Consider the following 57,671-nt stretch of genomic DNA (forward strand, 5'->3'; position numbering starts at 1 on the left):
TCATCCAGGCCACCGCCGCCGAGTGGGCGTCCACGTTGCTGGCCACGCTGCGCGCGGCGCTGGCCGGCAGCGACGCCGAGCTGGTCTTCTTCCAGCACGACGAGGTGATCGTGCACTGCCCGGCCGGGCAGGCCGACGCGGTGGCCGAGGCGGTCCGCGCCAGCGGCGCGCGGGCCACCGCCCTGCTGTTCGGCGACACCCCGGTCCGGTTCCCGCTGGACCTGTCCGTCGTGGACTGCTACGCGGACGCCTGACCTGGCCGGAAGCGGCAGCCCGGCGACGCGCAGCGGCTCACGGGCTTGCCGGCGGCGGCCGACCGGCGACGCGGCGGCCGGCCGTGCCGTCGGCGCGGCACCCCGAGTGCGGCAAATATCCGTTTCGCCCCGACACTCATCGCGGGGGTGCTCGTTGCACCCGGTGTGCGTATCGCAGGAATGATCATCGCGGCGGGCGGGGGACGCCGTCTCGGTGGCCCCGAGGCGTTGCTCCACCAGGGTGACCAACCCCTGGTAGACCGGATGATCGACACGATGATCGAGGCGGGCTGCGCGCAGATCGTGGTGGTGCTGGGCGCGGCGGCCGACCAGGTGCGGCAGACCGCCGATCTGACCCGGGCCACGGTGGTGGTCAACCGCGCCTGGGGCACCGGCGTCGGCTCGTCGATCCGGGCCGGCCTCGCGGCGCTGACCGACCAGCGGATCGAGGCGGTGGTCGTGGTCCCGGTGGACATGCCGGGGCTCACCCCGGCGGCCGTGCGGCGGGTGGCCGCGCTGCCGTACCCCGACGTGCTGGTCTGCGCCACCTACGACGGCCTGCGCGGCTACCCGATGCTGTTCGGCCGCCGACACTGGTCCGGCATCGCCACCCTGGCCAGCGCCGACGTCGGGGCCCGGCCCTATCTGCTGGCGCACAAGGACCAGATCGTCGACATCTCCTGCGACTCGGTGGCCGACGGCAGCCGCGTCGACACCCCGGAGTTGATGGCCCTGTACGGGCTGACCGTCCCGCCCCAGCGCGTCGGCGCGTAGCGCGTTCCTGCGATCGATTCTTGGACGGTTGTTGCTCGCTGGTGACAGGAACCGTCCAAGATTCAGCAGGAGCTGCGGTGCCGGGCGTCCACGTCCGACGCGAGCGGCGGGCCCATCGCGACGACACCCATCAGTTCGTCGCCAGCCGTCGCGCGCCACACCCGCTTCTCGGCGGACTGGAGCGCACCGCGCCATCCGGTCCGTGCTCGTGCTGGATGGTCGGGTTCCCGACGGACGCGAGAGCGACTCCGCCAGCTCCGTTCGTGCCGCAGCGAGCGCAGGGCGACATCGTCTCCGCCTGCGGTGCCCTGACCGCAGGAGCATTACACCACGCGATCGCACTCGCCCGCCCCCGGTCCTTTCTCCGCCCCCCTTTGCTCTGCACCCAGATGCGCAACAGGCGCGCGACGTAGTCGGTCGCCGGATGCCCCGCTTCATTCGGATTGTTGAATGTCGCCACTCCATCCCCGGTGCTGCCTATCTGGGTGCAGAGCAAAGGGGGCGCGGGATGTCGAGTGGGGTCGAGGGGGTGTGACGAAGAGTCACACCGCCGGGCCTGCGCCCAGACGCCAGCGATCATTGCGCAGCGTGGTCGAGCTGCGAGTGGCGCAGCCGCTCGGTGGGGGCGATCAGTCGAGTCAGTCGAGGCAGAACTCGTTGCCCTCGGGGTCGGCCATGACGATGTGCCCCGCGGCGAGCGGTGCGGCGGGCTCGTGGCGGCGCAGCCGGGTCGCGCCGAGCGAGACGAGCCGCTCGGCCGCCGCCTCCAGGGCCGCCATCCGCGCGTCGCCGACCAGCCCCGGGGCGGCCCGTACGTCGAGGTGCACCCGGTTCTTGACCTGCTTGGGCTCCGGCACCCGCTGGAAGAACAGCCGCGGCGCGGTGCCGGCGGGGTCGACCACCGCCGAGGCGGAGTTGCGGCGCTCGGGCGGCACGCCCATCGCCTCCAGCGCCTGCTCCCACGACTCGAAGCCGGGCGGCGGGGCCTGCACCTGATGGCCGAGGGCCTCGGCCCAGAAGGCCGCCAGCGCGGCCGGGTCGGCGCAGTCGAACGTGATCTGAACGTCCGTCATGGTGCCAGCCTCCGGCATATCGCGGACAGGTTCGTTCCTAGACCTGTGCAACGATCGACGGGTGACCGTCGAGGCGACGACCGAGCGGGTGCTGCGGCTGCTGGCGCTGCTGCAGCGGCGACCGTCCTGGACCGCCGCCGAGATCGCCGCCGAGCTGCGGGTCACCGACCGCTCGGTGCGCCGCGACGTGCAGCGGCTGCGCGCGCTCGGCTACCCGGTGCACGCGGCGGCGGGCGTCGGCGGCGGCTACCGGCTTGGCGCTGGCACCCGGCTGCCGCCGCTGCTGCTCGACGACGAGGAGGCGATCGCGACGGCGGTGTCCCTGCGGCTGGCCGCGGGCGGCACGGTCGCCGGGGCGCAGGAGGCGGCGCTGCGGGCGCTGGCCAAGCTCGACCAGGTGCTGCCCGCGCGGCTGCGCGCCGAGGTGCGGGCGGTGCACGCCGCCACCGACACCCTGGTCGGCCCCGGCGTCGAGATCGACGCGGAGCTGCTGGTGACCCTCGCGCGGGCCTGCCGCGACGCCGTGCGGGTCCGGTTCCGTTACGCCGGCCGCGACGGTGCGGAGAGCGAGCGCACGGTCGAGCCGGTGCGGATGGTCACCACCGGCCGCCGGTGGTATCTGATGGCGTGGGACGTCGACCGCGGCGACTGGCGCACGTTCCGGCTGGACCGGATGCGCCAGACGGCGGCGACGACGTGGCGCTTCCGGGCGCGGGAGCACCCCGACCCGGTCGCCCACGTGCGGCGGGCCGTGGCCGAGGCGCCGTACCGGCACCTCGCCCGGGTGCGGGTGCACGCCCCGTCCGACGTGCTGCGGGAACTGGTGCCGCCGCAGGTGGGGCGGGTCGAGGACGACCGCGACGGCTGGTGCGTGCTCGTCGTCGGCGGGGACGACCTCGACTGGCTCGCCTTGCACGTGGCCCGGCTCGGCTTCGAGGCGGAGGTGCTGGAGCCGGCGGAGCTGCGGCAGGCCCTCGCCCGGCTCGCCCACCGCCTCGCGGCGATGGCCGGGCCGGCCCTCACGTGATCGTCTGCTGATTCAGGAGACGACACGCCGGGCGGGTTCTCCAGAAACAGCAGACGATCATGGTGCGTCGGCGGCGCGGCGGTGGTGGTCCAGCAGCTTGGACAGCAGCTCGGTCAGTCGCTGGCGCTCCCCGGGTGACAGCGGGGCCAGCAGCTCGTCCTGGCATTCGGCCAGCCGCTTCTCCAGCCGCCGCAACTGCTGCCTGCCCGCCGCGGTCAACGAGATGATGTTGCGCCGACGGTCGGACGGGTCCGGGGAGCGCTCGACCAGCCTGCGATCGGCGAGTTCGTTGACCGCCGCCACCATGTCGCTGAGGTGGATGCCGCTGCGGCGGCCCAGCGTGGCCTGGCTGGCCGGGCCGAACTCCTCAAGCGTCGCCAGCAGGCGGTAGTGGTAGCCGCGGGCCTGGGCGGCGGAGAACGCGTCGCCCACCAGGCGCTGCGCGTGGCCGGCGGTCTGGGTGAGCAGCCAGCTGGGCAGGCTCTCCCAGCTGGCGGGTGCACCCTCGGCTGGCTTCTCCATGTGACAACCCTAACAAGTCGTTGGGCGCACTAACGATATCGGTATCGTTAGTCGCGTAAACGTTAGTGCGTCAAACGAATCCTCCTGGAGTCAAGGCCATGATCGAACCGTTCCGCATCGACGTCCCCCAGGCCGCTCTCGACGACCTCGACGACCGGCTCGGTCGCACCCGGTGGCCCAACGAGGTCGCCGACGCCGGGTGGGACTACGGCTTCCCGCAGGCGCGGCTGAAAGAACTGGTCGAACACTGGCGCACCCGCTACGACTGGCGCGCGCAGGAGGCCCGGCTCAACGAGCTTCCGCACTTCACCACCGAGATCGACGGCCAGAACGTCCACTTCGTCCACGTCAGGTCGGCGAAGCCGGACGCGCTTGCGCTGATCCTCACCCACGGCTGGCCCGGCTCGTTCCTGGAGTTCCTCGACGTGATCGAGCCGCTGTCGCGCGACTTCCACCTGGTGATCCCGTCCATCCCGGGCTTCGGCTTCTCCGGGCCGACACACGAGCGCGGCTGGGACGTCGTCCGGGTCGCGCGGGCCTGGGCCGAGCTGATGCGCCGTCTCGGCTACGAGCGCTACGGCGCGCAGGGTGGCGACTTCGGCTCGGGCATCTCGTTGGCGCTCGGCGCGGTGGCACCCGAACGGGTCGTCGGGGTGCACGTCAACTACCTGCCGACCCGGCCGCTGCCGGACGCCGACATCCACCTGTCCGAGACGGACGAGGCCCGGCTGGACAAGGTCAGGCAGCTGATGGCGAACCGGCCGCCGTTCCAGGCGCTGCAGGCCGCCACCCCGCAGACCATCGGCTACGCGCTGACCGACTCGCCCGTCGGCCAGCTGGCCTGGATCGCCGAGCGCTTCGCGCAGTGGACGGACCCCCGCTCGCCCGTCAGCGACGAGCGGATGCTCACCGACGTCTCGCTGTACTGGCTGACCGCCACCGCGGCCTCCTCGGCGCGACTGCACCGCGAGGCCCCGCGTCGGATCGCGCCGTGCCCGGTGCCGGTGGGGGTGGCCGTGTTCCCGCACGACATCACGCAGTCGGTGCGACCGCTGGCCGAGCGGCTCTACGACATCCGGCACTGGTCGGAGTTCGAGCGCGGGGGCCACTTCGCCGCGATGGAGGTGCCGGAGCTGCTCGCCGAGGACATCCGGGACTTCTTCCTGACCTCCCTCACCTGACACGAACGCGCCGGGGCTGCTCGCCCGAACGACGGACGAGCAGCCCCGGCGGGCACAGCTCAGTCGCCGGCCGGCGGCTCCAGCCGACCCGTGGCGGCCAGGGCCCGGTACCAGTGGGCGCTGTCCTTCCAGATCCGCTCCTGCGTGTCGTAGTCGACGCGGATGATGCCGAAGCGCCGGTCGTAGCCCCACGCCCACTCGAAGTTGTCCAGCAGCGACCAGACGAAGTAGCCGCGCACGTCCGCGCCCGCGTCCATGGCTGCGCCGACCGCGTCGATGTGCCGGTACAGGTAGTCCAGCCGCCGCTCGTCGTGGACCCGGCCGTCGGGGGTGACCACGTCGTCGAACGCCGCGCCGTTCTCGGTGATCATCAGCGGCAGCCCGGGGTGTTCCCGGTGCAGCCGCAGCAGCAGCTCGGTCAGGCCGGCGGGCTCGATGTTCCAGCCCATCGCCGTGTACGGACCCGGCTGCGGCAGGAAGTCCACGTCGTCGGCGCCGACCCACGGCGTGTGCGCCGAGCTGCCGTGCCCGTCGTTGTCCGAGCGGGCCGAGACGCCGTCCCAGGCCCGCACCAGAGTGGTCGAGTAGTAGTTGACCCCGAGCACGTCCAGCGGCACCGCGATCGTACGCTCGTCGCCGTCGCGCACGAACGACCAGTCGGTCACCTTCGCGGTGTCGGCGAGCAGGTCCGCCGGGTACGCCCCGTCGAGCAGCGGCCCGAGGAACGCCCGGTTGGCCAGCGCGTCGATGCGGCGCACCGCGTCGGCGTCGGCCGCCGAGCCCGACGCCGGCCGGACCACGTGCAGGTTCAGCGTCACCGACAGCTCCGCCGCCGGCGCCAGCTCGCGCACCACCCGGCCGGCGAGGCCGTGGGCGAGGTTGAGATGGTGTACGGCGGCCAGCGCCCCGGCCGGCTCGGTGCGGCCCGGCGCGTGCACCCCGGAGCCGTAGCCGAGGTACGCCGAGCACCACGGCTCGTTGAACGTCGTCCACGTGTGCACCCGGTCGCCGAGCGCCTCCACGATGCCGGCGGCGTACTCCTGGAACCGCAGCGCGGTGTCCCGCGCCGGCCAGCCGCCGGCGTCCTCCAGCTCCTGCGGCAGGTCCCAGTGGTACATGGTGGCCACCGGCCGCACGCCCCGCTCCAGCAGCCCGTCGACGAGCCGGGAGTAGAAGTCCAGCCCGGCCCGGTTGAACGCACCGGAGCCGCCGGGCTGCACCCGGGGCCAGGAGATCGAGAACCGGTACGCCGACAGCCCCAGCTCGGCGATGTGCCCCAGGTCCTCGCGCCAGCGGTGGTAGTGGTCGGCGGCCACGTCGCCGGTGTCGCCGTTGAGGGTGCGGCCGGGGGTGTGGCTGTAGGTGTCCCAGATCGACGGGCCCCGCCCGTCCTCGGTGGCCCCGCCCTCGATCTGGTACGACGCCGTCGCCGAGCCCCACACGAAGCCCTCGGGAAACACTCGCGTCACCGGTTCGCCCCCGTCCCCAGCACGTCGCCGCCCGGCGACCCCGATCCCACCACGTCACAGTCGTAGCCGGACGACGCGCCGGCCACCACGTCCACGGCGGCCGTCCCGCCGTCGTACCGCACCTCGAACTCGGCCCCCGGACCGCCGCCGGGCGAGGGGATCCGCACCCGGGTCCGCTGGCCCTCGACGGGCGCGAACAGCCGCAGCCGCACGCCGTCGGCCCACTCGTAGTCGGGCCGGTCGTGCGTCGCGCCGAACGGGATCACCGCACCGGGGCGGGCGAGCACCGGCAGGCTGTCGTAGCCGTGCTTCTCGGTCACCCACGCCGGCCCGGTGAGCTGCGCGCCGCTGACCAGGTTGGTCCAGGTGCCGGCGGGCACGTAGTAGGTGACCTCCCCGTCGGCGCTCATCACGGGCGCGACCAGCACGTCCGGGCCGAGCATGTACTGCCGGTCGAGGTACGCGGCCATCGGGTCGTCCGGGAACTCCACGATCATCGGCCGCATCACCGGTACGCCGTCGCGGTGCGCCTCCTCGGCCGCCGCCGCCAGGTAGGGCATGAGGCTCAGCTTGAGCCGGGTGAAGTGGCGCAGCACCTCCACGGCCTCGTCGTCGTACGCCCACGGCACCCGGTACGAGCCGGAGCCGTGCAGCCGCGAGTGCGAGGAGAGCAGCCCGAACGCGATCCACCGCTTGAACACGGCCGGGTCGGGGGTGCCCTCGAAGCCGCCGATGTCGTGGCTCCAGTAGCCGAACCCGGACGCCGACAGCGACAGCCCGCCGCGCAGCGACTCGGCCATCGCCACGAACGTCGACTCGCAGTCGCCGCCCCAGTGCACCGGGAACTGCTGCCCGCCGGCCGTGGCCGACCGGGCGAAGACGACCGCCTCGCCGACGCCGCGCTCGGCCTCCAGCAGCTCGAAGACGGCCTTGTTGTAGAGGTAGGCGTAGTAGTTGTGCATCCGCTGCGGGTCCGACCCGTCGTGCCAGACCACCTCGGTGGGGATGCGCTCGCCGAAGTCGGTCTTGAAGCAGTCGACGCCCATGTCGAGCAGCACCTTGAGCTTGCTGTTGAACCAGGCCACCGCGTCGGGGTTGGTGAAGTCGACGAGCGCCATGCCGGCCTGCCACTTGTCCCACTGCCAGACCGACCCGTCGGGGTTGCGCACCAGGTAGCCGGCCTGGCGGCCCTCCTCGAACAGGTAGGAGCGCTGGGCGATGTACGGGTTGATCCACACGCACACCTTCAGGCCGCGCTCGTGCAGCCGGCGCAGCATCCCCTCCGGGTCGGGGAAGGTCGCCGGGTCCCACACGAAGTCGACCCAGTGGAACTGCCGCATCCAGAAGCAGTCGAAGTGGAACACCGACAGCGGCAGGTCCCGCTCGGCCATCCCGTCGATGAACTCGGTGACGGTCTTCTCGTCGTACGAGGTGGTGAACGACGTCGACAGCCACAGCCCGTACGACCAGGCCGGGACGCGGGCCGGGCGGCCGGTGAGCGCGGTGTAGCGGCGCAGCACGTCCTTCGGGGTGGGCCCGTCGATCAGGTAGTAGGTCAGCGACTGCCCCTCGACGCTGAACTGGGCCTGCGAGACGACCTCCGAGCCGACCTCGAACGACACGTGCTCGGGGTGGTCGACGAAGACGCCGTAGCCGGCGCTGCTGAGATAGAACGGCACGTTCTTGTACGCCTGCTCGCTGGCGGTGCCGCCGTCGGCGTTCCAGATGTCGACGGTCTGGCCGTTCTTGACGAACGGGCCGAACCGCTCGCCGAGGCCGTAGATCGTCTCCCCGACGCCCAGCGCCAGCCGGTCGTGGACGAAGTGGCGGCCCTCGCCGTCGGTGACGACGCCGACGCTGCGCTCGGTGGACGAGGTGACCAGGCGGTCGCCGCGCAGGAAGTCGACCCGCCACCGGTCGACCAGCGTGACGCGGGCGGTCAGCTCGCCGGTGGTCAGGGCGGCGCTGACGCCGGTGACCTCGACGGTGACGGGGTGGTCGTCGCCGGCCGCGAGGGCGAAGCGCGGCTGCTTCGGCAGCCCGCCGCTGTGGTGCCCGACGGTCACTCCGATCACGCCGGGGGCGGGGGAGAAGAACTGCACGGTGACGACCGGGCGGTTGAGGGTGTCGCCCCGCCCGGTGATCTGACCGGTCGGCGCGAAGACGGTGAAGCCGCGTTCGTCCGGCTCCACCGATTCGACTGTGCCGGGGCGCAGCACCGTGACCCCCGGACGCAGTTGCCAGTACCCGTCGGTGAACTTCACTTCTCGGCTCCTACCGTGATGCCGCGGCTCAGCGTGCGCTGGAAGATGAGGAAGAACACGATCGCCGGGACGAGGCTGATCAGGGCCCCGGCGTTGGTGGTGGGGGCGTCCATCAGCCGGTCGCCCTGCAACGACGCGAGGGCCACCGGGATGGTCTGGGTCTGGTTGTCGATGAGCATCACCAGCGGGATGAGGAACTCGTTCCAGGTCCAGATGAAGAAGAAGACCAGCAGCACGGCGAGGGTGGGCCGGACGTTGGGCAGGACGACCCGCCACAGGATCGTCCACTTGCCCGACCCGTCCAGCGCCGCCGCCTCCAGCAGGCTCTTGGGGAACGTGCCGAGCACCGAGGCCAGCAGGTACGTGCCGAACGCGCTCTGGATGACCGTGAAGATGATGATCACGACGAGTCGGGTGTTGTAGAGGCCCACCTCCTTGGCGAAGTAGTAGAGCGGGTAGACCAGGGACTCCTGCGGCAGCATGTTGGCCAGCAGGAACGCCCCGACGATCCAGAGCCGGCCCCGGACCCGGCCGATGCCCAGCGCGTACGCGTTGAGCAGCGACACGGCGACCGCGAGCACCGCGACCGAGCCGGCGATGAGCGCGGAGTTCCACAGCTTCTGCGGGAAGTCGACCTGCGTCCAGTAGGTGCGCAGGCCCTGGGTGTAGAACTCCGACGGCCAGCTCAGCGGCCCGTCCGTGGAGTATTGCCCGGGCGCTTTGAACGCGTTGAGCAGCATGAACACGAACGGCACCAGCATGACCAGCGCGCCGACGGTGACCACGGCCAGCACGATCCAGCGGCCGACGCCCCGGTGGTGCCGGTCGGGCACCCGGGCGGACCGGCCGGTCTTCGCGGGGGCCTTCGTGGGGGTGAGGGTGACGGACATCAGGCGCTCCCGTCCCGTCGCTCGGCGCGGTGCTGCGCGCGGATGAACAGCAGCGCCACCACCACGATGATCAGCGTCAGCACGGTCGAGATCGCCGACCCGTACCCGACCTGGAGTTTCTTGAAGAACGTGTAGTACGCGAAGTACGACGGCACGTTGGTGGCGTTCTCGGGGCCGCCCCGGGTCAGCGCGTAGATCGGCCCGAACACCTTCATCGCGGCGATGGTGCAGGTGAGGGCGACGACGAACGTCTCCGGCCGGATCTGCGGCAGGGTGATCGCCCGGAACCGGCGGGCCCAGCCCGCGCCGTCGATCTCCGCCGCCTCGTACAACTCGGGGTCGACCCGCTGCAGCGCGGCCATGAACACGACCACCGGGTAGCCGATCTGCACCCAGATCATCACGCCCATGACCGCCGGCAGGGCGGTGTCGGGGTCGCCGAGCCAGTCGTGCGACAGCGCGCCCAGCCCGACGGCGTCGAGCAGCCCGTTGAGGGCCCCGTCGGGGCGCAGGATCCAGCCCCACACGATGCCGGCCACCACGACCGGCAGCACCTGCGGCAGGTAGAACGCGGCCCGCAGCGCGTTGGCGGTGCGCGGCTTGAAGCGCCGGCCGATGGTGTCGAACAGCACCGCCGCGAGCACCAGCCCGACGACGGTGGGCACCACGACCATCGCCACGATCATGGCGAGGGTGTTGCGGAACGACTGCCAGAAGACGGTGTCGTCGAGCAGGCGCCGGTAGTTCTCCAGCCCGACGAATGTCGGGTCGCCGATGCCGGACCAGCGGGTGAGCGAGAGATAGCCGGTGAACAGCAGCGGCCCGCCGATGACCAGTGCGAAGAGCACCGCGCCGGGCAGCAGGTAGAGCCAGTACCCCGCGTCGCCGCGGCGGCGGCGCGGGCCCCGGCGGCCCTTCGGGTCGGTGTCGCCCCGGCGTCGGGTGACGAGGGCGTCGGATGCAGCCATGATGGTCCCTCCGGTGCGCCGGCGGGCGCGTCGCGCAGGGCGCGCCCGCCGGGCGTCCTCGTCAGCCGCGCTTGATCTCCGCGACGCCCTCGTCGTACGGCTTGGCGATCGCGTCGAGCACCTGGTCGGGGGACTTCGACTGGTTGATCAGGCCCTGGAAGCCGGAGACCAGCACGTCGTAGTAGCCGGGGACCGGCCAGTCCGGGTAGAAGGCCAGGCCGTCGGTGGAGCTGATCGCGTTGAAGTTCTCGATCAGCTTCTTGTCCTTCGGGTCGGCGATCTTCGACGGGTCGGCCGACACCGGGACGCCGCCGTTGTTGCCGATCAGGGCCTGGATCTCCGGGCGCATGGTGATGTCGATGAAGTCGTACGCCAGGTCCTTGGCCTTGCTGGTCGCCGGGACCACCCAGATGTTGCCGGACGAGCCGGCGTGCAGCTTGTTGCCGGGGAACAGGAAGCTGTCCCAGTTGGCCTTCATCTCGGCCTTGAACCGGCCGTACCACCAACTCCCGGAGACGATCATCGGGGTCTTGCCGGCGATGAACGCCGTGCCCATGTCCTCGGCCTTGGCGCTGGCGGTGCCCTTGCCGACGTAGCCCTTCTTCACCCACTCGGCGAACGTGTCCGCGCCGTACTTGAGCGGGTCGGCCTTGAAGTCGACCGGGTTCTTGTAGAGCTGGTAGTTGTCGACGAACGCCCGGTCGGCCTTGGCGAGCGCGAGCTGGTAGAACAGCTGCCCGGCCGGGTACTCGGCGCCGGCGGTGCCCAGCGGGGTGATGCCCTTGGCGACGAACGTGTCCATCGCGGCGGTCATCTCGTCGAGCGTCGTCGGGACCTTGACGCCGTTGCGGTCGAACAGGTCCTTGTTGTAGTAGACCATCACGTACTCGCCGTAGTTGGGCACGCCGTACCAGTTGCCGGAGCCCATCACGCCCTTGTCGTCGTACCTGGCGGTGGTCTGCAGGCTCGGGCTGAGCGCCTTGTCCCAGCCGCGCTTGGTCGCCTCGGCCGTGAGATCGGTGAGCAGGCCCTGCTTGGACAGCAGGCCGGCGGTGGCGTTGCCCTTGTTGTATTCCATCACGTCCGGGCCCTCGGACGAGTTGATGATCATCCCGGCGTTCTGCTGGATCTGCTCGAACGCCTTGCGCTCGAAGCGCACCTCGACGCCCGGGTGCTCCTGCTTGAAGACCTCGATCGCCTTGTCCCACGCCACGCCCATGGCGCTGGTCTCGCCCTCGTAGTGCCAGAGCTTGAGCACCTTGGCGCCGCTGGCGCCCTCGTCGGCGTCGTCACCGCAGGCGGTCAGGGACGCCGCCGCGGCGACGGCCAGGGTCACCGCCGCGACGACTGTGCGGAATCGTTGCATTACCATTCTCCTCGTGAGTATCGAGCCGGTACTCCTCTAGGCCCGTCGTCGCGTGGCAGCGCGGCGACGGGCTGTGTTCTTGCTCGTCGTGCCCGACGCCTCCGGGTCGGCCGCGTCGGCCTCGCCGGTGGTGTCCGGAGTCGGGCGACCGGGAGGGCCGCTGGATCCGCGGACCTCCAACGTGCACGGCAGCAGCTCCTGGTGGATCGGGGCGCTGTCGAGCTCCAGGTGGCGCAGCAGCGCCTCGACCGCGATGCGTCCCAGCGCCGAGCCGGGCGACGTCATCGCGGTCAGCGCGGGGGTGGCCAGCTCGGCGACCTGCGGCGAGGTGACCATGGAGACGACCGAGACGTCGTCGGGCACGGTGAGGCCCCGCCCGGCCAGCCCGCCGAGGATGCCGAACACGGCCCGCTCGTTCATGGCGAGCACGGCGGTCAGGTCGGGGGCCCGGTCGAACGCCGTGGCCAGGGCCGCCCGCCCGCCCGCCGCGCTGTCCTCGGCGGGGATCATCAGCGGCTCGACGCCGTGCTCGGCCATCGCCGCGGCGAACGCGTCGCGGGTGCGCAGCGCGGGGCCGTAGCCCTCGGCGATGGTCGCGGCGGAGTGGTTGACGTAGACGATCCGCCGGTGGCCGAGGCCCACGAGGTGCGCGACGGCGTCGCGCACGGTGCGGTCGAAGTCGATGTCGACGTACGACAGGTCGGTGGTGTCGCCGGTGCGGCCGATGAGCACCAGCGGCACGCCCGCCTCCCGCAGCACGGCCACCCGGTCGTCGTCGAGCTGCACCTCCATCAGCAGCGCGCCGTCGAGCATCCGCTGGCTGGCCAGCCGCCGCAGGCCGTCGAGGTCGTCGGCGTCGACGGGGGAGAGCACCAGGTGGTAGCCCGCCGCGCTGGCCGCCGAGGCCGCGCCGGTGACGAAGGCCGTCTCGGTGGCGCCTAGGCCGCGGTCGTCGATCGGCAGGAGCAGCCCGAGGATGCGGCTGCGCCGGCTGGCCAGCCCCCGGGCCATCGCGTGCGGCTGGTAGTCCAGCTCCGCCATCGCGGCGCGGACCTTGTCCCGGGTGGCCTGGGAGATGGGCCGCGCGCCGGTCAGCACGTACGACACCGTGCTGACGGAGACCCGCGCGAGCCGGGCGACGTCGTGCATCGTGGCCATCGCGCACCTCCCTCGGCGGCCCGGCGGGCGGGGTCCCGACCTGCGTCGAAACGCCTAGTCGAAACGGTTAGTCGAAGCGTTTCGACAGACCGTAGGACACGTGTTACGAGGGCGTCAATAGCCGATGACAAAAATGGGTCGCCGGGCCGACCCGCGCCCGGGGGCGGCACAGCGCCGCGCTGGGGGGCGGGGTCGGCCCGGCGACGGGCGGAGCCTCAGATCTCGATGTTGAACTTGCGCAGCACCGACGGGGCGACCAGGCCCACCGCCGCGAGCACGGAGATCGCGGTCAGCACGCCGCGCAGCACGACCACCTCGGTCTTGCTGCCGGTGCGCAGCGCGATGCTGTTCGGCAGGCCGACCATCGTCCACATCCGGCGCTTGATCGGGATCGGCCACAGGATCGGCACTCCGGCCCGCGTGATCATGTCGCCGAGGATGTGCACGAAGCAGCCCACCCCGACGGCCAGCCCGATCAGCGGATACCCCCGGTCGCCGGGCAGGTTGGCGAACGTGTACCAGGCGGCGGCGGCCGAGGCCAGGGTCACGATCACCCAGCCGGCGCGCTCCGCCCACCGGTCGAACAGCCCGCGCAGGGCCAGCCCGAACATGAAGAACAGGATGCCCACCACGGCCCACTTGCCGTACGCGGCGCACAGCGCGGTGGTGCCCCAGCCGACCAGCACGGTGAACGGGATCGTGTGGGTCAGGGTGCGGTGGCCGTTGTTGCGGCGCGGGTCCTTGCTCAGCTTGGTCGCGTAGTAGACGCCGAGGGAGATCTTCTCCATCACCTCGGCGACGAACAGGCTGACCACCCCGAACGTGCGGGCCACCGTGGCCCCGCCCTGGTTGCGGGTCACCTTGCCCGACAGGTCGAGGTCGGGGAAGAGCGCCCCACCGGCGCAGACGGCGGTGCCGACGGCGAGTGCCAGCGGCGACTGGTGGTAGTCGGCGAACTGGTCGAGCGCCCAGGAGCCGGTCAGCCACACCGCCGCGCCCGACAGTGCGTGGGACGGTCCCATCATGACGCCTCGCCCTCCCCAGGGTCTTGATCCACAAACTACGCCACTCTGGCAGAGTCGCCGCCGGGGAGCAATCACCTGGACGGTCCACACCGGACGGTGTCGCCATCCGGGCGCGTGGGGCGGCCCCGCCGGCTCAGGCCGTGCCGCCGGCCCGGAAAGTGGACCGCATCGTCTCCCGCTCGGCCGCGCCGGCGTCCCACTCCACCTCGGGGCCGCTCCAGGCCAGCGACCACGAGCGGGTGCCGAACGGGATCAGCTGCGCCCCGCGCAGGCGCGCCCCCATCGGCGCGTCCCAGGTGCACTCCCACTCCGCCCCCCGGCCCGCCACCTCCGCCAGCCGGATCTTCGCGTACCGGGGGAGGGCGCCCGCCTCCTTCGCCCGGCGCTCGTTCGCGCGCAGCTGCTCCAGCGGGGCGGCGGCCGGGTCGTCCGCCGGGGAGACGGTCAGGATCCGTCGGGCCGACGGGTCCTGGAAACAGACCGCGTTCCCGTCCCGGTACTGCCGCCAGCCGGGCGGTAGGGCGAGCCGGAACCCGGCCGGGTCGGCGTACCAGGACCAGTCCGACGGCGGGCGCAGCGGCTCGTCCGGGGCCGGCGCGACGGTCGGGGGTGGCTCGCCGAACGGGTAGGGCCGCAGGCAGGGGAAGGGCGGGGGCGCGACACCCGCGCGCAGCGGCGGCACGATCGGTCCGGAGGTCGGCGGGCTCGGCGCGGCCCCCGGGGTGGCCGGTGGCGTCGCCTCGCGTCGGGTGTGGGGGCTGAACAACGCGAACACGACGAGGTGCGCGACCACCAGCGTGACCGCCACGCCGGACACGACCAGCGGCCAGCGCCGCCCGGCCGGCGCGGCGACGTCCGCCGGCCCGGCCGGCACGATGACGAACGGGACGTCGGCCGACACCGGGGCGGCCGGGGCGGCGGTGTCCGTCGGCGCGGTCGGCGTCGGCCCGTCCCGCGCCGGGCCCCTCCCCGCCGGCCTCCGGCCCGCCGTTGCGTCCCGCCCCGGCGGCCCGGCCGACCAGCCCGGCACGACCAGCCGGTCCGCCTCGGCGGGCCCGGCCGGGCCGTCCGGCGGGACCGCGTCCGGCGGAACCACCGTGGCCTGTGGGGCCACCGTGACCGGCGAGGGCTCGGCGCCCGGCGCGGCGGCCTGGGCCAGGCGGCGCTGCGTCTCCTCGTGGTCGATGCGCTGCCGTGGGTCCCGGCGCAGCAGGCCGACCAGGACCGGCCGCAGCGGCCCGGCGTGCGGGGCCGGGTCCGGCGGCCGGGTGGCCAGGGCGCTCAGCGTCGCCATCGCGGTGCTGCGGGCGTACGGGGACTTGCCCTCCACGGCCGCGTGCAGCGTCGCGCCGAGCGACCACATGTCGGCCTCCACGCTGGAGATCCCCTCGGCGGCCCGCTCCGGGGCGACGAACTGCGGGGAGCCGAGCACCAGCCCCGGCCGGGTCATCACCCCGTCCCCGCCGTCGAAGACGGCGAGCCCGAAGTCGGTGAGCATCACCCGCCCGTCGTGGGCGACGAGCACGTTGGCCGGCTTGACGTCGCGGTGCAGCACGCCGGCCTGGTGCGCGGCACGCAGCGCGGCCAGCAGCGCCAGCCCGATCGCCGCGGCCCGCCGCGGCGGCAGCGGCCCGGACGTGTCCAGGATGTGCTGCAACGACCGGGACGGCACGTACTCCATGATCAACCACGGGTCGCCGTCGACCGGCACCACGTCGTAGACCCGGACCACGTTGGGGTGGTTGAGCCGCGCCGTCGTGCGCGCCTCCCGCAGCGTGCGCAGGCGCAACTCGTCGAGCTCGTCGCCGGCCAGCACGGCCGGCGGGACGACCTGCTTGACCGCGACGTCGCGGTGCAGCATCTCGTCCCTGGCACGCCACACCTTGCCCATGCCGCCGCGACCCACGAGGTCGAGCAGGCGGTACCGGCCGCCGATCACTACCTGCTGCACCGTTCTCCTCACCGCTGGCGGACGTACACCATAGCCAGCGGATCGGCAGGGACCAATCGGACGACAGGTCGGCAACCCGTCAGCAGGCCGCGTGCCCGGCCGCCAGCAGGTTCCCCTCCGGGATGGCGATCCGGGGTCGACCCGCGCCCAGCCGGCTCGCCGCCCGCCGGGCCTGGAACGAACCGTGCTCGCGGCGGGCGGCGGCGTAGCTGCTCGCGGTGTGGGCCGCGATGGTCGCCCAGCCGTACCGCTCGCTGACCATCGTCCGGGCCCGGCGGGCCACCCGGCGGGCGAAGACCTCGTCGCCGATGAGCCGGTCGACCGCGCCCGCCAGTGCGTCCGGGTCGCTGTGCGGGAACGTCACCCCGGTGACCCCGGGCTCGACGATCTCGGCGAGCCCGCCCGTCGAGGCGACGGCCAGGGGCGCGCCGGCCGCGGCGGCCTCCAGGGCGACCATCCCGAACGGCTCGTAGAGGCTCGGCACCACGGTCGCGTCGGTGGCGGCCAGCATGGCCGGGAGCTGGGTGGAGTCCAGGAAGCCGGCGAAGCGCACCGTGTCGCCCAGGTGCAGCCGGTGCGCCTGCTCCACCAGCTCCTGCCGGTACGGGCCGTCGCCGGCGATCACCACCCGCAGCCCCGGGTGCCGCTCGCGCAGGTACGGCACGGCGTGCATCAGGTGCTGCACGCCCTTCTCGTAGACGAGCCGGCCCGCGTACCCGACCAGGGGACCGTCGCCGGCGAACCGGGCCCGCGCCGAGGCGACCGCCCGGGGCCGGGCCCGCCAGACCCGGTCGTCCACCCCGTTCGCCACCACGTCGACCCGGGCGGCCGGCACGTCGAACAGGCGGCCGATCTGGTCACGCATGTAGCCGGAGCAGGCGATCACCCGCGTCGACTCGCCGCTGATCCAGTGCTCGACGCCGTGGATGGTGCGGTTCATCTCCTGCGGCAGCCAGCCCTGGTGCCGGCCCGCCTCCGTCGCGTGGATCGTGGTCACCAGCGGCAGGTCCAGGTGCTCGGCGAGGGTGATCGCGGTGTGCGCGACGAGCCAGTCGTGGGCGTGGATGACGTCGTAGGAGCCGGATTCGGTGGCGCGCAGGGCGGCGCGGGTGAGGGTGTGGTTGAAGGCCATGGTCCAGGCCAGGAGGCTGCCGGTGGCCAGGGGGAAGGCGACGGGGTCCTCGGCGGCGCGCAGGACGCGGACGCCGTCGGCGTACTCCTCCAGGGGTGCGCCGTCGGCGTGGCGGGTGACGACGGTGACCTCGTGGCCGGCGGCGGCGAGGGCGACGGAGAGGGCGTGCACGTGGCGGCCGAGGCCGCCGACGAGCACCGGCGGGTATTCCCAGGAGAGGATGAGCACCCGCTGGTGCCGGGCCGGGTTGATGTCGATCACTTCGGCGTCAGGTGACATGCGGCCCCCTTGGAATTGTCTCCGGCGCGCGGGCCGGCCGCACCCGTGGAAAACGGATGCCGCCGACCAGCCCTGGATCTCGGGCCCATCCTGCACCGGGCCGGATAACCAGCGGAGACGTCGCCGTTGCCGGGATGTAAAGCGCTACCGGCGGACCCGGAAGGGCCTACCGGCGCACCCGCCGGGCGCGTAGCACCTCCGCCACCGACCACGCCTGGAACGGGCAGCCCGTCGCCGCGTGCGGGGCCGCGCCGTCGGCCGTCTCGCTGACCGACCCCAGCCCGTACTCGGTCAGGTGGGCCTCCACGCCGACGAACAGGTCGTCCACCGGCAGCTTCGCCCGGCGGGCCGCGTCCACGTACGGCCCGAGCAGCCACGGCCACACCGTGCCCTGGTGGTAGCCGCCGTCGCGCTCGGCCGGCCCGCCCCGGTGCCGGCCGGTGTAGCCGGGCTGGTCGGGGGCGAGGCTGCGCGGGCCCAGCGGCGTGAGCAGCCCGGCGGCGACCCGGCGCAGCGTCGGCTCGTCCGGCTCCAGCGGCGCGTACGGCAGCGACCAGGCCAGCAGCTGGTTGGGGCGCAGCAGGTCGTCGTCGTGGAACGGCGCGCCGCCCAGCGGGTACGCCGGCGCGGGCGCGTCCACCACGTCGTGCAGCCAGCCGACCGGGGACGGGAACCGCGCGGCGAACGACGCGGTGGCCCGGGCGTGCAGCCGCCACAGCTCGGCGGCGTCGCCGCCGGCCAGCTCCGTCAGCTCGGCGAGCCCCGCGAGCCCGTTGACCCACAGCGCGTTGATCTCCACCGGCTTGCCCGTGCGGGGGGTGACCGGCACCCCGTACACCCGGGCGTCCATCCAGGTCAGCGCCGTGCCCGGGGTGCCGCCCTGGGTGACCAGGCCGTCGGCCGGGTCGACGGCGATGCCGTACCGGGTGCCGGCCAGGTACGCGTCGACGATCCCGCGTAGCGCCGGCAGCAGCTCGTCGCCGAGGTCGGTGTCGCCGGTGACGGTGACGTGCCGGCTCACCGCGTGCAGGAACCACAGGGCGGCGTCGACCGTGTTGTATTCGACCCGCCCCGTGTCGGCCGTGTTGGCGAGCATCCCCTCCGACAGCGTCGCCGCGTACGCCCGCAGCAGCTCCCGGCCCTCGTCGGCCCGGTTCGCGCACAGGAACAACCCCTCGTACGAGGTCATGGTGTCCCGCGACCACGCGCCGAACCACGGGTAGCCGGCGACCACGTCCGGGCCGGCGGCGGTGCGCACGACGAACGCGTCGGCGGCCAACGCGAGGGTGGCCTCGACCGCGTCCGCCGGCTCGGCCCGCGCCACCACCTGCCGGTTGCGCCGCCGCGCCGCCGCGACGACCTCCTCCGCCGGGGGCGGCGTGGCGGCCAGGTCGCCCGCCCAGGCGAGCACCGACACCGTGTCGCCGGGGCGCTCCAGCGCGCCGGAGAACCGCCCGGCGTGCCAGACGTCGTCGTCCGGGTGCAGGCCCCGGGCCGCCTCCTCGCGGTGGTGCACCCCGAGCCACCACTGTCCCTCCGGGGTCCAGTCCGGCCCGGCGAGGCGGAACGCGCCCTCCACCACCGCGCCGCCGTCCACCGGCTCGACCCGGGGCGCGGGGCCGTCGGCGCGCCGCTCGCCGTGCGCGTCGCGCCAGGTACAGGCCGCCGACAGGTCGAGCCGGACCGGGCCGCCGGACACCAGCCGGTGCACCACCGCCACGCACGAGCGCCCGTACGCCATGGCCAGCTCGCGCTCGATGACCACGTCGCCGATCCGCCACCGCCAGCGCGGCAACCCGTCGGTGAGGTCGAAGCGCTCCAACAGCTCGAAGCCGCGCGGGTCGACGTCGCCGGAGGACCACTCGTGCGCGCCGAGGCGCAGCCGCGCCCCGGAGGGGAGGACGACCGCCGGATCGAGACTTACCAGTCCCACGTTCCGGGACGCCGGGGTGTGACCGGCGACCACCAGCAACCCGTGGTAGCGGCGCGTGCGCAGCCCGCTCACGGTGCCCATGGCGTAGCCACCCAGGCCGTCCGGGACCAACCACTCCCTGGTGGCCCCACCCGTCAGCTCCCCGCACACCTGCGGACCGAAACGAATGTCGATCAACTTTCCTCCAGCGGCGGCGAGGTGTAACACGCCACGACGAGAATGGCCGCTGTGGTGAAGTACCCCGGCGGCACCGAAGATAGGCACGTGATCACCGACGTGCCTCCCTCCCATGCGCCCGCACCCGACGCCGAACGGCTCCGGCTCGCCCAGGCCGACTCCGGGGAGCAGGACTGGCGCGCATGGGGTCCCTATCTGTCCGAGCGGGCGTGGGGGACGGTACGGGAGGACTACAGCGAGCACGGCACGGCGTGGGACTACTTCCCCCACGACCACGCGCGGTCCAGAGCCTACCGCTGGAGCGAGGACGGCATGGCGGGCGTGTGCGACGACCGACAGACGTTCTGCTTCGCCCTCGCCCTGTGGAACGGCCGCGACCCGATCCTCAAGGAACGGATGTTCGGCCTCGGCGGCGACGGCGGCAACCACGGCGAGGACGCCAAGGAATACTGGTGGTACCTGGACTCCACGCCCACCCACTCGTGGATGCGCTGGCGCTACCACTACCCGCAGGCCGCCTTCCCGTACGACGAGCTGGTCGCCGTCAACGCGCTGCGCGGCCGCGACGACACCGAGTACGAGCTGGTCGACACGGGGATCTTCGACGACGACCGGTACTGGGCGGTCACCGTCGACTACGCCAAGGCGTCCCCGACGGACATGTGCATCGTGGTGACCGTCGCCAACCGGGGCGACACCGACGAGCGGCTGCACGTGCTGCCGTCGCTGTGGTTCCGCAACACGTGGGCGTGGGGCCTGCCCGGCGGGGACCGGGTGCCCCGGCTCGTCGGCTCCGCCGCCGGGGACGGCGTCGGCGCCCGGCTCGTCGGCGAGCACTGGGTGCTCGGCCAGATCCTGCTGGAGGGCGACGGCGATCCGGTGCCGCTGCTCTGCGACAACGACACCAACGCCGAGCGGCTCTGGGGGCTGCCCGGCCGCTCGCCGTACCCGAAGGACGGCATCAACGACCACGTGGTGAACGGCGCGGCCACGGTCAACCCCGACCGTGAGGGCACCAAGGGGGCGCTGCACTACGTCCTCGACGTGCCGGCCGGCGGGCACCGGCAGATCCGGCTGCGGCTGACCCGCACCGCGCCGCCGCCCGGTGGGACGCCGCCGCCGGCCGCCGACCTGGCGGCCGGCTTCGACGCGGTGGTGTGGGCGCGGCGCGCCGAGGCGAACCGGTTCTTCGACGGCGTCATCCCGGCCGCCGCCACCGCCGACGAGGCCCTCGTCGCCCGGCAGGCCATCGCCGGGCTGATGTGGGGCAAGCAGTTCTACCACTTCGACGTGAAGCGGTGGCTGGAGGGCGACCCCGGCTCCACGCCCCCCGCCGGCCGCCGGCACGGGCGCAACAGCCACTGGTGGCACATGACCAGCTTCGACGTGATCTCCATGCCGGACCCGTGGGAATACCCCTGGTACGCGGCCTGGGACCTGGCCTTCCACTGCGTCAGCATCGCCCGCGTCGACCCCGGGTTCGCCAAGTCGCAGGTGCTGCTCCTGCTCCGCGAGTGGTACCTGCACCCCAACGGGCAGATCCCGGCGTACGAGTGGGCGTTCGGCGACGTGAACCCGCCCGTGCACGCCTGGGCCGCGCTGAAGGTCTTCGAGATCGACGGCTCCCGCGACCACGAGTTCCTGGCCCGCGTCATGCACAAGCTGCTGCTCAACTTCACCTGGTGGGTCAACCGCAAGGACACCGGCGGCAACAACGTCTTCGAGGGCGGCTTCCTCGGGCTGGACAACGTCGGCCCGTTCGACCGCTCGGCGGCGCTGCCGGTGGCCGGCACGCTGGAGCAGTCCGACGGCACGGGCTGGATGGCCATGTACGCGCTCAACCTGCTCGACATCGCCGTCGTGCTCGCCGAGCAGGACCGCACCTGGGTCGACACGGCCACCAAGTTCTTCGAGCACTTCGCCTACATCGCCGCCGCCGCGTACGACCAGGGGCTCTGGGACGACGAGGACGCGTTCTTCTACGACGTGCTGCGGCTGGCCGACGGCAGCCAGGTGCCGCTGAAGGTCCGCTCGGTGGTGGGGCTGCTGCCGCTGGCGGCGACCACCCGGCTCACCGCGCGTACGCTGCGCCGGCTGCCCGAGCTGGGGGCCCGGCTGCGCTGGTTCCTGACCCACCGCCCCGAGTACGCCGACGTGATCGGCGCCCGCCGCATCGGCCCGGACGGCCGCCAGCAGCGGCTGCTGACCATGGTCGGCCCGGAGAAGATCGTCCGGCTGCTGGCGCGGATGCTCGACACCGAGGAGTTCCTCTCCGAGTACGGCCTGCGCACGCTCAGCCGGGCCCACCTGGACAAGCCGTTCGCCGTCACCCTCGGCGGCCAGGAGTTCAGCGTCGGCTACGAGCCGGCCGAGTCGACCAGCGGCCTGTTCGGCGGCAACTCCAACTGGCGCGGCCCGATCTGGATGCCGACGAACTTTCTGCTGATCAGCGCCCTGCGCGACTACGCGGCGTTCTTCGGCGACGACCTCCAGGTGGAGTATCCGACCCGCTCGGGGGTGAAGCGGACCCTCGACGAGATCGCCGACGACCTCTCCACCCGGCTGATCTCGCTGTTCACCCGGGACGGCTGGGGGCGGCGGCCCATCTACGGCGCCGCCCAGCTCTTCCAGACCCACCCCGACTGGCGGGATCTGATCAGCTTCCCGGAGTACTTCCACGGGGACAACGGCGCGGGCCTGGGCGCGTGGCACCAGACGGGCTGGACGGCCCTGGTCGCCGACCTCATCCTCACCCTGCGCCACCGCCGGGGGGCCGACCCGGCGTGAAACGGCGTGCCCGCGCCGCGCCGCCGGCAGTACGGTGTCCCGGGCCAAGGGGAGGGGAGAGGCATGCGACAGGACACGCCGGGCCGGCGGGACGCGCAGGTGCTGGTCTTCGACGCCGACGACACGCTGTGGGAGAACAACGTCGTCTTCGAGCGGGTCATCGACGACTTCCTCGGCTGGCTGGACCATCCGACGCTGGACCGGGCGCAGATCCGCGCCATCCTCGACGACATCGAACGGGCCAACGCGGCCGTCCACGGCTACGGCAGCAAGGTCTTCCTGCGCAGCCTGGGCGAGTGCCTGGAGCGGCTGCGCCAGCGGCCCGCCTCCGCCGCGGAGCGCCGGGAGATCGACGCCCTGGCCGAGGCGCTGGTCAACCACCAGGTTGAGCTGATGCCCGGGGTGGCCGCGACGCTCGACGCGCTCGCCGAGCGGCACCGGCTGCTGCTGCTCACCAAGGGCGACCGGGAGGAGCAGCAGCGCAAGCTCGACGCGTCCGGGCTGCTGCACCACTTCCACGCCGCGCACATCGTGCGGGAGAAGAACGTCGACACCTACCGGTGGCTCGTCGGGGAGCACGGCTTCGACCCGGGGGCCGCCTGGATGATCGGCAACTCCCCGAAGTCGGACATCCTGCCGGCGCGGGCCGCCGGCATGTGGGCGGTGTTCATCCCCAACGAGAACACCTGGGTGCTGGAGGACGACGACCTCGACCCGACCGACCCGGGGGTGCTGCGGCTGGCCGCGTTCGGCGACCTGCTGCGGCACTTCTGAGGCTCCCGGCCGCCCGGCGTCGCCGCCCGACCGAGGTCGCGGGCCTGGCCCCGCGCCGGCCCGACCGGGGCTTGGGGCCGGCCGCGCCCGGGCCGACCGCGGGCCCGCCGGACGCACCCGCTCCCGAGGGGGAACAGCGCCCGCGCCGCTGCCCGTGTTACGCCCTCCTGCCGGATTTCGGCCTGGTCGGCAAACGCCGCCGTGGGCGGCCCGGACGGCTTGTACCGCCCCGGCCGCGCTGCCTAACCTGACCCGGCGTTCGCGGCTCCTCGGGGTGAGCCGGGAACGCGCCGAAGTCCGGCGGTGGCGCACCGTGGAGCTGAGTGCAGGCGGGCCGCATCGCCGCCGGTGGGCCTGGCGTGGGCGGCGTGTCCCGCCCGCGCGCCCACCGGCGGCGATCCGCTGCCACACCGGACGGCTGGTGGGTCAGGACCGGGGAGTTGCGGACCCGGTCCTGACCGTGCCGGCGGTCAGGAGACCTCGCCGCGCACGATCGCCACGGCCACCCGGCAGAACTCGTCCATGTCCGGCTGGAAGCCGGCCGCGATGTCGGGGTGCAGCCCGGCCCGGGTCTCGTCCAGCAGCCGCTGGCAGACCTGCTCGACCGGCTCGCCCGCGTAGCTCGACCGGACCCGTCCCGTGGCCGCCTGCAGGGCCGAGGTCAGCTGATCCTCCAGCGGGCCCCGCAGCTTCTGCTGCACGGGGTCGAGCCCGCTCGGATCGAGCGTGACATGTGGCTCCGACATCGGCGCTCCCTTCGTCGGCGTCCGCGGTACCCCACCGCGGACGTCGGTCAAACCACTGCCGGCACGGCGGCCACCCGCACCCGGTAGGAGAACTCCTCCGCCGGTTCCTCCAGGTACGACAGCCGGCGGATCTGCCGGTCGTCGGTGTAGAGGGCGACGTCGGCGAGGACCCCGAGGTGGGTCAGGCCGATGGTGGCGACCCTCTTCTTGTCCTGCAGCACCGCGCAGATGCCGCCGAGCAGGGTGCTGGCGTCGGAGGTGCGGTGCCCCGGCGGACACCGCAGGGTCAACTCCACCTCCACCGGCCCGCCCAACGGGGTCCAGCCGGTGCGCTGGGCCGCCGAGCAGGCCGCCAGGAGCAGGGCCCGGACCCTCGTCGCCTGCCGGTGGCCGGCGGCGAAGATGGACAGGGCTTCGGTCTTCACCGGGGGCAGGCCGCTCACCTCGAACGTCAGGGCGAGAGCGCGGGTGTCCTGCACGACGGCACCTCCTCGTCGTCAACGATCCTGCCCAACCGGTGGACCGGCAGCGGGGGGTTCGCTCGATTACCCACCGTTCGGGCAGGCGGGGATGGGCCGGAGGCGTATCGACTTCGACGGCGACGCGCTGGCAGTTGAGTCCGGGGGAACTCCCGGCAAACGCTAGTCGAACCGACGGACACCCGGAAGCCTCCCCGCGCACGTGTCCGATGCGCCGGACGGGCCGTGCCACCCGGGTCACCCGGGCATCGGCCCGGGCGGGGGCGTCAGCGGCGGCCGCGCTTGATCTCGTGGAACGCCGGGAGCCGCAGCAGCGGCAGCAGCGCGTCCCACACGGTCAGCGCGTCGTCGGTGCCGGGGACCTCGGTGAGGATCGGCCCGTGCAGGCCGCGCTCCACGCCGGGCACCATCAGCACCGGCGAGCCGATGTCCGGCCCCGCCGAGCCGTACGCCAGGGCGTGCGACCTGCGTACCGCCTCGTCCCACCGGTCGTCGTCGAGGGCCGGCGCGGCGGCGGCGAGCCCGGCCGCCGCGACGGCGTCGTCCACCAGCTTGTCCGACAGCGGGTTGCCCGCGTCGTGGGTGCGCCCGCCCAGCGCGGCGTAGAAGCGGCCGGCGTCGTCGTGGCGGCCCTCGGCGCGCAGCGCCTCCACCAGCCGCAGCGCCCGGCCGGAGGCGGCCATCGCCTCGGCGAACTGCGGCGGCACGTCGCCCCCGTTGAGGATGGCCAGGCTGAACGCCCGCCACTCGACGGCCAGGCCGCGGGCGTCGGCCACGGCCACCAGCCAGCGCGAGGTGCGCCAGGTCCACGGGCAGGCCGGGTCGAAGAAGAAGGTGGCGTCCATCGGCCGAGCGTACGGCGCACCGACCCGCCCCGCAGCGCACCGTCGCGCCGGGCCTCCGTCGCCCGCCGCCCTCGTGCCGTCGCCCGCCGGTCACCGGGGGGACGAACCGGACGAACGGCGATCGTGGGTCGTGCGCGTTGCCGCCAGGTTTCGCGGCTTCGCAGGTCGGGCAGTGTTGCCCGCACGAAACGCCCGGGGTGGGCCGGTGTCCGGTCCGCTCCCGACCGTCTCGCCGTGCGCCGGGGCACGGGTGACCTCCCCGGCTCTTCGCCGAAGAGAGGGGGAGGGCGATGACAGATCCGGCCCGACATCGGCGCCGACCCGCCGCCCGGGCGGCGGCGGCCGCCACCGCGCTCGCGCTGGTCGCGCCGCTGGCCGCGTGCGGCTCCGGCGGCGACGGCGGCACGCCCACCATCAACCTGTACTACCCGCCCGAGCAGAACCTGCAGAAGGTCGTCGACGACTGCAACACCCAGGCGCAGGGGCGCTACCGCATCGCCTACCGGGTGCTCCCGCGCCAGGCCGACGACCAGCGGGTGCAACTGGTCCGCCGGCTCGCCGCCGGGGACACCGGGATGGACGTGCTCGGCCTCGACGTCACCTGGACGCAGGAGTTCGCCAGCGCCGACTGGATCCGCGAGTGGACCGGGCAGGACCGGACCGAGGCGGAGGAGGGCACCCTCGCCGGGCCGCTGGACACCGCCCGCTACCAGGACAAGCTGTACGGGGCGCCGAAGAACACCAACGTCCAGCTCCTGTGGTACCGCACCGACCTGGTGCCGGACGCCCCGAAGACCTGGGACGACATGATCAAACAGGCCCAGGACCTGAAGGCGCAGGGCAAGCCGTACCAGGTGCTCACCATGGGCGCCCAGTACGAGGGCCTCGTCGTCCTCTACAACACCCTCGCCGAGAGCGCGGGTGGCAAGATCCTCAGCGACGACGGCAAGCAGGCGGTCATGGACGCCGGCACCGTCACCGCGCTCGACCAGCTCCGGCGCTTCGCCACGTCCGGCGTGACGTCGCCGTCGTTCAGCAACGCCACTGAGGACCCGGTCCGGCTGGAGTTCCAGTCCGGCAAGGGCGCGTTCCAGGTCAACTGGCCCTTCGTCTACCCGGCGCTGCAGGAGGCCGACCCGGAGCTGGCAAAGAAGGTCAGGTGGGCGCGCATCCCGGGGATCGACGCCGACACCCCCAGCAAGGTCACCATCGGCGGCGTCAACCTGGCCGTCAGCGCGTACTCGACGCACCCGGCGGAGTCCTTCGAGGCCGCCAAGTGCCTGCGCAACGCGAAGAACCAGAAGTTCTCCGCCGTCAACGACGGCGTGCCGCCCACCATCGAGCGGGTCTACGACGACCCGGAGATGGCCGAGGCGTACCCGATGAAGGAGACCATCCTGGAGGAGCTGAAGGAGCCGGCGACGCGCCCGCTGACCCCGGCCTACCAGAGCATCTCCACGGTGATGTCGGCGATCCTGTCGCCGCCGTCGGCGATCCGCCCCGAGCAGACCGCCGACGAGCTGCGCGACGCCATCGCCGACGCCCTCGAATCGAAGGGGGTGCTGCCGTGAGCGTCAACGCCACCCCGGTCGCGGCCGACGAGGCCGACACCGCCGGCCGGCGCGCCCCGGTCCCCGCCCAGCGGGCCGGCCGGCGGGCCACGGCCCCGCTGAGCGAGAACAAGCGGGCCGAACGGAAGCTCGGCTGGCTGCTCTGCGCCCCGGCCGCGCTGGTCATGGTGCTGGTCACCGCCTACCCGATCGGCTACTCGATCTGGCTGTCGTTGCAGCGTTACGACCTGCGCTTCCCCGACGAGCGGAAGTTCGTCGGGCTGGAGAACTACGCGACCGTGCTGACCAACGAGTTCTGGTGGACGGCGTTCGGGGTCACCATGCTGATCACCGTCGTCACCGTAGCCGTCGAGCTGGTCCTCGGCATGGGGCTGGCGCTGATCATGCACCGGACGCTGGTCGGTCGGGGCATCGTGCGCACCGCCGCGCTCATCCCGTACGGGATCGTCACGGTCGTCGCCGCGTTCTCCTGGCGGTACGCGTGGACGCCGGGCACCGGCTACCTGGCCAACCTGTTCGGCGACGGCGCGCCGCTGACCGAGCGGGCCAGCTCCCTGGCGATCATCATGCTCGCGGAGATCTGGAAGACCACCCCGTTCATGGCGCTGCTGCTGATGGCCGGCCTGGCCCTAGTGCCGGAGGACCTGCTCAAGGCGGCGTCCACCGACGGCGCGACCGCGTGGCAGCGGTTCACCAAGGTCATGCTGCCGGTGATGAAGCCGGCGATCCTGGTCGCCCTGCTGTTCCGCACGCTCGACGCGTTCCGGGTCTTCGACAACATCTACGTGCTCACCGCCGGCGGCAACGAGACCTCCTCGGTGTCGATGCTGGCCTACAACAACCTGATCCGGGGCCTCAACCTCGGCATTGGGTCCACGATGTCCGTGCTGATCTTCCTCACGGTGGCGGTCATCGCGTTCGTCTTCGTGAAGCTGTTCGGCACCGCTGCCCCCGGCAGCGACGACGGGGAGAGGCGCTGACATGGCCGACACCACCACGCGGGCGAAGCTGCGCTGGGGCCTGCTGGACGTCATCGTCGTCGTCTTCGCGCTGGTCCCGGTGCTCTGGATCGCCTCGCTGTCGTTCAAGACCCCGGCCACCCTCACCGACGGCAGGTTCTGGCCCCGGGAGTGGACGCTGGACAACTACCGGTCGATCTTCGACACCGACCAGTTCGTCCGCGCGCTGGTCAACTCGATCGGCATCGCCCTGATCGCCACGCTGGTCGCCGTGGTGCTCGGCGCCATGGCCGCGTACGCGATTTCCCGGCTGGACTTCCCCGGCAAGAAGCTGCTCGTCGGCGTCTCCCTGCTGATCGCGATGTTCCCGCAGGTGTCGCTGGTGTCGCCGTTGTTCGAGATCGAGCGGCAGCTCGGGCTCTTCGACACCTGGCCGGGGCTGATCCTGCCGTACATCACCTTCGCCCTGCCGCTGGCGATCTACACGCTGTCGGCGTTCTTCAAGCAGATCCCGTGGGACCTGGAGAAGGCGGCGAAGATGGACGGCGCCACCCAGGGCCAGGCGTTCCGGCGGGTCATCGCCCCGCTGGCCGCACCGGGGCTGTTCACCACGGCGATCCTGGTCTTCATCTTCTGCTGGAACGACTTCCTGTTCGCCATCACGCTCACCTCCACCGAGCGGGCCCGCACGGTGCCGGTGGCGCTGTCGTTCTTCACCGGCGAGTCGCAGTTCGAGGACCCCACCGGGGCCATCTGCGCCGCCGCCGTGGTGATCACCGTGCCGATCATCGCGTTCGTGCTCTTCTTCCAGCGCCGCATCGTCTCCGGCCTGACCTCCGGCGCAGTCAAGGGATAGGTGGTGTAGTGATGGCTGACATCGTGCTGGACAAGGTGAGCAAGTCGTTCCCCGACGGGACCGTGGCGGTGCAGGACGTCGACCTGGAGATCGCCGACGGCGAGTTCGTCATCCTGGTCGGCCCCTCCGGCTGCGGGAAGTCCACCACCCTCAACATGATCGCCGGGCTGGAGGACATCAGCTCCGGTGAGCTGCGCATCGGCGGCCAGCGGGTCAACGACAAGGCCCCCCGGGACCGGGACATCGCGATGGTGTTCCAGTCGTACGCGCTCTACCCCAACATGACCGTCCGGGAGAACATGGCGTTCCCGCTGAAGCTCGCCAAGCTCGACAAGGAGACGATCGACTCCAAGGTCGAGGAGGCGGCCAAGGTGCTGGAGCTGACCCCGCTGCTGGACCGCAAGCCGGCCAACCTCTCCGGGGGCCAGCGGCAGCGGGTGGCGATGGGCCGGGCGATCGTCCGCCAGCCCAAGGCGTTCCTGATGGACGAGCCGCTGTCCAACCTCGACGCGAAGCTGCGGGTGCAGATGCGCACGGTCGTGTCCCGGCTGCAGAAGCAACTCGGCACCACCACCGTCTACGTCACCCACGACCAGACCGAGGCGATGACCCTCGGCGACCGGGTGGTGATCATGCGGGGCGGCGCGATCCAGCAGGTCGGGCCGCCGCAGGAGCTCTACGACCACCCGCGCAACCTCTTCGTCGCCGGCTTCATCGGCTCCCCGTCGATGAACTTCCTGCACGCCGCCGTCGACGACGGGAAGCTGCGCACCGCGATCGGCGACGTGCCGATCGGCGACCGGATCCGCCGCGAGCTGGAGGCCGGCGACGCCCCGCGTGAGCTGATCCTCGGCATCCGCCCCGAGCACTTCGAGGACGCCGAGCTGGTCGACGACGACACCCGCCGCCGGGGCGCCGAGTTCACCGCGCCGGTCGACATCGTCGAGTCGATGGGCTCCGACAAGTACGTCTACTTCACGCTGGAGGGGGAGCGGGCCAGCGCCGCCGAGCTGGAGGAGCTGGCCGCCGACGCCGGGGCCGACTTCAGCGGCGGCGGGGCCAGCCTGGTCACCCGGCTGTCGGCCGAGTCGACCGTACGCGAGGGCGAGGACCGCCGGGTCTGGTTCAACCTGGAGAAGATCCACCTGTTCGACCCGTCCACGGGCCGGAACCTGACCCTGCACGAGGGGCGGTCGTCCGGGGCGCTGGCCGACTGACCACGCGCAGAGACCGGGCCGGCAGCGATTCCGCTGCCGGCCCGTGCGCTATGGGCGGGCCGCACCGGCCTGCGGCGGCGCTCTCCCGCCACCCCGTCCCGCCGCGCTCGCTCATCGGCCCGCTACCGAAGGACCGCGCCGGGAAAGGTGGCTGGCTCCGGGACACGACACGCCGACGCGATTGCACTACAACCGGCCAACGATCGCCCCAAGGTCGTGCTCAATCCCGGAAAGAGTGCCCTCTGGGCTTGGCGGGACGCCACTCATTCCCTGATCGAGCGCGATCTTGCTTCGCGTGCGAGCGCGAGCGGCGAACGGCGAACGGCGAACCGTGGGCCTACTCGTGTTGGTGTGGCCGGTTCGCCCTGATCCATGCCTCGACGGCATCTCGATCCCAGATCCGCATCCGGCCGTTGCCGACCACGTCTACTGGTTCGGGGAACCCGCTTCCCGCTGTCGATCCGTCAGGCCTCGCACCTGCTTCGCGAGCGGCGAGCGGTCTCGGTGACCCTCGCGCCCCGGTGACAGCCGGGTGGAGGGCTGAGGCGAGGGGCTCTCAGGTCCACTCCACGGCCGGCGGGAGCCCGACGAACGCCGCGTACGCCGCCAGCGCCGCGTCCACCCGCTCCCGGGTGGCGGCGTCGAGGTCGACCAGCGGGCGCACCGCCACCTTGACCTTCGTCTTGCCCAGCGTCCGCTTCCAGGTGCCGGCCACCCGGCCGCCGCGCACCACCGTCGACTGGAACACCCCGTTGCCGCCGGGGATGATCGCCTGCTTGTGCTCCGGGGCGACCATCAGCGACCGGTCCTTGAAGCCCAGCAGGAATTCGTCGAAGCCGGGCAGGGCGTGCACGTCGTCGACCGGGGTGCGGGGCGCGTCGAGCAGGGCCGCGTCGGCCACCGCCTCGACGCCGTCGACCGTCACGCTGGTGAGCGCGTCACCGGCGGCGGCGATGCCCCGCTTCGCGTCGGTGGCGGTCAGGCCCGTCCAGCCGGCGAAGTCCTGCCGGGTGGTGGGGCCGTGGCTGCGGAAGTAGCGCAGGGCGAGGATGCCGAGGGCCTCGTCGCGGTCGGGGCGGTGCGGGTCGGGCACCCACTCGTCGAGCAGCGCGAACGTCTGCTCCGTGCCGACGTGCGGGGCGATGCAGGTGACGCCCTTCTGGGCCGCGTACCACAACAGGTGGTAGCCGCGCTGGCCGGTGGTGTCGATGCCGGCCGCGTTGAGGGTGCCCTGGCACTGCGACCGGGTCATCCGTGTCCCGCCGGCCAGCGCCTCGCCGAGCACGTCGGCGGCCCGGTCGGCCTCCGCCAGGCTGAGCCCGAGGAACGCCCTGCGGGGCCCGGCGGCGGCCAGGGTGCGCACGCCGGTGACGTCCAGCATCCAGCGGGCGTCGCGGGACGGCACGAGGTGCACGGTGCCCCGCATCGGCCAGGTGCGCAGCGCCTCCCGCCGCTCCAGGGCCTCCTGCACGTCGGCCTGCGTCCAGCCGGGCAGCCGCAGGCCGAGCGACCACAGGCCGCTCGCCGCGTCCTGCGCCTGCATCGCGCCGAACCACTCGACGACCCCGGCCACGTCCTTGGGGCGGGCCGTGGGGTGGGGGCGCAGCAGCAGGGCGGTCATCCGCAGCGCGAGCGCCTCCGCGCCGGTCAGCTCAGCCGCGCCAACCGGTGCTTTCGCGCCGGGAGCCTGCCGCCGCCCGCCGCCCGCCGGTTCCCCCGCGCCGCCCGCCTGCTGCCGCACACCGCCCGCCGGTTTCCGCACACCGCTCGTCGCCACGTCTCACGCCGCCTTCCGTCCACCTCGACGGTCAGCATAGAACCGGTCACCGACACCCGCCGGACACGCGACCGGGCGGGCGGATCACCAGGGATCCACCCGCCCGGGGTCACGCCGTCCGGCAAAGGGTCACCGCCGGGGCGTCACGTCAGCGGCGGGAACGGGCCGACTGCGGGACGTCCGCCTCCACCTGCTCGCGGCGCAGCCGCTCGTCGACGGGCTGGTCCTCGACGACCTCGTCCTTGGTCAGCCGGACCCGCTCGACGGGGACCTGTTCCTTGCTGACCACCGGGTGCTCGGCGCGCAGCCGCAGCTCCTGCTGCTCGTCGCCGATCTCGGACCGCGCCCGCCGGTCGCCCGGGGCGATCGGCTCGCGCTCGACGCGCACCTCGTCGTGCTCGACGGGGACGGTGGTGTGCACGTCCTCGTCGACGACGTGCTTGCGCAGCCGCGCGGTTCCGGCCGGCTCGCTCTCGGTGCCCACCAGCAGCCGCTCCTCGGAGCGGGTCAGCTCCGGCCCCCGCGGGTAGCCGGCGGCCTGCTGGCGCGGCGGGGCCGGCGGGGTGGGCGGCGGAAGCTGGTAGTGCGCGTAGAGCTGGGTGAGCTGCTGGGCGTCCAGCGGCTCGTCGGTGCCCGTCTCGACGCTGGGCGCGCCGCGCACGGTCGCCTTGTCGTACGGCAGGCTCAGCTTGTCCTGCTGCATCCGGGCCGACTGGAGCGGGGCCATCGACTCGTGGTGGCCCATCACCCCGGTGGCGACGCTGACCCAGGTCGGCTCGCCGGCGGCGTCGGCCCACACCTGGCCCACGCTGCCGATCTTCGCACCCGAGCGGTCCTGGACGTCCTGCCCGTACAGCGAGCGGATCTGCTGCTCGGTCAGTCGCATTGGCTCGTCCTTCCTCTCGTGGGTCACGACGTGGCTACCCGAGCCGCTCCGGAAGCATTCCGCGGCCCGGCCGTGGATAGGAGCGCCGGCGGCGGCCCGCGCGGGCGGCGCAGGGGTTCCGGCTAGGGTGGGCCTCGTGCTCCGTCAGGTCACCGGAATCCGGTACGTCACCCCGCTGCGCGAGGGCGGCTCGCTGCCCGGTGTGGTCGAGGCCGACGACCTGGGCACGTACGTGGCGAAGTTCTCCGGCGCGGGGCAGGGGCCGAAGGCGCTGGTCGCCGAGGTGATCTGCGGTGAGCTGGCCCGCCGGCTCGGGCTCGCGGTGCCCCGGCTGGTGGTGCTGGACATCGACCCGGTCATCGGCCGGGCCGAGCCCGACCAGGAGGTGCAGGAGCTGCTGCGCGGCAGCGGCGGGCCGAACCTGGGGATGGACTTCCTGCCCGGCGCGCTGGGCTACGACCCGGTGGCGCACCCGGTCGACCCCGCCCTGGCCTCCCGGGTGCTCTGGTTCGACGCGTTCACCGAGAACGTCGACCGCAGCTGGCGCAACCCCAACCTGCTGATCTGGCACCGCGAGCTGTGGCTGATCGACCACGGCGCCTGCCTCTACTTCCACCACAACTGGCCGCGCGCCGAGGCGGCCGTGCGCCGGGCGTACCGGGCCGACGACCACGTGCTCGCCCCCTACGCGAGCCGGCTGGCCGAGGCCGACGCCGACCTCGCGCCGAGGGTCACCCCCGGGCTGCTCGCCGAGGTGCTGGCGCTGGTGCCGGACGCCTGGCTGGCCGGGCCCGACTTCGACTCCGCCGACGCGGCCCGCGCCGCGTACGCCGACCACCTCGCCCGCCGGGTGGCGCGCACCGCCGACTGGCTGCCGCAGGGGAGCGCCGCGTGAGAGAACCCTTCGAGTACGCGGTGATCCGGCTGGTGCCCCGGGTCGAGCGCGGCGAACGGATCAACGTCGGGGTGATCCTCTACTGCCAGGGGCGGGACTTCCTCGCGGCGCGTACCCATCTCGACGCCGACCGGGTCCGGGCGCTCGCGCCGGACGTGGACCTCGCCGAGGTGGCGGCGGCGCTGGGCTCCTGGGACCGGACGTGCGTCGGCGAGGGCCCGTCGGGGCGGATGCGGCGGGGCGAGCGGTTCCGCTGGCTGGCGGCCCCGCGCAGCACGATGATCCAGACCGGGCCGGTGCACACCGGGCTGACCGTCGACCCGGCGGCGGAACTCGACCGGCTGCTGGAGGCCCTGGTCCGCTGACCACCCGGGCCCTTGTCCGCCGGACACGCCGGTCCCCTGATCGCGCTACGCCGGCCTCGTTGCCGACGGAGCGCGATCCCCCGTTCAGGTCGACCGGCGCACCGGCGGCGGCACGGGCCGCCGGAGCCGGTGCGATCAGGATGGCGCTCGGCGGCCCGGCCGGGGCCGACCGGCCGTGGAACTTGCGCAAAACTTGAGCGAGCCGCCGCGGTCGGGGTCAGCCCCGCCGGGGCTGCGGGACGCGCACCGAGGCCATGCCGGCGGCGGTGGCGGCCTGGATGCCCAGGTCGGCGTCCTCGAAGACCAGGCAGGCCGCCGGCGGCACCCCCAGCAGCCGGGCGGCGAGCAGGAACGCCTCCGGGTCGGGCTTGGGCCGGGCGTAGTCGCCGGCGCAGACGAGCGTGTCGAACCGGTCGAGGATGCCGAGCGAGCCGAGGGACGCCGTGACCGACTCCCGCGTGCTGCCGGAGACCACCGCGAAGGGCACCCGCCCGTGGGCGTCGTGGATGTGCCGCAGCACCCCGGGCACGCCGGTCGCCGTCGGCAGGAGCTCCTGGTAGAGCGCCTCCCGGCGGGCGGCGACGGCCTCCACCGGCATCGCCAGGCCGTGCCGGTCGTTGAGGTCGGCGACGATGTCGGCCACCGGCCGCCCGGCCCAGGCGTAGAAGAGGTCCTCGGGCAGGTCGCAGCCCCATTCGCCGAGGGCCCGCCGCCAGGCCGTGTGATGCTGGGGCATCGAGTCGACGATGGTGCCGTCGCAGTCGAACAGGTACGCCTGGAACTCGCCGTCGGGCAGGGGCAGGATCACCGCACCAGGCTATCGCCCGGCGGACCCGGGCCGTCCGGCACGCCCGCCGCCGACGTTTGACGCCGCAAGCAACGGGTAGTCGCGGGAGCTGACCCCGAGCGAGGAGGACCCGATGGAGGGCCGGATCAAGGTCGCGGTGATCTACTACAGCGCGACCGGCATCACCTATCAGATGGCGCAGTCCGCGTGCGAGGCCGCCGGCGAGGCCGGCGCGGAGGTCCGGCTGCGCAAGGTGCGTGAGCTGGCGCCCGACGAGGCGATCCGGTCCAACTCGGGCTGGCAGGCGCACCGCCTCGAAACCCAGGACGTCATGGAGGCCGAGCCGGACGACCTGTCCTGGGCCGACGTGGTGATCCTCGGGTCGCCCACCCGCTACGGCATGGTCGCCGCCCAGCTCAAGCAGTTCATCGACACCACCGGCCCGCTGTGGGCGCGCGGCGCGCTGGCGAACAAGGTCTATTCGGCGTTCACCTCGACGGCGACCTCGCACGGTGGGCAGGAGTCGACGCTGCTGTCGCTGCTCACCGTCTTCTACCACTGGGGCGGCGTCGTCGTCACCCCCGGCTACACCGACCCGAGCCAGTTCGTCGCCGGCAACCCGTACGGCGCCTCGCACACCAGCAACAACGGCGAGGTCCCGCCGGACCACGTGGCGCTGGCGGCCACCGCGCTGACCGCGAAGCGGGCGGTGCACATCGGCGAGGCGCTGAAGCGGGGCCTGGCCGCCGGCTGACCTCCGGCGGCCGGCGCGCTCCTCACCCCTCGGCGTGGGCCACGGCCGGGGACCGGCCCGGCGGCACCGACAGCAGGTGGCCCAGCAGGTCGGCCAGGACCGCCAGGCCGTCGCGGCTGAGCACCGACTCCGGGTGGAACTGCACCCCGGCGAAGCCGGGCCCGCGCAGCGCGTGCACCGCGTGGTCGACCGGGTCGCGGGCCAGCTCCACCGGCCCGTACGCGCTGGCGACCCGGTCGGCGGCGGCGACGGCCGTGAACGTGGAGTAGAACCCCACCCGGCGGCTCGTGCCGAACACGCTGACGTCGCGCTGCAACCCCTGGTACGGCGCATCGCGCCGGTGCAGCGGCAGCCCGAGCAGCCCGGCCAGCAGCTGGTGGCTCAGGCACACCGCGAGGGTCGGCGCGCCGGCCGCGAGCCGCCGGGCGAGCAGCCCGCGCAGGGCGGCCATCTTCGGCTGGTCCACGGCCCTCGGGTCGCCCGGGCCGGGGCCGGCGACCACCAGGTCGTACGCGTCGTCGCCGGCCGGCCGGTGCCAGGGCGTCACCTCGACGGCCAACCCGAGGGCGCGCAGCTGGTGGGCGAGCATCCCGGTGAAGGTGTCCTCCCCGTCGACGATCAGCGCCCGCCGGCCGGCCAGCCCGGGCAGGGCCACCGCCCCCGGCGGGCGCTGGTCCAGCCAGAACCGGGCCAGCGGGGCGTTGCGGGCGGCCAGCGCGGCGCGTACCTGCGGGTCGTCGGCGAGCCGGGGCGCCGGGCCCGGCCCCGGGTCGGGGGCGTCCGGGCGCAACCCGAGGGCGGCCAGCACCCCGGCCGCCTTGGCGTGCGTCTCGGCCACCTCTCCCTCGGGCGTGGAGTGGCGCACCAGGGTCGCCCCGACCGGCACCCGCAGCTCCCCGTCGGGGGAGATCTCCGCCGTGCGGATCAGGATCGGCGCGTCCAGGGTCTGCCGGCCGGCCTCGTCGCGGCCCAGCAGGGCCAGCACCCCGGCGTAGTAGCGCCGCCCGGTGCGCTCGTGCCGGGCGATGACCCGGCAGGCGTTCTCCATCGGGCTGCCGGTGACCGTCGGGGCGAACATCGTCTCCCGCAGCACGTCCCGCACGTCGAGGCAGCTCTGCCCGGCGAGCAGGTACTCGGTGTGCGCCAGGTGGGACATCTCCTTGAGGTACGGGCCGACGACCTGCCCGCCGCGCTCGGCGACGGTGGCCATCATCTTCAGCTCCTCGTCGAGCACCATGTACAGCTCGTCGACCTCCTTCGGGTCGGTGAGGAAGCGCAGCAGCGACGCGGTGTCGGCCGTGCCGCCGTGGCGGAAGGTGCCGCTGATCGGGTTCATCATGACCAGGCCGTCGTCGACGCTGACGTGCCGCTCGGGGCTCGCCCCGACCAGGGTCCGGGTGCCGGTGTGCACCACGAACGTCCAGTACGCGCCCCGCTCGCGCAGCAGCAGCCGGCGCAGCGCGGCCAGGGCGGCGACCAGCGGGGAGCCCTGCACGGTGGCGCGCATGGTGCGGTGGACGACGAAGTTCGCCCCCTCGCCCCGGCCGATCTCCTCGGCCAGCACCCGGGCGACGGTGTCGGCGTACTCGGTGTCGGGGATGTCGAACCCGGCGTCGGTGGTCACCACCGGCGCGTCGGGCAGGGCGGCGAGGACGTCGGCCAGGGGTAACCGCTCGTGCCCGGCGACCTGGAGGCACTCCAGCGGGGTCCCGTCGTCGACGCAGGCGAACCCGCGCTCGGTGACCTGCCGGTACGGCACCAGCGCCAGGGTGCGCGGTCCGGCCGGGCCGTCGGGCAGCGGGACGTCGGCGAGCCGGTCGACGGCGCGTACGGTGCCGGTGAACAGCTCCAGGTGGTCGGCGCCCTCGCGGCGGACGAGCGCGAAGGGGCCGGGGTCGACGCCGTCGGCGACGGCGGCGAGCAGGTCGTGCGGGCGGGTCATCGGGTTCTCCTGTGGTGGCCGGGCGGCGCCGCCGGTGGCGGCCCCGGGCCGGGAGGAGAACCGGCGACCGCCTCGTGGGGCGGCCGCGTGGGAAGCTACGCGCGGGGGTGGGCCGCCGGGTCGGCGGGCCACCAGCAGGTCAGGTGCGCGGGCATGCCGTCACCCTACGCGCGCCGCCGCCGCCGGGGAACCCGATCCCGGGGTACGGGACCGGCCGCAGGCCACCGGCGACGACGTCGACCGCCGCGCTGACCCGGTGCCCGCCCGGTACGGTGAGCCACGATGAACATCCTCGCCCTCGACCTGGGCACCTCCTCGGTGCGCGGCCTCGTGCTGGACCCGGAGGCCGTGCCGCGTCCCGGTGCCCTCGCCCGCCGGAAGGTGCGCGTCACCGTCGACGACGACGGCGCGGGCACCCTGGACGCCCCGGCCTACCTGGCCTGCCTCGCCGAGTGCCTCGACGAGCTGGCCGCCGGCGGGCACCTGCGCGACGTCGGACTGGTCGCCACCAGCGCCCAGTGGCACTCGGTGCTGCCGGTCGACCGGGCCGGCGAGCCACTGGGGCCGGTGCTCACCTGGCTCGACACCCGCCCCGAGCCCCCGGCGGGCGCGACCGGCCCGGCCGACGGGGCCGCGTTCCACCGGCGCACCGGCACCTGGTGGCACCGCTGCTACTGGTCGGTGCGGCTGCCGTGGCTGCGCGGGCGCGCCTCGACCCCGCCCGCCCGGTTCCTCGGCCTCGCCGAGTACGTGCTGGGCGGCCTGCTCGACGCCGCCCCGATGTCGGTCTCCCAGGCCTCCGGCACCGGTCTGCTCGACCTGCGCACCCTCACGTGGGACGCCGAGGCGTGCGAGCTGGCCGCCGCCGGCCCGGGGCAGCTTCCCGAGCTGGCCGGCGACGGCTGGCGGGGGCGGCTGCGCCCCGAGCACGCCCGCCGTTGGCCGCAGCTCGCCGAGGCGGCCTGGGCGGCGCCGGTGGGCGACGGGGCCGCCTCGAACGTCGGCTCCGGCGCGGTGGACCCGGGCCGGGCGGCGGTGACGGTCGGCACCTCGTCGGCCGTCCGGCTGGTCCAGGCGGTGCCGGCCGGGGCGGAACTGCCGCCGCTGCCCGACCGGCTGTGGCGCTACCGGGTCGACCACGACCACGTGGTCACCGGGGCCGCGTACTCCTCCGGGGGGAACCTGTTCGCCTGGGCGGACCGGGAGCTGCGGCTGCCCCGGGGCGCCGCGCTGGACGCCGCGCTGGCCCGGATCCCCCGGGGCGGTGGCGTCGCGGCGGACCCGCACTTCGGGGGCGACCGGCCGCCCGGTCACGCGCCGGCCGGCTCGGGCGGGCTGGGCGGGCTGAGCTTCGGCACCGACGCGGTCGACATCCTCGCCGGCCTGATGTCCGGGGTCTGCCGGCTGGTCGCGGCCGACCTCGTCGAGCTGGAGTCCACCGTGGGCGGCCCCGTCGAGGTGGTGCTGGGCGGCGGGGCGGTGGAGGCCTCCGCGTGGTGGCGGGAGTCGTTCGCCGACGTCCTCGCGCCCCGCGGCGTGTACCACCACCCCGACCCGGAGGTCGGCGCGACGGGCGCGGCCCGGGTGGCGCTGGGCCGGCTGGACGCGGCGGTGCCACTCGTGGCCATCGGCCGGACGGATGAGCCGCCCTCACCGACCCCGTCAGGACAGCGCCACCCTCGGTATCCTTCCTGAGGCCCGCCTCAGGTCAGCCCGTTGACACCGCCGTCGGGACTGGTTGGATGGACCCCGCTGTCCGGTGCGGCGGACGCGAGGGACCTAGGAGGCAGGTGTGGGCGCAGGTCCCGACCCGGCGCGAAACGGGGTGTCGAACCACCGTAGGCGCCGGTTCGACGTCCGCGTCGTGCCGCACCGCCGCCGATCGCCCCTGCGGCTGCGGGACTGGCGGATGGGCACCAAGCTCGCCACCGTCCTCGTCATCCCCTCCGTGGCGTTCCTGGTGCTGGCCGGCGTGCAGACCCAGGGCCTCGTCGGGCGCACCACCGAACTGAGCGACTTCGCCCGCCAGGTGGGCATCGGACGCCAGATCACCGACGTGGTGCACCAGCTCCAGCAGGAACGCGACCGCACCGCCGGCGAGCTGGCCGAGCTGCGCCGCAGCGGGGGCGGCGGTGCCGCCCGGGACGCCGCGATCGCCGCGCTGAAGCCGTTGCAGTCCAGCACCGACGCCGCCGTGCAGGAGCTGCGCCGGGCGGCCGGCCCGCTGGCCGACGCCGACGCCGCCTGGCAGGTGGCCTACTCGGCGGCGCTGGAGGCGTACGACCAGGTCGTCTACATCCGCGCGGCGGTGCCCCCGGCGGTGCTGGCCAGCGACACGATCCTCAGCAACTACCACCGGGCCGTCTCCGCCCTGCTGAACCTGCTCGCCCAGCCCTCGCCGGGGGAGGGCCGGCGGGCGCTCAACGAGGCGGTGCTGCGCTACGTCCAGCTCGCCCGGGTCAAGGAACTCTCCTCCCGGGTCCGCGCGGAGCTGTACGCCGCCGCCCGCGCCGGCCGGTACGGGGTGGAGGACCAGGTCGAGCTGACCGACCTGCGGGCGCAGCAGCTCACCGCCCTCGGCGCGTTCCGGGTCGCCGCCACCACCGAGCAGATCCGCCGCTACGACGCCGTCTCCGTCGACCCGGCGTTCACCGCCGCCGCGAAGCTGGAGGAGCAGAGCCTGCCCAGCGGCGGCGCGGAGCCGAAAGTGCTGCCCGCCCCGCAGTGGTGGGCGGCCAGCGAGCAGCGCCAGGAGCTGCTGCGACAACTGGAGGCCAGCGTCGTCGACGACGCGGTGGGCCGGGCCGACGAGGCCAGCGCCGGCCAGCTGCGCACCACCCTGCTGGTGGCCGGCGGGATCGTCGCGGTGCTGCTGGTGGCCCTGCTGATCTCGGTGCTGGTCGGGCGGACCATCGCCCGGTCGATGCGGCTGCTGCGCGGCCAGGCGCTGCGGATCGCCCAGATCGAGCTGCCCGACGCCCTCGACCGGCTCCGCCAGGTCACCGGCGGGGTGCCCGAGATCGAGGTGCCGGCGGCGGTCGTCCGCTCCCTCGACGAGGTCGGCGAGTTGGCCGAGGCGTTCGTCGCGGTGCACCGCAGCGCCGTCAGCGTCGCCGTGGAGCAGGCCACCATGCGCCGCAACGTCAACCTGATGTTCGTCAACCTCGCCCGGCGCAGCCAGGTCCTGGTGGAGCGGCAGCTGGAGCTGCTCGACGGCCTGGAACGGGAGGAGAGCGACCCCGACCAGCTGGAGAACCTGTTCAAGCTCGACCACCTCGCCGCCCGCATGCGCCGCAACGACGAGAGTCTGCTGGTGCTCGCCGGCAGCGAGTCGACCCGGCGGTGGAACCGTCCGGTGGCGCTGGGCGCGGTGCTGCTGGCCGCCAGCGCCGAGATCGAGCAGTACCAGCGGGTCCGCCACGAGCAGGTCGCCGACCTGCACGTCGTCGGGCACGTCATCGGCGACCTGGTGCACCTGTTCGCCGAGCTGCTGGAGAACGCCACCACGTTCTCCCGGCCGGACACCGCCGTGCTGGTCACCGCCCGGCCCGAGGGGCACGGCGCGGTGGTGGAGATCGTCGACCGGGGGCTGGGCATGGGCCCGGCCGCGCTCGCCGAGGCGAACGAGGTGCTGGCGACCCCGCCGGCGGCCGACGTGGCGGCGTCCGAGCGGATGGGCCTGTTCGTGGTCAGCCACCTGGCCGCCCGGCACGCGGTGGTCGTCCGCCTGCACTCCGCCCCCGACGGCCTCGTGGCCCGGGTGCGCATCCCGGCCCCCCTGCTCACCCCGGCCCCGCCGATGGTGGAGCTGGACCCGCCCGTGTCGCCACGGATGCTGACCACCACCCTGACCAACCTGCCCCGGGTGACCGCGCCCCTGGCAGACGACCCGGCCCCGGTGGCGGGCGGTCGGCCGCCGGGCGTCGCCGCCCAGGGCCCGGCTCGGCCGCCGGGCGTCGCCGTGCCGCCGGACCCGGCGGAACAGCCGGTGGCGGGCCGCCGGCCGCGCAGCGTCACCGTGCCCCGGCCCGGACGGCCGGTGCCGGTGCGGGCGGAGGACGTGCTCACCCCGGCCGCCGGCCCGGTCGCCCCCGCCGGGGGCGGCTGGTGGTCGCGGCAGGGCCCGGCGGCCGGCGCGGCGACGCCCGATGCCGCACCGCCCACGGTGCCGGTGACCGGGGGCGTCAACGAGCGCGGCCTGCCGGTCCGGGTGCCGATGGCCCAGCTCGCCGCCGTGACGCAGCCGGCCCGGCCGCAGGAGCCCGCTCCCCGGCACGACCCGGACCCGGAGGCCGTGGGCGGCATGCTGACGCGGCTCTACAGCGGCGTACGGCGGGCCGAGGCCGAGGAGACCACCGAGATTTTCCTGCCGCCGGCCGGCGGGCGCACCGAAGGGGGACATCAGTGATGACGTTGAGCCAGGAGGCACGGGACGTGAGCTGGCTGGTCAGCGCGTTCGCGCAACGGGTGCCCGGGGTGGCGCACGCCATCGTGGTCTCCTCGGACGGGCTGCTGGTCGCCGTCTCCGACCACCTGCCGCGCGACCACGCCGACAAGCTGGCCGCCGTGACCTCGGGGGTGATGAGCATCACCGCCGGCGCGGCGCAGATGTTCGACGGCGACATCGTCAAGCAGACCGTCGTGGAGATGGGCCGCGGCTACTTCCTGGTGATGCAGGTGCGCGACGGCTCGATCCTGGCCACGCTGGCCGCCGGGGACGCCGACATCGGCGTGGTTGGCTACGAGATGGCACGGCTGGCCAAGCAGGCCGGCGAGATGCTCACCCCGGCGCTACGCGCCGAACTCCAGCAGGCGCTGCCCCCGCTGGGCTGAGCGGCGCGACCGGGCGGGCCGGCGCCGGTTCGCCGCGACCCGGGGAACACCCGCCGGGCGGTGCGGAGCGACCGTGCCCGCCCGGCGGGGAGTTCCCGGCTAAAGGCCGTTGGCCCGGATCACCTCGCGGTACCACAGCGCGCTGCGCTTGGGCACCCGGCGCTGGGTGGCGTAGTCCACGTAGACCAGGCCCCAGCGCTGGTCGTACCCCTCCGCCCACTCGAAGTTGTCCAGCAGCGACCAGACGTGGTAGCTCTCCAGCGGCACCCCGTCGGTGACGGCGCGGTGCGCGGCGGCCATGTGGTCGCGCAGGAAGCTGATCCGGCCCGAGTCGTCGACGGTCCCGTCGGGGGAGAGGGTGTCCGCCTGCGGCAGGCCGTTCTCCGTGACGGTCAGCGGGATGGGGCCGTAGTCGCGGGTCACCCGGGTCAGGATGTCGTACATGCCGTCGGGGTAGATCTGCTGCCAGTCCGCCTGGGAGGTGGGCCAGCGGGTGACCGTGTCGCCGGTGGCGGTCAGGTAGTACGGGGTGTAGTACTGCACGGCGAGCAGGTCGATCGGCGCGGAGATGGTCTTCAGGTCGCCGTCGCGGATGCCGCGCGCCATCCGGCTGCCGGGCCCGAGGTCGGCCAGCACGTCCGCCGGGTAGCTGCCCTTGAGGATCGAGTCGAGGTAGAGCCGGTTCTCGTAGCCGTCGTAGAGGTGGCTGGCGCTGGCCGCCTCGGCGCTGTCGTCGGCCGGGTAGCAGGGGTGCAGGTTGAGGGCGGGGCCGATCCGGGCGGTGCTGTCGGTGGCCCGCAGCGTCTCCACGGCCAGCCCGTGCGCCAGCTGGAGGTGGTGGGCGACCAGGTAGGCCGCCTGCGGGTCCTGGAAGCCGGGGGCGTGGTGGCCGTGGAGGTAGCCGTTCTGCACCACGGTCTTCGGCTCGTTGATGGTCAGCCAGACCGGGACCCGGTCGCCGAGGCCGCGGAAGAGCACCTCGGCGTACTCGGCGAACCGGTAGGCGGTGTCGCGGTTCTCCCAGCCGCCGGCGTCCTGCAGCGTCTGGGGCAGGTCCCAGTGGAACAGGGTGGCCATCGGCGAGATGCCGCGTTCGTGCAGGCCGTCGACGAGGCGACGGTAGAAGTCGAGACCCCGCTGGTTGGGTGTGCCGGTGCCGTCGGGCTGGATGCGCGGCCAGGAGATGGAGAACCGGTAGCTGCGCAGCCCCAGGTCGCGCATCAGGTCGAGGTCGTCGGCGTAGCGGTGGTAGTGGTCGGCGGCGATGTCGCCGGTGTCGCCGTTGCGGGTCCGGCCGGGGGTGCGACTGAAGGTGTCCCAGACCGACTCGCCCCGGCCGTCCTCCTTGGTCGCGCCCTCCACCTGGTACGCCGAGGTGGCCGCGCCCCAGCCGAAACCGGTCGGGAAGCGCAGGTCGCCCCGGGGCCCGCCGGTGGGGTCGGTGTCGGGGTCGGTGCCGGCGTCGCATCCGGTGGCCAGGCCGCCGGAGACGGCGGCGGTGGCGGCCGTGCCGCCCACGCGCAGGCCGGCGCCGGTGGCCCCGGCGGTGGCGGAGAGTGCGGCGCGGCTGAGTAGCCGCCGCCGGGTGAGCATCGACATGGGGCCTTCTCCTCGTGATGGGTGCCCACCGCCGCACGGCCGGGAGCGCTCCCAGCATAAGGCAGGCGGGGGCGGCCGAGCCCGCCTGTGGCGGGTCGGCTCTGTTGTGCGGGCTGGTCCGGCGCGTGGCCGGTCGCGCGAATGCGCTGGTGGGAGGCGATGTCGGGGCGTCGGTCGTGGCTGCGAGACGCCCGCCGGCTACGCCCATAGCGAGCGAGGCCGGCCGGGTGGCGTGACACGCCTGACCCGTCGGCCTCTTTTCCCATGGTGTCGGGGGGTTTAGTGTGGGGACGGGGGAGGGCAACCCCCGTCCCCACCTTTGTTTGCACACACGCACGAGCGGAATTGGCGTCCTGTCGTGCGTGTCGCGCGGGAGCCGGGCCACGCGAGTGGCTCTGGTTCCACCTCCCTCCATTGCCGGTGGGTGGTGGCTGGCGGCGGCGTCCGGGCTGGCCCGCCGTCAGCCTTCGGGCAATGTGCCGGGGACGTCGCGGGCACGACGCTCCCGGTCAACACCTTCTGTGACCTCCGTCGATGGAAGCGCTCCCATCGGCGATGCAGCGACTGTAACGCCCGTCACCGGTTTGTGAAAGCCCCAAAACGAGATCGAAACAAGTAGCTGCTCGTTCGTGGACTCTTCTTGTCGTGGGAGCGCTTCCATGCAAGACTGTCGAACACTGCGACGAGGAGCCAGCTCGCGTGAGTGCGGGTCGCCGAGGGCATCCGGTCATCCGGACGGCACCCCCAGGAGGGCCGCGGCGCGGTCGACCAGCGTCGACGCACCGCACCCGAAACCCCGACCGGGCCGGATCGACCACCATTCCCGAGCGCCTCCGTCCCCCCGTGCCCCTGCGCGCGTGGAGGCGCCCCGCCGGGGCCCCGCGGCCCCGGCCTGGTCCGAGGAGACACCGCGCACATGAGACTCATGGCAAGACGTCGCCGGACGGCGATGCTCGCCGCCACCACGCTGGTCATCGGCGGCATCGCCCTGCCGGCCGGCGCCGCGCAGGCCGCCCCGGCCTGCGACGTGGTCTACGCCACCAACGACTGGGGCAGCGGCTTCACCGGCAACGTCACCATCAAGAACCTGGGCGACGCGGTCAGCAGCTGGACGCTCAAGTGGACCTTCCCCAACAGCAGTCAGCGGGTGGTCCAGGGCTGGTCGGCCAAGTGGAGCCAGACCGGCAGCGAGGTGACCGCGACCAACGAGTCGTACAACGGCAGCCTCGGCACCGGGGCGTCGACCACCATCGGCTTCAACGGCAGCTACTCCGGCAGCAACCCGAAGCCCACGGCGTTCACCCTCAACGGCACCCCCTGCAACGGCACCCCGGCCAACAAGCCGCCGACGGTCTCCCTCGGCGTGCCGAGCGGGCCGTTCGAGGCGCCGGCGGACGTGCCGCTGACCGCCACGGCCAGCGACCCGGACGGGACGATCAGCAAGGTCGAGTTCTACCGCAACGGCCTGCTGGTCAACACCGACACCACCGCCCCGTACGGCTACACGCTGGAGGACCTGCCGGCCGGCAGCTACACCGTCCAGGCCAAGGCCTACGACAACGCCAACGGCATCGGCGTCGACGAGAAGGCGTTCACCGTCAGCGCGGCCTCCGGCCCCCGCCTGGTGGCCACCCCGTCCGCGGTCAGCGTGAGCGAGGGCGGCACCGCCACGTTCAACCTCAAGCTCAGCGCGGCCCCGACGGCCAGCGTCCCGGTGACCCTGACCCGCAGCGGTGACACCGACATCACCGTCACGCCGGCCTCGGCGACCCTCACCACGGCGAACTGGAACACCGGCGTCACCGTGACCGTGGCGGCGGCGGAGGACTCCGACACCGTCGGCGGCACCGCCACCGTCACCGCCTCCGGCACCGGCCTGGCCCCCCTGGCGATCACCGTCACCGAGGTCGACAACGACGTTCCGGGCGGGGACAACGCCTACGTCAAGAAGTTCCTCGACCAGTACGGCAAGATCAAGAACTCGGGCTACTTCAGCCCCGAGGGCGTGCCGTACCACTCGATCGAGACCCTGATCGTCGAGGCGCCCGACCACGGCCACGAGACCACCTCCGAGGCGTTCAGCTACTGGCTGTGGCTGGAGGCCTACTACGGCCGGGTGACCCAGAACTGGGCCCCGTTCAACAACGCGTGGACGGTGATGGAGAAGTACATCATCCCCACGCACGCCGACCAGCCCACCGCGGGCTCCGCCGGCACCCCGCAGTACGCCGCGGAGTACAACCTGCCCAGCCAGTACCCGTCGGCGCTGAACCCGAACATCTCGGTCGGCCAGGACCCGCTGCGCTCGGAGCTGCAGAGCACCTACGGCACCGGCGACATCTACGGCATGCACTGGCTGATGGACGTCGACAACACCTACGGCTTCGGCCGCTGCGGTGACGGCACCACCAAGCCGGCGTACATCAACACCTTCCAGCGGGGCACGCAGGAGTCGGTGTGGGAGACCATCCCGCAGCCGTCCTGCGACACCTTCAAGCACGGCGGGCAGTACGGCTACCTCGACCTGTTCGTCAAGGACACCGGCGCCCCCGCCAAGCAGTGGAAGTACACCAACGCCCCGGACGCCGACGCCCGCGCCGTGCAGGCCGCGTACTGGGCGCTGACCTGGGCCAAGGCGCAGGGCAAGCAGGCCGACGTCGCCGCCACCGTGGCCAAGGCCGCCAAGATGGGCGACTACCTGCGGTACGCGATGTACGACAAGTACTTCAAGAAGATCGGCAACTGCGTCGGGGCCAGCACCTGCCCCGCCGGCAGCGGCAAGGACTCGGCGCACTACCTGCTGTCCTGGTACTACGCCTGGGGCGGCGCGTACGACACCAGCCAGAACTGGTCGTGGCGGATCGGCTCCAGCCACAGCCACTTCGGTTACCAGAACCCGTTCGCGGCCTGGGCGATGACCAACGTCAACGAGCTGAAGCCGAAGTCCCCGACCGCGGTCGGCGACTGGCAGAAGAGCCTCGACCGGCAGCTGGAGTTCTACACCTGGCTCCAGTCCGCCGAGGGCGGCATCGCCGGTGGCGCCACCAACAGCTGGGACGGCAACTACGGCACCCCGCCGGCCGGCACCGCCACCTTCTACGGCATGTTCTACGACGTCGACCCGGTCTACAACGACCCGCCGTCGAACCAGTGGTTCGGCATGCAGGTCTGGTCGATGCAGCGCATCGCCGAGCTGTACCTGGAGACCGGCAACACCAAGGCCAAGGCGCTGCTCGACAAGTGGGTGCCGTGGGCGATCGCGAACACCACGCTGGGCACCAACTGGTCGGTCCCGTCCGAGCTGAAGTGGACGGGCCAGCCCGCCAACTGGAACCCGAGCAGCCCGGCGGCCAACACCGGCCTGCACGTCGAGGTCTCCTCCACGGGCCAGGACGTCGGCGTCACCGGCTCCCTCGCCCGGACCCTGATCGCGTACGCGGCGAAGTCCGGCAACACGGCGGCCAAGACCACCGGTAAGGGCCTGCTCGACGCCCTGTCCGCCTCCGCCGACAGCAAGGGTGTCTCGACGACGGAGAAGCGCGGCGACTACAAGCGCTTCGACGACGTCTACAACGCCGCCGACGGCCAGGGTCTCTACGTGCCCCCGGGCTGGACCGGGAAGATGCCCAACGGCGACGCCATCGCCGCCGGCAAGAGCTTCCTGGACATCCGGTCGTTCTACAAGAACGACCCGGACTGGCCGAAGGTGCAGGCGTACCTCGACGGCGGCCCCGAGCCGACGTTCAACTACCACCGGTTCTGGGCCCAGTCGGACATCGCCATGGCGTACGCCGACTACGGGATGCTGTTCCCGAACGGGTGACCCAACCCCTCCGGGTGGGCGGCGCGGCCCGTCCACCCGGAGCCCGACCGGGCCCGGGGGAACTATGAGCCCGGTCGGCGGACGGCCTGACTCCCACGGTCAGGCCGGGGCGGGCCGGCCGTCCGGTCAACGCAGCGGACCGGCCGGCCCGCCCCACCGCCCGAAGCTGAACTTGCCGCGAAAAAGCCCCGGAAAAAGTGACCGTCCAGGGATCACGTGACGGTCGCGGACGGAGTAACGTACGTCACCGGAGAGGCCGCTCCCCCCGTGGCGGCCTCTCCCTTTTTGTCCCCGCACCGGGCTCTGTCCCGGGCCCCGTCCCAGCCTCCGGCGCAGGGCCGGGCACGGTCACCGGGTGCCGCAGCCCCGGATGCCCGGCCGGCAGCGACCGGCGGATCACCAGCCAGCTCACCGCCAGCGCGGACGCCACCAGCGGCCAGGTCAGCGCCACCCGCGCCACCACCAGGGCCACCACCTGCCCGCCGAGGTAGAGCGGCACGAACACCGCCACCCGCAGCGCGTACGTCGCCGCCCACACCCAGCTGCCCCGCCCGTACGCCCGCAGCAGCGCCGGGTCGCGCCGCCACCGGCCCCGCTGCCGCAGCGCCACCCCCACGAGGACGCCCAGCAACGGCCAGCGGACCACGATGCTCACGGCCCAGGCGAGCGCGCTGGCCACGTTCGACAGCACCTGGACGAGGAAGAAGTCGGTGGCCCGCCCGGTGCGCAACGCGATCAGCGCGGCCACGCAGACCGCGAGCAGCCCGATCAGCACCGACCGTGGCCGGTCGCCCCGCCGCAGCCGCCACGCCGCCACCGCCGTGCCGGCCACCACGGCGGCGGCCACCCCGCCGACCAGTGAGTGACCGGTGGCCAGCCAACCGAGCGCGAACGCCACCGGCGGTGCGGTGGCGTCCACCGCACCGCGCCGCCCGCCGAGCAGGTCGGCGAGGGACTCGGGCCGGTCGGCCGGGGGCGACGGAACGGGGTGCGAAGGGCCTTCGGGCCCGGGTGCGGCGGTCACCGGCAACCTCCTGTACGTCCGCCCCAAACTAACCGCAGGGCCCCGGCGGGCCACCGGGGGACGCTCCGGCGAGTGCCGCTACGGTGTGCGGGTGCGCGCGACGGCGAGGGGTTGGACGGCGGTCTGGTTGGTCGTACTGGCCCTGGCCCAGACAGCCGCCTTCCTCGTCGTGTGGCGCGCCGCCCTGCACACCGAGCTCGGCCAGTGGCTCGACACGGTCGCCCTCACCGGCAACCAGATCGGCCAGGACCGCATCGCCGAGCCGGTGAACCGCATCCTCAACACGATGTCCGCGCTGTCGCTGCTGGCCGCGACGGCGATGATCGGCTTCATCGCGCTCATCCGGCGGCGGGTCGCCCTGGCCATCACGGCGACCCTGCTCATCGCCGGGGCGAACGTGAGCACCCAGCTGCTCAAACACTTCCTGGCCCGGCCCGACTTCGGCATCGACCCCGAGCGGTCGGCCGCCGGCAACAGCCTGCCCAGCGGGCACACCACCGTGGCCGCGTCGGTGGCCCTCGCGCTGATCCTGGTCCTCCCGCCCACGGTCCGGGTGCTCGGCGCATACCTCGGCACCGCGTACGCGGCCGTGGCCGGCGTGGCCACGCTCTCCGCCGGCTGGCACCGGCCCAGCGACGCCGTCGCGGCGTTCCTCGTCGTCGGCGTCTGGGCGGCGCTGGCCGGGCTGCTGCTCCTGGTCACCCAGCGGGAACAGGCCCAGGTGGAGCCCGCCGACGCGCACCGGGTCGCCGCCGTCGTGCTCGGCCTGGGCGGGGCGATCGCCGTGGTGGCCTCGGCGCTGGCCCTGTCCTGGCTGGTCGACCTGCCCCAACTCGACCCGGACGAGATGGGCCGGCGGTCGCTGTTCGTCGGCTACGCCGGCAGCGCCGCCGGCATCGCCGGGACGATGGCCGTGGTGGCGGCGCTGGTGCTCGCCGTCGTGCACCGCCTGGTGCCCCGCGTCAAGGGCTGACGGCGGAGGAGGGAACCGATGCGGACGACCCACGACACGGTGCGGGCGGCGTTCCGCGACGAGTGCACGGCGCTGGGCGACGTCCTGCGCGAGCTCACCCCCGCCGACCTGGACCGGCCCACCGACTGCCCGCCCTGGGCCGTACGCGACCTCGTCGCCCACGTCCACGCCGGCGCGGGCCGGCTCACCGGAATGCTCGCCGCCCCGGCCCCGCCCCGCGCCGAGGTGGACGCCGCCGGCTACTTCGGCGCGGCCAAGTTCGCCCCACAGGTCGACCGGGACCGGGTCGACAGCGCCCGCCGGCAGGCCCGCGAGGCGACCGACCCGGCCGGGATCGCCGCCGCGTTCGACCGGGACTGGCGCGCGGCCGACGCGGCGGTGGCCCGCCAGAGCGTCGACCGGGTGGTCCGCACCCGGCACGGCGACGCGATGGCCCTGACCGAGTTCCTGGTGACCCGGGTGGTCGAGGTCGGCGTGCACGGCCTGGACCTGGCCGCCGCCCTGGGCCGCGAACCCTGGCTGACCCCGACCGCGGCCGAGGTCGTCGCGACGCTGCTGACCGGCGGCCGGGCCGTGCCGCCCGAACTCGGCTGGGACCGGTTGACGGTGCTCCGCAAGGCCACCGGCCGGGACCCGTTGACCGGCCGGGAGCGGACCGCGCTCGGGGCCGCCGGGTTGCGCCTGCTCGCCTTCGGCGGCTGACCCGTCGGGCACCCCGACTCCGTCGAGGTCGTCCGGGGGCACCCTGGGGGCCCGCCGGCCCGGCTCGCAGGCGGGGGTCAGAACGGCGGCGCGGGCTGCTCCGGCGGGCGGCCCCAGGCCCGCCGGGCGTCCGCCACCGCCACCGCCAGCAGCGCCAGGGCCGCCGCCGCGGCCGACACCAGCGTCGCCACGTGCAACAGCACCGGTACGGCCGCCAGCAGTGCCAGCGCCGCGATCCACCGCGATCGCGACACCCGGCCGAAGACCTCGTACTCGAAGCGGGCCCGGCCGGCCAGGAAGATCACCGGGCCGCCCACCACCATGGCGATCCAGGCCGCCGCCGGATGGCCCAACGGGTGCTCGATGGTCAGCTCGTAGCCGATCGCGGTGGCGGTCAGGCCGATCACCATCACCAGGTGGGTGTCGGCGGCGGACCGGCCGATGACCGCCGGCCGGGTCGCCTTCGCCACCGCCTCGGGCAGGATCTGCCCGGCCCGCTGGAAGTAGATCCGCCACAGCAGCACCGAGATCACGATGTCCGTGCCGAAGGCGACCGTCCGCGCCAGCCCGAACGGGTGGGCGCTGTACGCGAGCCCGACCACCAGGATCGTCTCGCCCAACGCGATCAGGAAGAACTGCTGGTAGCGCTCCGCGAGGTGCTCGCCGATCACCTGCCACCGGTTGACCCGGGAACGGCCCAGCCCGGGCACCGGCCAGCCGAACCGGGAGGCGAGGTACTCGCCGGCCAGCGCCGCCGCCCACAGCACGACCCGCGGGTTCGTGGGCAGGAACGCGCCGGTCAGCCAGAGCACCCCGAGGAACAGGTAGGTGATCAACATGCGCAGCTTCAGCTGGCGGTACTCGTGCTGGCCCAGCGCCACCAGCAGCAGCAGCGGCCGGGTCACCTGCGCCACCACGTACGCGGCGGCGAACGCCAACCCGCTCACCGTGAACGCGCGAGGGATCGCCACCCCCATCACCATGCTCGCCACCAGCGCGGTGACCACCACCGCCTGTAACCCGAAGTGGTACGGGTCGTACCGGCTGGTGGTCCACGCGGTGCCCTGCCACACCGACCAGAGCGCCAGCAGGAGCAGCAGTGTCTTCCCCGTGCCCGTGAACGGCGACCAGCCGCTCGTGCCGCCCGCCTCCACCGCCAGGTCCTCGAACGCCCGCGCCGACACGCGGGTCAGCGCGAAGACGTACACCAGGTCGAAGAACAGCTCCAGGAACGTGGCCCGGGTCGTACCCGCGGTCGCGGGCTGCAGGCCGCTCACCCAGCCCGGCGGGGGTGCGCGCCACCACCGGCCGGGCCGGTCCGCCCCGGCGGCCATGCTCAGCGGCTCCCGCCGTCGTACCGCTCCACCTGGCAGTCGTAGCACCCCGGCCCGCCGCCCCGGCCCGGTTCCCCCGGATCCGCCACGATCCGCCGCCCTTGCCGGGAGCGCGGGGCAGCGGGCAGGATCGACCGGTGACGAACCGATGGGGCATGACCGTGCCGCTGGGCGGCCTCCCGCTGGCCGACCACGCCGCCGCCTACGCCACCCTGCACCGGGCCGGCTTCACCGACGTGTGGTCCTCCGAGGTCAACGGCGCCGACGCGTTCACCCCGCTGGCGCTGGCCGCCGCCTGGCAGCCGGAGCTGCGGCTCGGCACCGCCATCGCCCCCGCCTTCACCCGGGGCCCCGGGCTGCTCGCGATGAGCGCCGCCGCGCTGGCCGAGGCGGCCCCCGGCCGGTTCGCGCTCGGCATCGGCGCGTCCTCCCCGGTGGTGGTGGGCGACTGGAACGCCGTCGCCTTCGACGAACCGTTCAAGCGCACCCGGGACGTGCTGCGCTTCCTGCGCGCCGCCCTGGCCGGGCAGACCGTCGACGGCGCGTACGACACCTTCGCCGTGCGCCGGTTCACCCTGGAACGGCCGCCGGCCGTGCCGCCGCCGCTGCTGCTGGCCGCCCTGCGCCCGGGCATGCTGCGGCTGGCCGCCGCCGAGGCCGACGGGGTGATCCTCAACTGGCTCGCCGCCGAGGACGTGCCCACCGCCGTCGCCGAGCTGGGCGGGCGGCCCGACGGGTTCGAGGTGGTCGCCCGGATCTTCGTCTGCCCCACCTCCGACGCCGGCCACGCCCGCGCCCTCGGCCGCCGGCTGATCACCACCTACCTGACGGTGCCCGCGTACGCCGCGTTCCACCGCTGGCTGGGCCGGGCGGAGATCCTCGACCCGGTGTGGCGGGCCTGGGCGGCCGGGGACCGGCGGGGCGCCGCAGCCGCCGTCCCCGACGAGGTCGTCGACGCGCTCGTGCTGCACGGTTCCCCCGAACAGTGCCGCGACCAGGTGCGCCGCTACGCCGACGCCGGAGTGGACGTACCCGTGCTGGCCCTGCTGCCCACCCCCGAGCTGGCCGCCGGCGGCCCGGCGGCCCTGGCCGACCTGATCGCCCGGCTCGGGCCGGTCCGGGGCGGGGATCCGGCGTGAACCTCACCGGCCGGGTGGCCGTGATCACCGGCGGTGCCGGCGGCATCGGCGCGGCCCTCGCCCACCGGTTCGCCGCCGAGGGCGCGGCGGCCGTCGTGGTGGCCGACTTCGACGCGGACGCCGCCCGCGCCGTCGCCGCCGCCGTCGGCCCGGTGGCCCACGCCGCCGGCCTCGACGTCACCGTGGAGGAGCAGGTCCGCGCGCTGGTGGCCGACACCGAGCGGCGGTACGGCCACATCGACCTGTTCTGCGCCAACGCCGGCGTCGCCACGGCGGCAGGGCTGGACGCCGCCGACGCCGACTGGGACCGGGCCTGGCGGGTCAACGTGCTCGCCCACGTCCACTCCACGCGGGCCGTGCTGCCCGGGATGCTGGCCCGGGGCCAGGGCTACCTGCTGCACACCTGCTCGGCCGCCGGGCTGCTCACCGCCGTCGGCGACGCCCCGTACACCGCGACCAAGCACGCGGCGGTGGGCCTGGCCGAGTGGCTCGCCGTCACCTACCGGGACCAGGGCATCCGGGTCAGCGCGCTGTGCCCGCAGGGGGTGGACACGCCGATGCTCGCCGAAGGGCTGGCCACCGGGCACCTCGGAGCGCGGGTGATCGCCGCCTCCGGCGCGGTGCTGCACCCCGACCGGGTGGCCGACGCGGTGATCGCCGGACTGGCCGAGGAGCGGTTCCTCATCCTGCCCCACCCCGAGGTCGCGCAGCACGCCCTCCGCCGCGCGGAGGACCCGGACGGCTGGCAGGCCGGCCTCCGCAAACTGGTCCGCCGCCTCCGCGCCTGACTTGAGGGCCGCCGCGTCTCCGCGTGCCTCCGCGCCTGACCCGGGTCTCCGCGTGCCTCCGCGCCTGACTTCGGTCTCCGCGTGGGCCCGTGCCTGGCCCGGGTCTCCGCGTGGGCCCGGTCTTGATCGTGCTCGATCCGGGATCGAGTGGCCTCCACGCGACGCCGATGCCACTCGATCCATGCAGGAGCGCGATCTTGTCGCGGGCGGCGCGGGCCGGCTCCGCGCGGGTTCGGGGCGCGGGTCCGGCCCGCGCTGCCTGTCGTCGCCCCTTCATTTCCGCGATCTTGCACTTGCGGACCGGGCATTACGGGGCGAAATAGACTTCCCGGGGGCCGCAAGTGCAAGATCGCCGGTGCGCGGTGCGCGGTGCGCGGTGCGCGGTGCGCGGTGCGCGGTGCGCGGGCGGTCGGGTGGCGGGCGGGTCAGGGGCGCCAACGTAGCGGGCCAGGATGGATCGACCAGAGCAGCCGGCGCCACCAGGGGCGGGCGGCGCGCAGGGCGGCGACGTACTCGCCGGCCAGGGTGGCGGCCCGGTCCGCCTGCTCGTTGGCGGCAGCGCCCGGCGCGAAGGCGAGCCGGTTGAGCAGCCCGGCCAGCTCCGCCAGGTCGGGCGGCACGGCACCGGGGTCGACGGCACCGGCGGTGGCCCGAGCCGTGCGCGTGACAGCCAAGGCTTCGCGGTCGGCCCCGGCGTCGCGGTCGACCAAGGCGTCACGCTCCTTCCCGGCTTCACGGTCGCTGCGGTCGGCCCGGGTGGCGCGGGCTTCGGCCAGGGCGGCGCGGGCCCGCTCCGCCACCTCCGTGGCGGCGAGGTCCCCGCCCACCGGCCGACCCGCCAGCCGCAGCGCGTCGGTCACCTCCCGCCAGGCGCCGGCTATCCGCTGGCCGGGGTCGCCCGTGGACAGCCGGCTCCTCGACCGCGCCCGACGCATCCCGGCCAGCGCCGCCAGCACCGCCCCCACCACCAGCAGCAGGCCGCCCGCGCCGCCACCGACCAGCACCGGCGTCGGCAGCCCGCCCGAGTCGACCGGGCGCGCCGGCCCCGCCTGCGGCGACGGCGCCTCCGTCGGCTCCGGGGTCGGCTCGGGCACCTCCGACGGCGGCGGGTCCTCCGGCACCGGACGGAAGTCCTCCTCCACCGGGCGCGGCTCGTCGTCCGGGCGGGGCAGCGGGTCGAACGCCACCCATCCGAGCCCGGAGAAGAGCACCTCCGGCCAGGCGAACGCGTCCGCCGCCCGCACCGGCCCGTTGCCGTTGGAGGAGAAGCCCACCACCACCCGCGTCGGCAAACCCGACAGCCGGCCCAGCACCGCGAACGCCGCCGCGAACTGCTCCGACGTGCCGCGCTGCCCGCCGCCGTTGCGCGGGCCGAAGAGGAAGAAGTTCAGATTCGGGTACGCGTGCCCGCTCGGCGCGTCCGCCACCACCCGGTAGTGCTCGGCGAGGAACTGCTCGATCGCCGCCGCCCGCGCGTACGGGGCCCCGTTGTCCTCGGCGAGCTGGGCGGCGAGCCGGCGCACCGGGTCGGGCACCCCGTCGGCCACCCGCAGCACCCGGGCCACCTCCTCCCCGGCCGGCACGTCCGCCGTGGCGAGCAGGTTGTTGTCGGGCCGCTCCGAGGCCGAGGTGACCGTGTACCGCAACCCCGGCGTCAGCCCCTCCGGCCGGATCAGCGTCCCCGTCAGCGGGTCGTACGCCACCCGGGCCCCGCCGATCGCACGCGGGGTGGCCACGGCCGGCAGCAGCCGCCCGCTCAGGTCCGCCACGGTGATCTCCTGCCGGACCGTCTCCACCGTCGCCCCCGGCTCGGGCTGCGTCGCCGGCAGGATCCGGCCGGCGTTGCGGTACGTCGCACCGACCCGCCAGGTCACCCCGTCGTAGTCGCTGAGCACCGCGAGCCGGATCCGCACCGACCGGCTGCCGGCAGCGTTCCCGGTGGCACCGGCCGGGCCGTCGGGGCGCTCGGTGGCCACGTCCAGCAGCTTCTGCCCCGGGTTCAACGCCCAGCCGGAGATGCGGATCAGCGGGTTCTCGTCCAGCGACTCCACCTGCGGCGGCTCCACGTACCGGCGCGGGTCCACCGGGCGTTCGTCGACCCGGCCCGCCACCACCGGCCCGACCACGGCCGCCAGCCCCACCACCACGACGAGGCCGGCGGCGGCGGTGGCGGCGAGGCGTACCCGAACGGCCGCCCGCACCCCCGGCGCCAGCCCGGCCGTCGGATCCGGGGCCGACGGGCCCGGCCGGCCGGCCGGGCCCGCCAGCCCCAGCGCGGCGACCGCCGCGAACGCCACCGTGGGCCACACCGCCGGGTCCGCGTTCGGCCCCACCACGTACACCGCCCCGGCGTAGAGCAGCGCCGGAGGCAGGTAACCCAGCAGCACCCGGCCGGCCCGCAGCGCCACCTCCGCCCCCGCCAGCCCGGCCAGCCACGCCGCGACCAGCGGCACCAGCACCGTGTCCGGCGTCGGCTCCACCGGGATCATCGCGGTCAGCAGCCGGGGGATGCCGTTGCGGGCCGCGTCCGCCGCCACCTCGACCAGCGAGCCCGGCAGCCCCGCCGCGTCGGCCGACACCCGCAGCGACCACGCCGTGAAACCGGCCAGGCCCGCCACCGACAGCGGGGCGACCAGCCAGGACGGCAGCCGCCGGGCGACCACGCTCACCAGCACCGAACCGACCGCCGCGCCGACCACCAGCCGGGTCAGCAGCCCACCCGCGTACACCCGGCCGAGCACCACCCCGGTCAGCGCGACCATCGCGACCAGCGCGACCGGCAGCGGCGCCGCCCGCAGCGCCCGCCACACTCTCACCACCGGCGGACCCCGTCCCACTCGGCCGCGAACGCCGCCCCGTCGGCGGCGTCGACGACCACGATCCCCGTCGCGCCGGCCGGCGCCGGCTCCGTCGCCCCGAACACCCCCACCACCACCGACGGGTACGCCCCGCGCAGCGCACCGAGATGCCCCAGCTCGCCCCGGCCGCCCGGCCCGGTGAGGAAGACCAACGTGTCGCCGAGCCGGTCCCGGCGCAGCCGGGTCGCCGCCGCCCGCAACGCCGCCGTGGCGTCCCCGGTGTCCAGCCGGGCGGCGGCGAGCCGGTCCAGCGGCCCGATGCCCGCACCGGCGGCCTCCCCGGCCGGCCCCTCCGGCGTGGTCAGCCCCTCCGGCGCGACCAGCAGCAACGACACCGGCAGGTCGGCGCGCAGCGCCGCCGCGACCACCGACGCCGCCGCCTCGCACGCCGACTCGAACGACTCCGGATCCCGGCCCGGGTGGGCGGTCGCCCGGTTGTCCAGCAGCACCACGATCCGGGGCAGGCTGGTGTCGACGTTCTCCCGCACCATCAGCTCGCCCACCCGGGCGCTGGTGCGCCAGTGCACCCGGCGCAGCTCGTCGCCCACCACGTACTCCCGTAGCGAGTCGAAGGTGATCGAACCCTGCGGCACCCCGTCCACCCGGCCGTCGAGGCTGCGCCCCGCCCCCGTCGGCACCGCCGTCAGCGGGTGGATCCGCGGGTGCACCCACACCGGCACCACCGCCGAATACGACCGCGCCAGCGCCACCAGCCCCAACGGGTCGCGCCGGGTCACCCGCAGCGGACCGACCGGCACCACCCCCCGGCGGTCCGTCGGCACGTCGTAGTCGACCGTCGTGTCCCGCCCCGGCCGCAACCGCAGCACCGGCACCGGCACCGTCCGGTCACCGCACCGGTCCTCCGCGAGCAGGTTCGCCGCCCGCAGCCGCCCCGCGTTGCGCACCGTCAGCACCATCCGCGCCGGCTCGCCCCGCGACACCCGGTCCGGGTCCGCGCGCCGCGTCACCTCCAGCCGGGGCCGCCACAGCGCCACCAGCAGCGCGTAGCCCACCGCCCCTGCCGCCGCCACGCCCAGCAGCGTCAACTCCGGGTACGCGAACCGGAAACCGGCAGCGAGCAGCACCACCGCAGCCACGAGCAGCCCGGCACCCCGGGCGGTGATCCCCACGCCCCGCAGCCGCCTCAGCCCTGCACCAGGGGCGAGGCCGGGGCCGGGGCGACCTGGCCCGACGGCAGCGGCACCGGCACCGAGGCGACCGCCTGGCGCAGCACCTCGGCGGCGCTCACCCCGCGCACCTGCGCGTCGGAGGTGAGCAGCAGCCGGTGCGCGAACACCGGCTCGGCGAGGGCCTTCAGGTCCTCCGGCATGATCCAGCCCCGCCCGTCGATCAACGCGTACGCGCACGCCGCCCGGGTCAGCGCGATCACCCCCCGGGGACTCACCCCCACCCGCACCTGCGGGTGAACCCGCGTCGCGGCGGCCAGCCGGACCGCGTACGCGTACAACGGCTCGGCGATGTGCACCCGCTGGGCCATCCGCACCATCTCACCGA

At 74.0% G+C, this 57,671-nt stretch carries 46 protein-coding genes (2 of these 46 cut by a window edge); 21 read left to right on the forward strand and 25 right to left on the reverse strand.

Features of this window, described 5'->3' with window-relative positions; translation table 11 throughout:
- Both TK50_RS25175 and TK50_RS25180 read left to right on the forward strand, forming a co-directional pair.
- A protein-coding gene (locus tag TK50_RS25175; RefSeq protein ID WP_422119967.1) for a bifunctional 3'-5' exonuclease/DNA polymerase crosses the window boundary here: on the forward strand, positions 1–254 show its end. Its footprint begins 1,432 nt before the window's first position; 254 of the gene's 1,686 nt are visible here — the last part of the coding sequence; its start codon lies beyond the left edge, outside the window; the stop codon is at positions 252–254.
- Positions 255–434: 180 nt separating this feature from the next.
- The gene (locus TK50_RS25180) at positions 435–1,028 is read left to right on the forward strand and encodes a nucleotidyltransferase family protein (RefSeq protein ID WP_043967679.1); all 594 of its coding nucleotides are present in this window, start codon (positions 435–437) and stop codon (positions 1,026–1,028) included.
- Between the two features lie 638 nt (positions 1,029–1,666).
- Here the strand turns inward: TK50_RS25180 and TK50_RS25185 are convergent.
- Positions 1,667–2,101 (reverse strand): VOC family protein, encoded by a 435-nt coding sequence (locus TK50_RS25185; RefSeq protein ID WP_043969354.1) that lies wholly within the window; start codon positions 2,099–2,101, stop codon positions 1,667–1,669.
- Between the two features lie 61 nt (positions 2,102–2,162).
- Here TK50_RS25185 and TK50_RS25190 point away from each other — a divergent pair, with 61 nt between their 5' ends.
- Positions 2,163–3,128 (forward strand): helix-turn-helix transcriptional regulator, encoded by a 966-nt coding sequence (locus TK50_RS25190; RefSeq protein WP_043967681.1) that lies wholly within the window; start codon positions 2,163–2,165, stop codon positions 3,126–3,128.
- A gap of 57 nt (positions 3,129–3,185) precedes the next feature.
- On the opposite strand, the gene TK50_RS25195 is transcribed toward TK50_RS25190, so the two are convergent.
- Entirely contained in the window at positions 3,186–3,650 is a 465-nt protein-coding gene (locus tag TK50_RS25195) for a MarR family winged helix-turn-helix transcriptional regulator (RefSeq protein WP_043967683.1), read from the reverse strand.
- A gap of 98 nt (positions 3,651–3,748) precedes the next feature.
- Here TK50_RS25195 and TK50_RS25200 point away from each other — a divergent pair, with 98 nt between their 5' ends.
- Entirely contained in the window at positions 3,749–4,831 is a 1,083-nt protein-coding gene (locus TK50_RS25200; protein ID WP_043967684.1) for an epoxide hydrolase family protein, read from the forward strand.
- A gap of 59 nt (positions 4,832–4,890) precedes the next feature.
- Here the strand turns inward: TK50_RS25200 and TK50_RS25205 are convergent, their stop codons facing one another.
- The 10 genes from TK50_RS25205 to TK50_RS25250 form a co-directional block, all read right to left on the reverse strand.
- Positions 4,891–6,300, reverse strand: coding sequence for a GH1 family beta-glucosidase (locus tag TK50_RS25205; RefSeq protein ID WP_043967685.1), 1,410 nt, complete (start codon positions 6,298–6,300; stop codon positions 4,891–4,893).
- The gene (gene yicI, locus TK50_RS25210) at positions 6,297–8,564 is read right to left on the reverse strand and encodes an alpha-xylosidase (RefSeq protein ID WP_043967687.1); all 2,268 of its coding nucleotides are present in this window, start codon (positions 8,562–8,564) and stop codon (positions 6,297–6,299) included. Before yicI ends, TK50_RS25205 begins: the two co-directional genes overlap by 4 nt.
- Positions 8,561–9,454, reverse strand: a complete 894-nt coding sequence (locus TK50_RS25215; RefSeq protein WP_043967688.1) for a carbohydrate ABC transporter permease — start codon at positions 9,452–9,454, stop codon at positions 8,561–8,563. Before TK50_RS25215 ends, yicI begins: the two co-directional genes overlap by 4 nt.
- Positions 9,454–10,422, reverse strand: coding sequence for a carbohydrate ABC transporter permease (locus TK50_RS25220; RefSeq protein WP_043967689.1), 969 nt, complete (start codon positions 10,420–10,422; stop codon positions 9,454–9,456). Before TK50_RS25220 ends, TK50_RS25215 begins: the two co-directional genes overlap by 1 nt.
- A 61-nt stretch (positions 10,423–10,483) precedes the next feature.
- Positions 10,484–11,788: an ABC transporter substrate-binding protein gene (locus tag TK50_RS25225; protein WP_043967690.1), complete on the reverse strand. Its 1,305-nt coding sequence runs from the start codon at positions 11,786–11,788 to the stop codon at positions 10,484–10,486.
- A 36-nt stretch (positions 11,789–11,824) separates the two neighbouring features.
- On the reverse strand, positions 11,825–12,946 hold the full coding sequence (locus TK50_RS25230; protein ID WP_043967691.1) for a LacI family DNA-binding transcriptional regulator: 1,122 nt from the start codon (positions 12,944–12,946) through the stop codon (positions 11,825–11,827).
- Positions 12,947–13,161: 215 nt separating this feature from the next.
- Positions 13,162–13,971 carry a metal-dependent hydrolase gene (locus tag TK50_RS25235; protein WP_043967692.1) on the reverse strand — a complete coding sequence of 270 codons (810 nt, stop codon included), beginning with the start codon at positions 13,969–13,971 and terminating at the stop codon, positions 13,162–13,164.
- A 133-nt stretch (positions 13,972–14,104) separates the two neighbouring features.
- The gene (locus tag TK50_RS25240; protein ID WP_043967693.1) at positions 14,105–15,922 is read right to left on the reverse strand and encodes a serine/threonine-protein kinase; all 1,818 of its coding nucleotides are present in this window, start codon (positions 15,920–15,922) and stop codon (positions 14,105–14,107) included.
- A gap of 79 nt (positions 15,923–16,001) precedes the next feature.
- Entirely contained in the window at positions 16,002–17,333 is a 1,332-nt protein-coding gene (locus TK50_RS25245) for a glycosyltransferase family 4 protein (protein ID WP_144420384.1), read from the reverse strand.
- Positions 17,334–17,499: 166 nt separating this feature from the next.
- Positions 17,500–19,443, reverse strand: coding sequence for an amylo-alpha-1,6-glucosidase (locus TK50_RS25250; RefSeq protein WP_043967694.1), 1,944 nt, complete (start codon positions 19,441–19,443; stop codon positions 17,500–17,502).
- Positions 19,444–19,485: 42 nt separating this feature from the next.
- Here TK50_RS25250 and TK50_RS25255 point away from each other — a divergent pair, with 42 nt between their 5' ends.
- The gene (locus TK50_RS25255; RefSeq protein WP_043967695.1) at positions 19,486–22,230 is read left to right on the forward strand and encodes an MGH1-like glycoside hydrolase domain-containing protein; all 2,745 of its coding nucleotides are present in this window, start codon (positions 19,486–19,488) and stop codon (positions 22,228–22,230) included.
- 63 nt (positions 22,231–22,293) lie between these two features.
- On the forward strand, positions 22,294–23,004 hold the full coding sequence (locus TK50_RS25260; protein WP_043967696.1) for an HAD family hydrolase: 711 nt from the start codon (positions 22,294–22,296) through the stop codon (positions 23,002–23,004).
- A 470-nt stretch (positions 23,005–23,474) separates the two neighbouring features.
- Here the strand turns inward: TK50_RS25260 and TK50_RS25265 are convergent, their stop codons facing one another.
- The 3 genes from TK50_RS25265 to TK50_RS25275 form a co-directional block, all read right to left on the reverse strand.
- Positions 23,475–23,750 carry a hypothetical protein gene (locus TK50_RS25265; protein WP_043967697.1) on the reverse strand — a complete coding sequence of 92 codons (276 nt, stop codon included), beginning with the start codon at positions 23,748–23,750 and terminating at the stop codon, positions 23,475–23,477.
- Between the two features lie 47 nt (positions 23,751–23,797).
- Positions 23,798–24,229: a RusA family crossover junction endodeoxyribonuclease gene (locus TK50_RS25270; RefSeq protein WP_043967698.1), complete on the reverse strand. Its 432-nt coding sequence runs from the start codon at positions 24,227–24,229 to the stop codon at positions 23,798–23,800.
- Positions 24,230–24,495: 266 nt separating this feature from the next.
- Positions 24,496–25,074 carry a DsbA family protein gene (locus TK50_RS25275; protein ID WP_043967699.1) on the reverse strand — a complete coding sequence of 193 codons (579 nt, stop codon included), beginning with the start codon at positions 25,072–25,074 and terminating at the stop codon, positions 24,496–24,498.
- 290 nt (positions 25,075–25,364) lie between these two features.
- Here TK50_RS25275 and TK50_RS25280 point away from each other — a divergent pair, with 290 nt between their 5' ends.
- From TK50_RS25280 to TK50_RS25295, 4 genes are read left to right on the forward strand one after another with little or no spacing between them, the layout of a single operon-like run.
- Positions 25,365–26,645, forward strand: a complete 1,281-nt coding sequence (locus TK50_RS25280) for an ABC transporter substrate-binding protein (RefSeq protein ID WP_043967701.1) — start codon at positions 25,365–25,367, stop codon at positions 26,643–26,645.
- Complete coding sequence (locus TK50_RS25285) at positions 26,642–27,625, forward strand: carbohydrate ABC transporter permease (RefSeq protein WP_043967703.1); 984 nt, start codon at positions 26,642–26,644, stop codon at positions 27,623–27,625. Before TK50_RS25280 ends, TK50_RS25285 begins: the two co-directional genes overlap by 4 nt.
- A 1-nt stretch (position 27,626) precedes the next feature.
- Positions 27,627–28,460 carry a carbohydrate ABC transporter permease gene (locus TK50_RS25290; protein WP_043967705.1) on the forward strand — a complete coding sequence of 278 codons (834 nt, stop codon included), beginning with the start codon at positions 27,627–27,629 and terminating at the stop codon, positions 28,458–28,460.
- Positions 28,461–28,471: 11 nt separating this feature from the next.
- Positions 28,472–29,677 (forward strand): ABC transporter ATP-binding protein, encoded by a 1,206-nt coding sequence (locus TK50_RS25295; protein WP_043967707.1) that lies wholly within the window; start codon positions 28,472–28,474, stop codon positions 29,675–29,677.
- Positions 29,678–30,233: 556 nt separating this feature from the next.
- Here the strand turns inward: TK50_RS25295 and TK50_RS25300 are convergent.
- Both TK50_RS25300 and TK50_RS25305 read right to left on the reverse strand, forming a co-directional pair.
- Positions 30,234–31,454, reverse strand: coding sequence for a winged helix DNA-binding domain-containing protein (locus TK50_RS25300; protein ID WP_422119957.1), 1,221 nt, complete (start codon positions 31,452–31,454; stop codon positions 30,234–30,236).
- Positions 31,455–31,602: 148 nt separating this feature from the next.
- Entirely contained in the window at positions 31,603–32,340 is a 738-nt protein-coding gene (locus TK50_RS25305; protein ID WP_043967709.1) for a PRC and DUF2382 domain-containing protein, read from the reverse strand.
- A gap of 136 nt (positions 32,341–32,476) precedes the next feature.
- Here TK50_RS25305 and TK50_RS25310 point away from each other — a divergent pair, with 136 nt between their 5' ends.
- Both TK50_RS25310 and TK50_RS25315 read left to right on the forward strand, forming a co-directional pair.
- Entirely contained in the window at positions 32,477–33,235 is a 759-nt protein-coding gene (locus tag TK50_RS25310) for a HipA family kinase (protein WP_043969357.1), read from the forward strand.
- Positions 33,232–33,600, forward strand: a complete 369-nt coding sequence (locus tag TK50_RS25315; RefSeq protein ID WP_043967711.1) for a DUF3037 domain-containing protein — start codon at positions 33,232–33,234, stop codon at positions 33,598–33,600. The genes TK50_RS25310 and TK50_RS25315 overlap by 4 nt, the downstream gene beginning before the upstream one ends.
- 217 nt (positions 33,601–33,817) lie before the next feature.
- Here the strand turns inward: TK50_RS25315 and TK50_RS25320 are convergent, their stop codons facing one another.
- A complete protein-coding gene (locus TK50_RS25320) occupies positions 33,818–34,408 on the reverse strand; it encodes an HAD family hydrolase (protein ID WP_043967713.1) in 591 nt (196 codons plus the stop codon).
- Between the two features lie 112 nt (positions 34,409–34,520).
- Between TK50_RS25320 and wrbA the strand changes: the two genes are divergently transcribed.
- Positions 34,521–35,141: an NAD(P)H:quinone oxidoreductase gene (gene wrbA, locus TK50_RS25325; protein WP_043967716.1), complete on the forward strand. Its 621-nt coding sequence runs from the start codon at positions 34,521–34,523 to the stop codon at positions 35,139–35,141.
- Between the two features lie 22 nt (positions 35,142–35,163).
- Here the strand turns inward: wrbA and TK50_RS25330 are convergent, their stop codons facing one another.
- Positions 35,164–37,083: a chorismate-binding protein gene (locus tag TK50_RS25330; protein ID WP_043967718.1), complete on the reverse strand. Its 1,920-nt coding sequence runs from the start codon at positions 37,081–37,083 to the stop codon at positions 35,164–35,166.
- A gap of 282 nt (positions 37,084–37,365) precedes the next feature.
- Between TK50_RS25330 and TK50_RS25335 the strand changes: the two genes are divergently transcribed.
- From TK50_RS25335 to TK50_RS25345, 3 genes are all read left to right on the forward strand, one after another.
- Positions 37,366–38,778 (forward strand): FGGY family carbohydrate kinase, encoded by a 1,413-nt coding sequence (locus TK50_RS25335; protein WP_043967720.1) that lies wholly within the window; start codon positions 37,366–37,368, stop codon positions 38,776–38,778.
- 97 nt (positions 38,779–38,875) lie between these two features.
- On the forward strand, positions 38,876–41,491 hold the full coding sequence (locus TK50_RS25340) for a sensor histidine kinase (protein WP_043967722.1): 2,616 nt from the start codon (positions 38,876–38,878) through the stop codon (positions 41,489–41,491).
- Positions 41,491–41,916: a roadblock/LC7 domain-containing protein gene (locus tag TK50_RS25345; RefSeq protein ID WP_043967724.1), complete on the forward strand. Its 426-nt coding sequence runs from the start codon at positions 41,491–41,493 to the stop codon at positions 41,914–41,916. Before TK50_RS25340 ends, TK50_RS25345 begins: the two co-directional genes overlap by 1 nt.
- 99 nt (positions 41,917–42,015) lie before the next feature.
- On the opposite strand, the gene TK50_RS25350 is transcribed toward TK50_RS25345, so the two are convergent.
- Entirely contained in the window at positions 42,016–43,515 is a 1,500-nt protein-coding gene (locus TK50_RS25350; protein ID WP_043967726.1) for a GH1 family beta-glucosidase, read from the reverse strand.
- A gap of 925 nt (positions 43,516–44,440) precedes the next feature.
- Between TK50_RS25350 and TK50_RS25355 the strand changes: the two genes are divergently transcribed.
- Positions 44,441–47,338: a glycoside hydrolase family 48 protein gene (locus TK50_RS25355; protein ID WP_199486205.1), complete on the forward strand. Its 2,898-nt coding sequence runs from the start codon at positions 44,441–44,443 to the stop codon at positions 47,336–47,338.
- A gap of 244 nt (positions 47,339–47,582) precedes the next feature.
- On the opposite strand, the gene TK50_RS25360 is transcribed toward TK50_RS25355, so the two are convergent.
- Entirely contained in the window at positions 47,583–48,362 is a 780-nt protein-coding gene (locus tag TK50_RS25360) for a DUF3159 domain-containing protein (RefSeq protein WP_043967728.1), read from the reverse strand.
- Positions 48,363–48,447: 85 nt separating this feature from the next.
- Between TK50_RS25360 and TK50_RS25365 the strand changes: the two genes are divergently transcribed.
- The gene (locus tag TK50_RS25365) at positions 48,448–49,335 is read left to right on the forward strand and encodes a phosphatase PAP2 family protein (RefSeq protein ID WP_043967729.1); all 888 of its coding nucleotides are present in this window, start codon (positions 48,448–48,450) and stop codon (positions 49,333–49,335) included.
- 18 nt (positions 49,336–49,353) lie between these two features.
- Complete coding sequence (locus tag TK50_RS25370) at positions 49,354–50,037, forward strand: maleylpyruvate isomerase N-terminal domain-containing protein (protein WP_043967731.1); 684 nt, start codon at positions 49,354–49,356, stop codon at positions 50,035–50,037.
- Positions 50,038–50,114: 77 nt separating this feature from the next.
- Here the strand turns inward: TK50_RS25370 and TK50_RS25375 are convergent, their stop codons facing one another.
- The gene (locus TK50_RS25375; RefSeq protein WP_082106576.1) at positions 50,115–51,371 is read right to left on the reverse strand and encodes a low temperature requirement protein A; all 1,257 of its coding nucleotides are present in this window, start codon (positions 51,369–51,371) and stop codon (positions 50,115–50,117) included.
- A 155-nt stretch (positions 51,372–51,526) separates the two neighbouring features.
- Here TK50_RS25375 and TK50_RS25380 point away from each other — a divergent pair, with 155 nt between their 5' ends.
- Together TK50_RS25380 and TK50_RS25385 are read left to right on the forward strand one after the other, a co-directional pair.
- The gene (locus tag TK50_RS25380) at positions 51,527–52,510 is read left to right on the forward strand and encodes an LLM class F420-dependent oxidoreductase (protein ID WP_043967733.1); all 984 of its coding nucleotides are present in this window, start codon (positions 51,527–51,529) and stop codon (positions 52,508–52,510) included.
- Positions 52,507–53,298, forward strand: a complete 792-nt coding sequence (locus TK50_RS25385; RefSeq protein WP_043967734.1) for an SDR family oxidoreductase — start codon at positions 52,507–52,509, stop codon at positions 53,296–53,298. Before TK50_RS25380 ends, TK50_RS25385 begins: the two co-directional genes overlap by 4 nt.
- A 425-nt stretch (positions 53,299–53,723) precedes the next feature.
- Here the strand turns inward: TK50_RS25385 and TK50_RS25390 are convergent, their stop codons facing one another.
- The 3 genes in view from TK50_RS25390 to TK50_RS25400 are tightly spaced (at most 14 nt apart) and all read right to left on the reverse strand, a layout consistent with a single transcriptional unit that may run on beyond the window.
- Positions 53,724–56,135 (reverse strand): transglutaminase TgpA family protein, encoded by a 2,412-nt coding sequence (locus tag TK50_RS25390; RefSeq protein WP_043967736.1) that lies wholly within the window; start codon positions 56,133–56,135, stop codon positions 53,724–53,726.
- A complete protein-coding gene (locus tag TK50_RS25395) occupies positions 56,111–57,286 on the reverse strand; it encodes a DUF58 domain-containing protein (RefSeq protein ID WP_043967740.1) in 1,176 nt (391 codons plus the stop codon). The genes TK50_RS25390 and TK50_RS25395 overlap by 25 nt, the downstream gene beginning before the upstream one ends.
- A gap of 14 nt (positions 57,287–57,300) precedes the next feature.
- Positions 57,301–57,671, reverse strand: partial view of an AAA family ATPase gene (locus TK50_RS25400; RefSeq protein WP_043967742.1) — the 3' end only. Its footprint extends 643 nt past the window's final position; only the last 371 of its 1,014 coding nucleotides appear in the window; its start codon lies off the right edge, out of view — the gene reads right to left on this strand; it ends in the stop codon at positions 57,301–57,303.

It is taken from the genome of Micromonospora haikouensis (assembly GCF_000876225.1).
Lineage (GTDB): Bacteria > Actinomycetota > Actinomycetes > Mycobacteriales > Micromonosporaceae > Micromonospora > Micromonospora haikouensis.

What these genes read in the sequence shown, in the direction of transcription:
- TK50_RS25255 (WP_043967695.1), top strand. Translation starts at nt 19,486, where the DNA reads ATGGCCGCTGTGGTGAAGTACCCCGGCGGCACCGAAGATAGGCACGTG.
- TK50_RS25345 (WP_043967724.1), top strand. Translation starts at nt 41,491, where the DNA reads ATGACGTTGAGCCAGGAGGCACGGGACGTGAGCTGGCTGGTCAGCGCG.
- TK50_RS25185 (WP_043969354.1), bottom strand. Translation starts at nt 2,101, where the DNA reads ATGACGGACGTTCAGATCACGTTCGACTGCGCCGACCCGGCCGCGCTG.
- TK50_RS25180 (WP_043967679.1), top strand. Translation starts at nt 435, where the DNA reads ATGATCATCGCGGCGGGCGGGGGACGCCGTCTCGGTGGCCCCGAGGCG.
- TK50_RS25220 (WP_043967689.1), bottom strand. Translation starts at nt 10,422, where the DNA reads ATGGCTGCATCCGACGCCCTCGTCACCCGACGCCGGGGCGACACCGAC.
- TK50_RS25380 (WP_043967733.1), top strand. Translation starts at nt 51,527, where the DNA reads ATGACCGTGCCGCTGGGCGGCCTCCCGCTGGCCGACCACGCCGCCGCC.
- TK50_RS25305 (WP_043967709.1), bottom strand. Translation starts at nt 32,340, where the DNA reads ATGCGACTGACCGAGCAGCAGATCCGCTCGCTGTACGGGCAGGACGTC.
- wrbA (WP_043967716.1), top strand. Translation starts at nt 34,521, where the DNA reads ATGGAGGGCCGGATCAAGGTCGCGGTGATCTACTACAGCGCGACCGGC.
- TK50_RS25335 (WP_043967720.1), top strand. Translation starts at nt 37,366, where the DNA reads ATGAACATCCTCGCCCTCGACCTGGGCACCTCCTCGGTGCGCGGCCTC.
- TK50_RS25290 (WP_043967705.1), top strand. Translation starts at nt 27,627, where the DNA reads ATGGCCGACACCACCACGCGGGCGAAGCTGCGCTGGGGCCTGCTGGAC.
- TK50_RS25265 (WP_043967697.1), bottom strand. Translation starts at nt 23,750, where the DNA reads ATGTCGGAGCCACATGTCACGCTCGATCCGAGCGGGCTCGACCCCGTG.
- TK50_RS25260 (WP_043967696.1), top strand. Translation starts at nt 22,294, where the DNA reads ATGCGACAGGACACGCCGGGCCGGCGGGACGCGCAGGTGCTGGTCTTC.
- TK50_RS25230 (WP_043967691.1), bottom strand. Translation starts at nt 12,946, where the DNA reads ATGGCCACGATGCACGACGTCGCCCGGCTCGCGCGGGTCTCCGTCAGC.
- TK50_RS25225 (WP_043967690.1), bottom strand. Translation starts at nt 11,788, where the DNA reads ATGCAACGATTCCGCACAGTCGTCGCGGCGGTGACCCTGGCCGTCGCC.
- TK50_RS25370 (WP_043967731.1), top strand. Translation starts at nt 49,354, where the DNA reads ATGCGGACGACCCACGACACGGTGCGGGCGGCGTTCCGCGACGAGTGC.
- TK50_RS25245 (WP_144420384.1), bottom strand. Translation starts at nt 17,333, where the DNA reads ATGTCACCTGACGCCGAAGTGATCGACATCAACCCGGCCCGGCACCAG.
- TK50_RS25295 (WP_043967707.1), top strand. Translation starts at nt 28,472, where the DNA reads ATGGCTGACATCGTGCTGGACAAGGTGAGCAAGTCGTTCCCCGACGGG.
- TK50_RS25280 (WP_043967701.1), top strand. Translation starts at nt 25,365, where the DNA reads ATGACAGATCCGGCCCGACATCGGCGCCGACCCGCCGCCCGGGCGGCG.
- TK50_RS25235 (WP_043967692.1), bottom strand. Translation starts at nt 13,971, where the DNA reads ATGATGGGACCGTCCCACGCACTGTCGGGCGCGGCGGTGTGGCTGACC.
- TK50_RS25350 (WP_043967726.1), bottom strand. Translation starts at nt 43,515, where the DNA reads ATGTCGATGCTCACCCGGCGGCGGCTACTCAGCCGCGCCGCACTCTCC.
- TK50_RS25195 (WP_043967683.1), bottom strand. Translation starts at nt 3,650, where the DNA reads ATGGAGAAGCCAGCCGAGGGTGCACCCGCCAGCTGGGAGAGCCTGCCC.
- TK50_RS25330 (WP_043967718.1), bottom strand. Translation starts at nt 37,083, where the DNA reads ATGACCCGCCCGCACGACCTGCTCGCCGCCGTCGCCGACGGCGTCGAC.
- TK50_RS25375 (WP_082106576.1), bottom strand. Translation starts at nt 51,371, where the DNA reads ATGGCCGCCGGGGCGGACCGGCCCGGCCGGTGGTGGCGCGCACCCCCG.
- TK50_RS25355 (WP_199486205.1), top strand. Translation starts at nt 44,441, where the DNA reads ATGGCAAGACGTCGCCGGACGGCGATGCTCGCCGCCACCACGCTGGTC.
- TK50_RS25275 (WP_043967699.1), bottom strand. Translation starts at nt 25,074, where the DNA reads ATGGACGCCACCTTCTTCTTCGACCCGGCCTGCCCGTGGACCTGGCGC.
- TK50_RS25215 (WP_043967688.1), bottom strand. Translation starts at nt 9,454, where the DNA reads ATGTCCGTCACCCTCACCCCCACGAAGGCCCCCGCGAAGACCGGCCGG.
- TK50_RS25200 (WP_043967684.1), top strand. Translation starts at nt 3,749, where the DNA reads ATGATCGAACCGTTCCGCATCGACGTCCCCCAGGCCGCTCTCGACGAC.